Origin of the sequence: Trichococcus alkaliphilus (assembly GCF_003008695.1) — a bacterium.
In the GTDB taxonomy this organism is placed as follows: Bacteria; Bacillota; Bacilli; order Lactobacillales; family Aerococcaceae; genus Trichococcus; species Trichococcus alkaliphilus.
Genome location: NZ_PXZT01000007.1, coordinates 1 through 57,671, shown reverse-complemented (window position 1 = coordinate 57,671; position 57,671 = coordinate 1). Strand labels below are relative to the sequence as shown.

56 protein-coding genes and 1 riboswitch (1 of these 57 running past the window's edge) are annotated in these 57,671 nt (G+C 44.9%); of the genes, 44 read left to right on the top strand and 12 right to left on the bottom strand.

Features of this window, described 5'->3' with window-relative positions:
* From C7R73_RS07515 to C7R73_RS07500, 4 genes are all read left to right on the top strand, one after another.
* Window positions 1–2,242, top strand: the 3' portion of a protein-coding gene (locus C7R73_RS07515; protein WP_106449909.1) for a type I restriction endonuclease subunit R. It extends 533 nt beyond the left edge of the window; the window shows 2,242 of its 2,775 coding nt (coding positions 534–2,775); its start codon lies beyond the left edge, outside the window; it ends in the stop codon at window positions 2,240–2,242.
* Between the two features lie 27 nt (window positions 2,243–2,269).
* Window positions 2,270–3,898, top strand: a complete 1,629-nt coding sequence (locus C7R73_RS07510) for a type I restriction-modification system subunit M (RefSeq protein WP_106449908.1) — start codon at window positions 2,270–2,272, stop codon at window positions 3,896–3,898.
* The gene (locus C7R73_RS07505; RefSeq protein WP_106449976.1) at window positions 3,891–5,042 is read left to right on the top strand and encodes a restriction endonuclease subunit S; all 1,152 of its coding nucleotides are present in this window, start codon (window positions 3,891–3,893) and stop codon (window positions 5,040–5,042) included. The genes C7R73_RS07510 and C7R73_RS07505 overlap by 8 nt, the downstream gene beginning before the upstream one ends.
* A gap of 116 nt (window positions 5,043–5,158) precedes the next feature.
* On the top strand, window positions 5,159–5,854 hold the full coding sequence (locus C7R73_RS07500; protein WP_106449907.1) for a DUF4145 domain-containing protein: 696 nt from the start codon (window positions 5,159–5,161) through the stop codon (window positions 5,852–5,854).
* Window positions 5,855–6,307: 453 nt separating this feature from the next.
* On the opposite strand, the gene C7R73_RS07495 is transcribed toward C7R73_RS07500, so the two are convergent.
* On the bottom strand, window positions 6,308–7,375 hold the full coding sequence (locus C7R73_RS07495) for a PQQ-dependent sugar dehydrogenase (RefSeq protein ID WP_106449906.1): 1,068 nt from the start codon (window positions 7,373–7,375) through the stop codon (window positions 6,308–6,310).
* 208 nt (window positions 7,376–7,583) lie between these two features.
* On the opposite strand from C7R73_RS07495, the gene C7R73_RS07490 reads away from it, so the two are divergent.
* The 5 genes from C7R73_RS07490 to C7R73_RS07470 all read left to right on the top strand — a co-directional run bounded on the left by C7R73_RS07490 (window position 7,584) and on the right by C7R73_RS07470 (window position 12,225).
* Window positions 7,584–8,099, top strand: a complete 516-nt coding sequence (locus C7R73_RS07490; RefSeq protein ID WP_106449905.1) for an SRPBCC family protein — start codon at window positions 7,584–7,586, stop codon at window positions 8,097–8,099.
* Window positions 8,100–8,382: 283 nt separating this feature from the next.
* On the top strand, window positions 8,383–9,102 hold the full coding sequence (locus C7R73_RS07485; protein ID WP_106449904.1) for a DNA alkylation repair protein: 720 nt from the start codon (window positions 8,383–8,385) through the stop codon (window positions 9,100–9,102).
* Between the two features lie 468 nt (window positions 9,103–9,570).
* Window positions 9,571–9,984: an NAD(+)--rifampin ADP-ribosyltransferase gene (gene arr / locus C7R73_RS13840; RefSeq protein ID WP_239992599.1), complete on the top strand. Its 414-nt coding sequence runs from the start codon at window positions 9,571–9,573 to the stop codon at window positions 9,982–9,984.
* Window positions 9,985–10,150: 166 nt separating this feature from the next.
* Entirely contained in the window at window positions 10,151–11,863 is a 1,713-nt protein-coding gene (gene ilvD / locus C7R73_RS07475) for a dihydroxy-acid dehydratase (protein WP_106449902.1), read from the top strand.
* A gap of 17 nt (window positions 11,864–11,880) precedes the next feature.
* A complete protein-coding gene (locus C7R73_RS07470) occupies window positions 11,881–12,225 on the top strand; it encodes a metal-sulfur cluster assembly factor (RefSeq protein ID WP_239992595.1) in 345 nt (114 codons plus the stop codon).
* A gap of 94 nt (window positions 12,226–12,319) precedes the next feature.
* Here the strand turns inward: C7R73_RS07470 and C7R73_RS07465 are convergent, their stop codons facing one another.
* Together C7R73_RS07465 and fabV are read right to left on the bottom strand one after the other, a co-directional pair.
* Window positions 12,320–13,081 (bottom strand): AIM24 family protein, encoded by a 762-nt coding sequence (locus tag C7R73_RS07465; protein WP_106449901.1) that lies wholly within the window; start codon window positions 13,079–13,081, stop codon window positions 12,320–12,322.
* 254 nt (window positions 13,082–13,335) lie between these two features.
* Window positions 13,336–14,532: an enoyl-ACP reductase FabV gene (fabV, locus tag C7R73_RS07460; RefSeq protein WP_106449900.1), complete on the bottom strand. Its 1,197-nt coding sequence runs from the start codon at window positions 14,530–14,532 to the stop codon at window positions 13,336–13,338.
* 220 nt (window positions 14,533–14,752) lie between these two features.
* Here fabV and C7R73_RS07455 point away from each other — a divergent pair, with 220 nt between their 5' ends.
* The 3 genes from C7R73_RS07455 to C7R73_RS07445 all read left to right on the top strand — a co-directional run bounded on the left by C7R73_RS07455 (window position 14,753) and on the right by C7R73_RS07445 (window position 16,796).
* The gene (locus tag C7R73_RS07455) at window positions 14,753–15,442 is read left to right on the top strand and encodes a M23 family metallopeptidase (protein WP_106449899.1); all 690 of its coding nucleotides are present in this window, start codon (window positions 14,753–14,755) and stop codon (window positions 15,440–15,442) included.
* Between the two features lie 417 nt (window positions 15,443–15,859).
* Window positions 15,860–16,297 (top strand): group I truncated hemoglobin, encoded by a 438-nt coding sequence (locus tag C7R73_RS07450; protein WP_106449898.1) that lies wholly within the window; start codon window positions 15,860–15,862, stop codon window positions 16,295–16,297.
* 136 nt (window positions 16,298–16,433) lie between these two features.
* Window positions 16,434–16,796, top strand: coding sequence for a cupredoxin domain-containing protein (locus tag C7R73_RS07445; protein WP_106449897.1), 363 nt, complete (start codon window positions 16,434–16,436; stop codon window positions 16,794–16,796).
* Between the two features lie 180 nt (window positions 16,797–16,976).
* On the opposite strand, the gene rluF is transcribed toward C7R73_RS07445, so the two are convergent.
* Window positions 16,977–17,684 carry a 23S rRNA pseudouridine(2604) synthase RluF gene (rluF, locus tag C7R73_RS07440; RefSeq protein ID WP_106449896.1) on the bottom strand — a complete coding sequence of 236 codons (708 nt, stop codon included), beginning with the start codon at window positions 17,682–17,684 and terminating at the stop codon, window positions 16,977–16,979.
* A 152-nt stretch (window positions 17,685–17,836) separates the two neighbouring features.
* A complete protein-coding gene (truA, locus tag C7R73_RS07435) occupies window positions 17,837–18,577 on the bottom strand; it encodes a tRNA pseudouridine(38-40) synthase TruA (protein WP_106449895.1) in 741 nt (246 codons plus the stop codon).
* A 320-nt stretch (window positions 18,578–18,897) separates the two neighbouring features.
* Here truA and allD point away from each other — a divergent pair, with 320 nt between their 5' ends.
* Window positions 18,898–19,965, top strand: a complete 1,068-nt coding sequence (allD, locus tag C7R73_RS07430) for an ureidoglycolate dehydrogenase (RefSeq protein ID WP_106449894.1) — start codon at window positions 18,898–18,900, stop codon at window positions 19,963–19,965.
* A 196-nt stretch (window positions 19,966–20,161) separates the two neighbouring features.
* Here allD and C7R73_RS07425 read toward each other — a convergent pair whose 3' ends face one another.
* The gene (locus C7R73_RS07425) at window positions 20,162–20,482 is read right to left on the bottom strand and encodes a winged helix-turn-helix transcriptional regulator (protein ID WP_106449893.1); all 321 of its coding nucleotides are present in this window, start codon (window positions 20,480–20,482) and stop codon (window positions 20,162–20,164) included.
* A 177-nt stretch (window positions 20,483–20,659) separates the two neighbouring features.
* On the opposite strand from C7R73_RS07425, the gene C7R73_RS07420 reads away from it, so the two are divergent.
* The 12 genes from C7R73_RS07420 (at window position 20,660) to C7R73_RS07365 (ending at window position 33,048) form a co-directional block, all read left to right on the top strand.
* Window positions 20,660–21,355, top strand: a complete 696-nt coding sequence (locus tag C7R73_RS07420; RefSeq protein ID WP_106449892.1) for a DsbA family oxidoreductase — start codon at window positions 20,660–20,662, stop codon at window positions 21,353–21,355.
* A 36-nt stretch (window positions 21,356–21,391) separates the two neighbouring features.
* Window positions 21,392–22,030 carry an MBL fold metallo-hydrolase gene (locus C7R73_RS07415; protein ID WP_106449891.1) on the top strand — a complete coding sequence of 213 codons (639 nt, stop codon included), beginning with the start codon at window positions 21,392–21,394 and terminating at the stop codon, window positions 22,028–22,030.
* A 78-nt stretch (window positions 22,031–22,108) separates the two neighbouring features.
* The gene (locus C7R73_RS07410) at window positions 22,109–23,293 is read left to right on the top strand and encodes an NADH-dependent flavin oxidoreductase (RefSeq protein WP_106449890.1); all 1,185 of its coding nucleotides are present in this window, start codon (window positions 22,109–22,111) and stop codon (window positions 23,291–23,293) included.
* Window positions 23,294–23,799: 506 nt separating this feature from the next.
* The gene (locus C7R73_RS07405; protein ID WP_153060374.1) at window positions 23,800–24,201 is read left to right on the top strand and encodes a hypothetical protein; all 402 of its coding nucleotides are present in this window, start codon (window positions 23,800–23,802) and stop codon (window positions 24,199–24,201) included.
* A gap of 79 nt (window positions 24,202–24,280) precedes the next feature.
* On the top strand, window positions 24,281–24,433 hold the full coding sequence (locus C7R73_RS13910) for a lmo0937 family membrane protein (RefSeq protein WP_349681721.1): 153 nt from the start codon (window positions 24,281–24,283) through the stop codon (window positions 24,431–24,433).
* 390 nt (window positions 24,434–24,823) lie between these two features.
* A complete protein-coding gene (locus tag C7R73_RS07395) occupies window positions 24,824–25,552 on the top strand; it encodes a hypothetical protein (RefSeq protein WP_106449888.1) in 729 nt (242 codons plus the stop codon).
* Window positions 25,553–26,372: 820 nt separating this feature from the next.
* Entirely contained in the window at window positions 26,373–28,139 is a 1,767-nt protein-coding gene (locus tag C7R73_RS13880; protein WP_106449887.1) for an ammonium transporter, read from the top strand.
* A 291-nt stretch (window positions 28,140–28,430) separates the two neighbouring features.
* Window positions 28,431–29,054 carry a hypothetical protein gene (locus C7R73_RS07385; protein ID WP_106449886.1) on the top strand — a complete coding sequence of 208 codons (624 nt, stop codon included), beginning with the start codon at window positions 28,431–28,433 and terminating at the stop codon, window positions 29,052–29,054.
* A gap of 101 nt (window positions 29,055–29,155) precedes the next feature.
* Complete coding sequence (locus C7R73_RS07380) at window positions 29,156–30,403, top strand: RtcB family protein (protein ID WP_106449885.1); 1,248 nt, start codon at window positions 29,156–29,158, stop codon at window positions 30,401–30,403.
* 451 nt (window positions 30,404–30,854) lie between these two features.
* Window positions 30,855–31,340: an S-ribosylhomocysteine lyase gene (locus C7R73_RS07375; RefSeq protein ID WP_106449884.1), complete on the top strand. Its 486-nt coding sequence runs from the start codon at window positions 30,855–30,857 to the stop codon at window positions 31,338–31,340.
* Window positions 31,341–31,381: 41 nt separating this feature from the next.
* The gene (locus C7R73_RS07370) at window positions 31,382–32,152 is read left to right on the top strand and encodes an SDR family NAD(P)-dependent oxidoreductase (protein WP_106449883.1); all 771 of its coding nucleotides are present in this window, start codon (window positions 31,382–31,384) and stop codon (window positions 32,150–32,152) included.
* 20 nt (window positions 32,153–32,172) lie between these two features.
* The gene (locus C7R73_RS07365) at window positions 32,173–33,048 is read left to right on the top strand and encodes a MetQ/NlpA family ABC transporter substrate-binding protein (protein WP_106449882.1); all 876 of its coding nucleotides are present in this window, start codon (window positions 32,173–32,175) and stop codon (window positions 33,046–33,048) included.
* Between the two features lie 24 nt (window positions 33,049–33,072).
* On the opposite strand, the gene C7R73_RS07360 is transcribed toward C7R73_RS07365, so the two are convergent.
* A complete protein-coding gene (locus C7R73_RS07360; RefSeq protein WP_106449881.1) occupies window positions 33,073–33,378 on the bottom strand; it encodes an iron-sulfur cluster repair di-iron protein, ric in 306 nt (101 codons plus the stop codon).
* 268 nt (window positions 33,379–33,646) lie between these two features.
* Here C7R73_RS07360 and ftsH point away from each other — a divergent pair, with 268 nt between their 5' ends.
* The 9 genes from ftsH (at window position 33,647) to C7R73_RS07315 (ending at window position 41,588) form a co-directional block, all read left to right on the top strand.
* Window positions 33,647–35,485, top strand: coding sequence for an ATP-dependent zinc metalloprotease FtsH (ftsH, locus tag C7R73_RS07355; RefSeq protein WP_106449880.1), 1,839 nt, complete (start codon window positions 33,647–33,649; stop codon window positions 35,483–35,485).
* 73 nt (window positions 35,486–35,558) lie between these two features.
* The gene (locus tag C7R73_RS07350; protein WP_106449879.1) at window positions 35,559–36,437 is read left to right on the top strand and encodes a DUF5050 domain-containing protein; all 879 of its coding nucleotides are present in this window, start codon (window positions 35,559–35,561) and stop codon (window positions 36,435–36,437) included.
* 149 nt (window positions 36,438–36,586) lie between these two features.
* Window positions 36,587–37,861 carry a LysM peptidoglycan-binding domain-containing protein gene (locus C7R73_RS07345; RefSeq protein WP_161525895.1) on the top strand — a complete coding sequence of 425 codons (1,275 nt, stop codon included), beginning with the start codon at window positions 36,587–36,589 and terminating at the stop codon, window positions 37,859–37,861.
* 23 nt (window positions 37,862–37,884) lie between these two features.
* Window positions 37,885–38,208: a hypothetical protein gene (locus tag C7R73_RS07340; RefSeq protein ID WP_106449877.1), complete on the top strand. Its 324-nt coding sequence runs from the start codon at window positions 37,885–37,887 to the stop codon at window positions 38,206–38,208.
* A 170-nt stretch (window positions 38,209–38,378) separates the two neighbouring features.
* Window positions 38,379–38,729, top strand: a complete 351-nt coding sequence (locus C7R73_RS07335; RefSeq protein WP_106449876.1) for a DUF2200 domain-containing protein — start codon at window positions 38,379–38,381, stop codon at window positions 38,727–38,729.
* A 51-nt stretch (window positions 38,730–38,780) separates the two neighbouring features.
* Entirely contained in the window at window positions 38,781–39,095 is a 315-nt protein-coding gene (gene ppnP / locus C7R73_RS07330; protein ID WP_068562294.1) for a pyrimidine/purine nucleoside phosphorylase, read from the top strand.
* Window positions 39,096–39,609: 514 nt separating this feature from the next.
* On the top strand, window positions 39,610–40,104 hold the full coding sequence (locus C7R73_RS07325; protein WP_106449875.1) for a DUF6803 family protein: 495 nt from the start codon (window positions 39,610–39,612) through the stop codon (window positions 40,102–40,104).
* Window positions 40,105–40,340: 236 nt separating this feature from the next.
* The gene (locus C7R73_RS07320; RefSeq protein ID WP_106449874.1) at window positions 40,341–41,264 is read left to right on the top strand and encodes a cation diffusion facilitator family transporter; all 924 of its coding nucleotides are present in this window, start codon (window positions 40,341–40,343) and stop codon (window positions 41,262–41,264) included.
* A 15-nt stretch (window positions 41,265–41,279) separates the two neighbouring features.
* Complete coding sequence (locus C7R73_RS07315; RefSeq protein WP_239992594.1) at window positions 41,280–41,588, top strand: nucleotide modification associated domain-containing protein; 309 nt, start codon at window positions 41,280–41,282, stop codon at window positions 41,586–41,588.
* A gap of 108 nt (window positions 41,589–41,696) precedes the next feature.
* On the opposite strand, the gene C7R73_RS07310 is transcribed toward C7R73_RS07315, so the two are convergent.
* The 3 genes from C7R73_RS07310 to C7R73_RS07300 form a co-directional block, all read right to left on the bottom strand.
* Complete coding sequence (locus tag C7R73_RS07310) at window positions 41,697–42,434, bottom strand: amino acid ABC transporter ATP-binding protein (protein ID WP_106449873.1); 738 nt, start codon at window positions 42,432–42,434, stop codon at window positions 41,697–41,699.
* A 4-nt stretch (window positions 42,435–42,438) separates the two neighbouring features.
* A complete protein-coding gene (locus C7R73_RS07305) occupies window positions 42,439–43,107 on the bottom strand; it encodes an amino acid ABC transporter permease (RefSeq protein WP_106449872.1) in 669 nt (222 codons plus the stop codon).
* A 232-nt stretch (window positions 43,108–43,339) separates the two neighbouring features.
* Window positions 43,340–44,185 (bottom strand): transporter substrate-binding domain-containing protein, encoded by an 846-nt coding sequence (locus C7R73_RS07300; RefSeq protein ID WP_106449871.1) that lies wholly within the window; start codon window positions 44,183–44,185, stop codon window positions 43,340–43,342.
* A gap of 344 nt (window positions 44,186–44,529) precedes the next feature.
* Between C7R73_RS07300 and ade the strand changes: the two genes are divergently transcribed.
* The 3 genes from ade to C7R73_RS07285 are packed head-to-tail and all read left to right on the top strand — an operon-like array spanning window position 44,530 to window position 47,991.
* Entirely contained in the window at window positions 44,530–46,254 is a 1,725-nt protein-coding gene (ade, locus tag C7R73_RS07295; protein ID WP_106449870.1) for an adenine deaminase, read from the top strand.
* Between the two features lie 42 nt (window positions 46,255–46,296).
* Entirely contained in the window at window positions 46,297–47,346 is a 1,050-nt protein-coding gene (locus tag C7R73_RS07290; RefSeq protein WP_106449869.1) for an inorganic phosphate transporter, read from the top strand.
* A 12-nt stretch (window positions 47,347–47,358) separates the two neighbouring features.
* Window positions 47,359–47,991: a DUF47 domain-containing protein gene (locus tag C7R73_RS07285; RefSeq protein ID WP_106449868.1), complete on the top strand. Its 633-nt coding sequence runs from the start codon at window positions 47,359–47,361 to the stop codon at window positions 47,989–47,991.
* 147 nt (window positions 47,992–48,138) lie between these two features.
* On the opposite strand, the gene C7R73_RS07280 is transcribed toward C7R73_RS07285, so the two are convergent.
* Window positions 48,139–48,375 (bottom strand): hypothetical protein, encoded by a 237-nt coding sequence (locus C7R73_RS07280; RefSeq protein ID WP_106449867.1) that lies wholly within the window; start codon window positions 48,373–48,375, stop codon window positions 48,139–48,141.
* 233 nt (window positions 48,376–48,608) lie between these two features.
* Window positions 48,609–48,719: riboswitch (SAM riboswitch) on the top strand.
* Between the two features lie 78 nt (window positions 48,720–48,797).
* Here C7R73_RS07280 and C7R73_RS07275 point away from each other — a divergent pair.
* On the top strand, window positions 48,798–49,088 hold the full coding sequence (locus tag C7R73_RS07275; RefSeq protein WP_106449866.1) for a hypothetical protein: 291 nt from the start codon (window positions 48,798–48,800) through the stop codon (window positions 49,086–49,088).
* A 25-nt stretch (window positions 49,089–49,113) separates the two neighbouring features.
* Window positions 49,114–49,476, top strand: a complete 363-nt coding sequence (locus C7R73_RS07270) for a DUF488 domain-containing protein (RefSeq protein ID WP_106449865.1) — start codon at window positions 49,114–49,116, stop codon at window positions 49,474–49,476.
* Between the two features lie 283 nt (window positions 49,477–49,759).
* Here the strand turns inward: C7R73_RS07270 and C7R73_RS07265 are convergent, their stop codons facing one another.
* Complete coding sequence (locus tag C7R73_RS07265; RefSeq protein WP_106449864.1) at window positions 49,760–50,119, bottom strand: hypothetical protein; 360 nt, start codon at window positions 50,117–50,119, stop codon at window positions 49,760–49,762.
* A gap of 203 nt (window positions 50,120–50,322) precedes the next feature.
* On the opposite strand from C7R73_RS07265, the gene C7R73_RS07260 reads away from it, so the two are divergent.
* The 5 genes from C7R73_RS07260 to C7R73_RS07240 all read left to right on the top strand — a co-directional run bounded on the left by C7R73_RS07260 (window position 50,323) and on the right by C7R73_RS07240 (window position 57,513).
* Window positions 50,323–52,674 (top strand): AraC family transcriptional regulator, encoded by a 2,352-nt coding sequence (locus tag C7R73_RS07260; protein ID WP_106449863.1) that lies wholly within the window; start codon window positions 50,323–50,325, stop codon window positions 52,672–52,674.
* 375 nt (window positions 52,675–53,049) lie between these two features.
* A complete protein-coding gene (locus tag C7R73_RS07255; protein ID WP_106449862.1) occupies window positions 53,050–54,252 on the top strand; it encodes an amidohydrolase in 1,203 nt (400 codons plus the stop codon).
* The gene (locus C7R73_RS07250; RefSeq protein ID WP_414718262.1) at window positions 54,252–55,643 is read left to right on the top strand and encodes an MFS transporter; all 1,392 of its coding nucleotides are present in this window, start codon (window positions 54,252–54,254) and stop codon (window positions 55,641–55,643) included. Before C7R73_RS07255 ends, C7R73_RS07250 begins: the two co-directional genes overlap by 1 nt.
* Before the next feature lie 129 nt (window positions 55,644–55,772).
* The gene (locus C7R73_RS07245) at window positions 55,773–56,390 is read left to right on the top strand and encodes a trimeric intracellular cation channel family protein (RefSeq protein WP_106449860.1); all 618 of its coding nucleotides are present in this window, start codon (window positions 55,773–55,775) and stop codon (window positions 56,388–56,390) included.
* 25 nt (window positions 56,391–56,415) lie between these two features.
* The gene (locus tag C7R73_RS07240; protein ID WP_106449859.1) at window positions 56,416–57,513 is read left to right on the top strand and encodes a DgaE family pyridoxal phosphate-dependent ammonia lyase; all 1,098 of its coding nucleotides are present in this window, start codon (window positions 56,416–56,418) and stop codon (window positions 57,511–57,513) included.
* Window positions 57,514–57,671: the final 158 nt, after the last annotated feature.

The window sequence follows — 57,671 nt, the reverse complement described above, 5'->3', positions numbered from 1 at the left end:
AGAAACCCGCTATTTCTCCAACAGCGACGGAGAAATCCTGAAAAGCCAGATGTTCTACTGGTCCGATGTGGACAACAACCGGATCAACCTATTGAATGAATTTGCGGACAGCTTCATGGAGAAATGCCATTTGGCGAAGATGATAGCCCGCTACATGGTACTGAACGAAACGGACAAGATCCTCATGGTGATGCGTCCCTATCAAGTCTATGCAGTGGAAGCATTGGTTCGGCAAGCATTGGAAACGCGGAACAACGGATACATCTGGCATACGACAGGCAGTGGTAAAACACTGACCTCATTTAAGGCTAGTCAGATCATCGCTCAGGAGGAAGGCATCGAAAAAGTGTTCTTCCTAGTGGACAGAAGAGACCTAGATTCTCAGACACTCGCGGAGTTCAACAAATTTGAAGCAGATTCGGTGGACATGACCGACAACACATACACACTGTTGAAACAGATGGGGGACAAGACCAAACCGTTGATTCTGACGACCATCCAAAAGATGGCTAATGCCATCAAATCTGGCCGTAAGGTAATCGATAGCTACCGGGAAGATCGGGTTGTGTTCATCATTGACGAATGCCACCGGACCCAATTTGGTGAGATGCACAAGTTGATCCATAAGCACTTCAAGAATGCCCAGTATTTCGGCTTCACGGGAACCCCTCGTTTTCCGGAGAACCCTAGTCAAGACGGCCGGGTGACAGCGGACATTTTCCAAAGATGTCTGCATAGCTATCTGATCAAGGATGCCATCCGGGATGAGAATGTATTGGGTTTCTCGGTGGAATACATCAGCACCTTCCGGGGCCAGTTCGACGAAGAGGATCAGGAACGAGTTGCAGGCATCAACACGAATGAAGTGTGGATGGCAGATGAACGTCTGGAGGACATCACTCAGCATATCCTGAAGAATCACCGCAAGAAGACCAAAGACCAGCAATACACCGCTATCTTCACTGTCCAAAGCATCAAGATGGCGATCAAATACTATGACCTGTTCAAGAAACACGCAAAAGGCGTCACTGTGTCCAGCATCTTCACCTATGGCGCGAACGAGCCCGGCAATGAAGACATCACAACGGAGCACTCAAGGGACAGCCTAGAACGAATCATGAAAGACTACAATGAAGCCTTCAACACGAATTTCGCAACGGATAATTTCAGCGGCTACTTTGCGGATGTGTCCAAACGCATCAAGAAAGGTGTGTCTGGCGAAAAACTGGACATCCTCATCGTGGTGGACATGTTTCTGACGGGTTTCGACAGCAAGCCTCTCAACACATTGTACGTGGATCGGAATCTGAAATACCACACCTTGCTGCAAGCATACTCACGGACCAACCGGATCGAAAAAGAAACCAAACCCTATGGAAACATCGTGTGCTACCGCAACCTGAAGTACCAAACGGATGAAGCCATCAAACTGTATTCAAAAACGAACGACACCAACATCGTCCTGATGGCGAGCTATGGGGAATACCTAGCCGAATTCCGTTCAGCATTGGCGTCCTTACTGCAACTTTCCCCGACACCCGAATCGGTCGATCAATTGGAATCTGAAGAAGACCAGTATCAATTTGTGGTACTCTTTAGGGAGCTGTCGAAATTGCTTTTGAAGATGCGGACATTCGATGAATTTGAATTTTTGGAAGATACCCTCGGGATAGTCGAACAGAACTACCAGGACTTTAAGAGTAAGTATTTCGCCATCTATGATAAGGTGAAAAAGAAAAAGAAGGGTGAGGAAGTTTCCATCCTCGACAACATCGACTTTGCGATCGAAGTCATCCAAACGGACACCATCAATGTCAGCTACATCCTGAACCTCATCCGCAACATCAATCTGGCGGACGATGCCGAACGCGAGAAGGACGTGGCAACCATCCACCGCCTATTGAACCAGGCAGACAATGAAGACTTGCGCTTGAAAGCAGATCTGATTCGCAAGTTCCTGGATACCGTTTTGCCAGCGCTTGAAAAGGACAGCAACGTTGACGAAGCTTACAACGCCTTCGAAGAAGAGGAACGTGAAGGGGAAATCTACGACTTTGCGCAAGATGTGGAACTGGAGCCGGCTATTGTCAATGAATTTCTGGCGGAATACGAATACAGTGGCAGTCTAAATCGAGAACGCGTTTCAAATCAAATCAGCGACAGTTTCATGAAAAAACGTAAGAAAATCAATCGTATTTTTGAATTTGTCCTAGAAAATACCCGGAAATTTATGTCAGTATAAGAAAGAAAACGAAAAAGGGAGACTCACATGAGCATTACTGAAAAGCAAAAAACACAGCAAGCAGAACTACACAAGAAACTATGGGCCATCGCCAATGATCTAAGAGGCACGATGGATGCCAGTGAATTCCGTAACTACATTCTGGGACTCATCTTTTACCGTTACCTGTCCGAAAAGACAGAGAAAATAGTGGTTGATGATTTTCTCGCAGTAGACAAAATCTCTTATCAAAAAGCTTTTGAAGATGAAGAACTACGTGAAGGGTTGAAGGCGGAATTGATAGATCAAATCGGCTATGTCATCGAACCGCAGGACCTCTTCTCGGCTATGGTGGCAGAAATCGAAAAGGGCGAACAAGGAAATTTTGACGTGGAAGTGTTGGAGAAAGCCATCAGCAAAATCGAAGAATCCACTTTAGGGCATGACAGCCAAGAGGATTTCAATCACCTGTTTGATGACATGGATCTATCTTCATCCAGATTGGGTAATTCGGTAAAAGCCCGTTCTAGCCTCATCGCAAAAGTCATGATTCACCTGAATGGGATCGACTTCATGCATGAAGATGCGGAAATTGATGTGCTGGGGGATGCCTATGAGTATCTGATTGGACAGTTTGCGGCCAATGCAGGTAAAAAAGCTGGCGAGTTCTACACACCTCAACAAGTGTCCAAAATTTTAGCGAAAATCGTTACACTCAACAAAACAGACCTGAAAAATGTCTTTGACCCAACGTGCGGCTCTGGTTCGTTGTTGCTTCGGATAGGGGATGAAGCAAAGGTTCGTCACTACTATGGTCAAGAGCTTAACAGTACCACTTACAACTTAGCCCGCATGAACATGTTGCTGCATGAAGTATCCTTTCAGGACTTTGACATAGAATTGGGTGATACGTTGGAGCATCCACATTTTGAGGACATGCGCTTTGAGGCCGTAGTTGCCAATCCACCCTACAGCGCCAACTGGAGTGCCGATGCGAAGTTTTTGGATGATGAACGCTTCAGTAGCTACGGCAAACTAGCTCCGAAATCGAAGGCGGACTTTGCTTTTGTGCAACATATGATCTATCACTTGGATGACAATGGTACGATGGCAGTTGTCCTACCGCATGGTGTCCTATTCCGTGGCGCAGCTGAAGGGACCATCCGTCAGTACCTGATTGAAGAAAAGAACTATTTGGATGCCGTCATCGGATTACCGGCTAACGTGTTCTACGGAACCAGCATCCCAACCTGTATCCTAGTCTTCAAGAAGTGCCGTCAAAACGACAACACGGTTCTCTTCATCGATGCTTCAAATGACTTCGAAAAAGCCAAGAACCAAAACAACTTGACGGACGAACACGTGGAAAAGATTGTTTCTGCCTACGAAAAAAGAGAAACGGTCGACAAATACAGCTATGTAGCGACTCTGGATGAAATCAAAGAGAATGACTTTAACCTGAACATCCCTCGTTACGTGGATACGTTTGAAGAAGAAGAACAAATCTCGCTTGATGAAGTTGCAACCGCAATCCAACAGACCCAAAAAGAAATCCTGCAGGCGGAGAAAGAACTGTTTGCGATGTTTGGAGAATTGCATGGAACGAATGAAAAAGTAGACCGAGAATTGCAGAATGCACTAGCGAAATTGATGAATGTTGGTGATGGGAATGAGTAGTAAAAAACACAAAACTCCTACCATTCGCTTTAAAGGCTTTGCTGACACTTGGGAACAGCGTAAGTTAGGTGAGGTTGGTTCAGTTGTTATGTGCAAGAGGATTTTTAAAGATCAGACAACTGCATTTGGTGATATTCCTTTTTATAAAATTGGAACTTTTGGAGGCAGCCCGGATTCTTTTATTCCAAATGAATTATTCGAAGAATATAAAAAAAATTATCCATATCCCGAAATTGGAGATATTCTGATGTCTGCTTCTGGAACAATTGGTAGAACCGTTGTTTATGAAGGTGAAAAAGCCTATTATCAGGATTCAAATATTGTTTGGCTAAAAACAGATAAGTCCTTAATTGATAATTCGTTCTTAAAGCAATTTTATCAAGTTGTTAAATGGTCTGGCTTGGAAGGGAGCACGATTAAGAGACTTTACAACAGCAACATTCTTTCAACAGGTATAAATCTTCCACCATTGGAAGAGCAAACTAAACTAGGTACTTTCTTCAATCAGTTAGACATTACTATCGCTCTTCATCAGCGACAATTATATAACTACAAAGAACTAAAGAAGGCCATGTTACAAAAAATCTTCAATCAAGAATTGCGGTTCAAAGACGATGATGGAAACGATTATCCAGACTGGAGAGAGATTACGTTAGAGGAGATATGTTTATATAAATCATCTAACATTAGTTTGGATTCTTTCAAAGAATATAACGGTGAAGAAATATACCCTTTGTATGATGCTAATTCTTTGGTACTTAATATTGACAAATACGATCAGGAAAATGAGTATGTCTCTATTATAAAAGATGGAGCAGGTGTAGGTAGAATTAGGTACTGCAAAGGTAAATCTTCTGTCTTAGGAACGATGGGGTATTTGCTTCCTACAGATACAGTGGATATTAAATTTCTGTATTTTAGGCTTCAAATTATTAATTTTTTGTCATATGTGTCAGGGAGTACTATACCGCACATATATTTCAAAGATTATAAAAAGGAAAATATTAGATTACCTTGTGAAGATGAGCAAAAAAAGATTGCTGATGTTCTTTCTGCTCTAGATATAAAGATTGAAATATCAATACGAAAAATAGAAGCATTGAAGCAACAGAAAAAAGGACTTATGCAACAGATGTTTGTGTAATAAAAAATGACGTGATAGAAAGTAGTTAGGGGATATTTTGCCCGGACCTACACAAATTATTCAGGGGTCTATATTTTCTTAATTATAAAATTAAACGAAAAGAGGTATTCCTTTACATGGAAATGAGCGTGCAATATTTTCGTATTGATCCAAATGACAATAAAAATATATTTGAAGATACCTGTACTGTCGATGTAATGACTAAATGTCCATATTGTAATCAGACAGGTAGGCAAGAACCTTTAACTGGATCAATGAATACAAGACAGAATGTTTTATCTATTACAACAGAATGTCTTAATTGTAACAATTTATCTATGCATATATATTTTTGTGTGGATAATTATAGTGGCTCATTTGATACTCATTATCAAAATACTTATCCCAATTTTTCTAATGATATAAATATTCCAGAAAAGGTTCAGCAAGAGTATCCTGATTTTTTAAGAATACTAATTCAATCTCAAAAAGCAGAGGAATCTGATTTAAATGAACTTGCTGGTATGGGATACAGAAAAGCTTTAGAGTTTTTTGTAAAAGAGTATGTTACAAAAAACCTGGATAATGGAACAGAAAAAGACTCAATATTAAGTGAACCATTAGGAGAAACAATCAAAAGATTAGAAAATCCCTTACTTCAAAGTATTTCTAAGGCATCATCATGGCTGGGAAACGACCAAACTCATATGGTGCAAAAACATCCTGAATATGGTGTTGATGACATTAAAAAATACATAAAAGTAATGACTAATCTTGTGGAGGCAGAATTTGTTGCGGAAGAAGTGGGAGTACTTTTAAATAAACCAAAATGAGCCTATAAAATTTCAAAATGAAAAAATACGGTACAATTTCGTGTTAAGGCTGTTCCGAGAAAATATCCTTTTAAAATGTTACGCACATGCTTATCATAAATAAGAGAGTGTGATGATTCGCGTCCAGAAGGTGAGTACCAAGAGGACAATCACTAAACGGCCTGTTCTTGACCGTGTGGGATTGGCAGCTTAGGCGGAACATTTTGCGAATCAGAACACGTTTTTAGGGGGCATTTTTTTGAGGAAAATGCCGGTATGAAGGTATTACTGAGCGGTTTGTAGAAATGGCTTGAAAAGAGAATAGAACCGATAAAGCGGAAATCCCATAATGACGGGCTTCCCGCTTTGTTTTTGCTTTACGGATCATCGTGCAAAGAAATTACTTGAGAACTGTGCCACTTGTTGAGAGCAGCTACAATAAATACTCTCATATGGAATTCCTATTATTCATATTTATTTTAATTCTATTCGATATAATTTATCATCATCGGAAGATCCATTACCTCTACCATCAAGGTTATTTGTTATAAAAAATAGGTCATCGCCAACAATTAAAACGTCTCTTATTCTTCCATAGTCTTCGATAAAAGAATGAACAGTTTGATTTTCTAAATCAAACTCTAGAATAGCACTCCCTCTCAATGCAGCTACGTATAAGTGATTATTCCACTCATCCATGCCAGAAGGAGCCCAAGTTTCATCAGAACCAGAGGTAAATAACGGACCCTCCATACCGTCCTGTTCTTCTGTTCCTTCAATAAGCGGCCAGCCATAATTTTTGCCTGCTTCGATTATATTAATTTCATCGTTGGCATTATTTCCATGTTCACTTGCGTACATTGTCCCATCAGCAGTCCAAACTAGCCCTTGTGGATTTCGGTGTCCATAGCTAAAAATATAGCTACTTTCATATGGATTGTCTTCAGGTATTGTCCCATCGAGATTTAATCTTAAAATTTTCCCATTCAATGAATCTAATTCCTGAACCTCATTGAGGTTATGGGCATCTCCTACGGTCACATACAATTTATTATCTGGTCCGATGGCTAATCGGCCACCGTCATGAAAGTTTCCTCCTGGAAGTGGATCGAGCAATATTTCAACTTCTGCCCATTCATTATTTTTCAAACGCAATTTGACGATTCTATTAAAGGCTCCTTTTGCGTTCAAATAAGTATAATAGGCAAAAGCTTCATTATTTTCTTCAAAGTTTGGGTCTAAGATAAAACCAAGTAATCCCGCCTCTGATCCACCAGATAAGTCTTCGCTTAAATGAACTGTTTGCCGTTCTAACTCACTTCCTGCAATTCTTACAATATTTCCCGGTCTTTCACTAATATAAAAAACATCTTCATGCTTCTGAATTGACCATGGCACGTCTAAATTTCCAGCTAACTCCACAGCTCCATCACGATGCTGATTGCTTGCTTCAGTGCTATCCGATGCTGGCGATTGTTTTAGCGACGAGCAACCTGCTAATAGAAGTGACACAGATAACCCCAGAAAAAAGATTTTCTTCATTTTTTTCCGCTCCTTCGCGAATAAGCCTCTTTAAGGTCATTATACTGCGAGGGTAGGACGAGATGAAATAATTCGGTGGAACTTATGTTACCTGCCATAATAATCCTAAATATTTGACACTCTTTTTTTGTTTCTTCTACAATAGGTGTGTAGTAATGATAGCACCTTTGCATTTTGATTGCTTCATTTTGATAGAGGAGGAAAGACAATGTCACAGAATCAGCTTATTTGGCACATAGAAAATGAACGGATACTGATAATGGAACGGCTTTTTGATGCTCCAAGGGAAAAAGTATTCAAGATGTTTACAGACACGGAATATCTAAAAGAATTTTGGGGCCCGCACGGCTTTGAATTGCCGCATTCAAAGATGGACTTTCGCGAAGGTGGCGAATGGCATTATGGCATGCAGTCAGCCGATCCCAGCCAAGAGACATTCGGAATGGTATATTGGGGTAAAGCCAACTACACAGAAATTGTCGAACCGGAACGCATTGCATATATGGATTACTTCTCTGACAAGACGGGAAGGGTAGATCCTGATATGCCAGCCAGTAAAATCACGATGGACTTCATGGATTTAGGCAATCAAACGAAACTTATCAGTAAAACGGAGCTCGAAGATGCTGAGGCGCTGAAAAGTTTGCTCGATACGGGCATGATAGGTGGTATCACTGAGACATGGGAGCGTTTAGATAAATTGTTGGAAAAACAGTCAACTTAGTCGCGATTGAGGAAATTTGTTGTTCTATAGGCAGTGTGTTTTATGATTGGCCGTATGGCATTGATGGTTAAAAGTTCTGAACCACCATCAATGCGGGAAAAAACAGAACGGGAATAACGAAAAGCTTAAGTAAATGCTTTTCGTTATTTTTTTTGAAAACTTAAAAAAGGACAATCCCAACAAGTTGATTAAAATCACCGGTGTTGAGATAATGAAGCGAAATGATCTTACTTCAACGTACTGATAAAAAAGATTGGGTAAAAGTTTGAGAGGGTGGTGGGCTATGTCTAACATAATCGAACAGATAAGGCAGGAACTAATCAATAATTCAGACGAAACGACAAAGGAAAGCGGCAAAAGATTTTTTAAAGAAGAAGTAAGGTTCTATGGCGTAAAAACGATGACAGTCTCGAAAATTTCCAGAGAGGCATTTAAAAGCATCAAGAAGCTTTCAAAAAAAGAAATATTTGATTTATGCGAACAACTGTGGATTTCCGGAATGATGGAGGAAGCTTTCATTGCCTGCAATTGGACATATGCGATCAAGAAACAGTACACTGAAGATGATTTTCCTCTGTTCGAAAGATGGGTAAATGAATATGTGACCAACTGGGCAACTTGTGATACTTTCTGTAACCACACTGTTGGAACATTCTTGGAAATGTATCCAGGGTATATAGAAAAATTAAAAGATTGGACAAAATCCCAAAACAGATGGGTTAGGCGGGCGTCAGCTGTATCGCTTATCATACCAGCCAAAAAGGGTCTATTTAAGGACGATATATTCGAAATTGCCGACAGTTTATTATTGGATACTGAGGATTTAGTGCAAAAAGGGTATGGCTGGATGCTGAAGTCTTTATGCACAAAGTATGAAGATGAGGTATACCAGTATGTATTAAGCAAGCGGGACACAATGCCTAGAACTGCATTAAGGTATGCTATTGAAAAAATGCCAAAGCCAATGAAGCAAGAGGCCATGAAAACAGAGAAGAAAAAGTGAGTAAGAGTCAGCATTCTCACTTTCGTAGCTTTTGTAAGCTGCATTTATACGTTACAAAATGCAGTGGCTTTTTGAGGAGCAGGGCATCAGTATAGTTCAGTTGGCGGTTCAATAATTAAGAGGTGAAAGAAGATGGATAATCAATTCGATCCCAACAACAAAATCATTCAACTGCTTCTTCGGGGTATGGGCATGGAAGACAGCGGCAAACCTGAAGAGGCGAGCTTGCTATTTCTTGAAGCCTGGAGTGAAGCAACAGACGATTTCGAAAAATTCATTGCAGCTTATTATGTAGCCCGAGATAAAAAAAATAGTTCAGACAAATTAAAATGGTTCGAAACATCTTTGCAGTTTGCGTTAAAACTGAATGATGCTGGAGTTAAGAGTGCTTTTCCATCGTTATATTTGAACATTGCTAAATGCTATGAGGCGTTATCCGATTCTGAAAAGGCAAAAAAGAACGTTGACTTGTCAAATTCGTATAAGCTTGCGACTTCTGACCCAGGCCCCTTTTTTCATGGGACAAAAGCAGACTTGCAGGTTGGCGATCTACTGACAGCAAAAGGGGAATCGAATTACAAATCCGAACTTAAAATGAACCACATTTATTTCACCGCCTTGGTCAGTGGAGCAGGACTTGCAGCCGCATTAGCAAAAGGAAATGGAAGGGAACGTATTTATATTGTGGAACCGACAGGGGAATTTGAGAATGACCCAAATGTTACAGACAAGAAATTCCCGGGAAATCTGACACGTTCCTATCGCTCGCAAGCACCTTTAAAAATTGTTGGCGAAGTAACCGATTGGTTGCGACAAACGCCGGAGGAACTTCGGCAGTGGCGTGAAAAATTGGCCAATAATAAAGGCGAAATTATTAATTGAGGACGCAACATGGTGGCGCCTGAATTCATGAATTTAGTTTTTCAAGCAACACTCTCTGTTATATCCTAAATCGCCCAAGGGACCCCGTTAGTTTTTTATGTACAAAAATGTTAAAATTCGATTAATAGTAAGTGTTTGTGCATGAAATTACGGGAGGGGTTTGGGAATGGATAACGCAAAAAATAAAAAAGATTTACGCATCAACAGCTTCGTCTATGATGGGGTTGTGAAGTCGCCGAACCGTGCGATGTTGCGCGCGACAGGCATGCATGACGAAGACTTTAAAAAGCCTATGGTCGGAGTGATCAGCACTTGGGCTGAGAACACACCTTGCAATATCCACTTGAACGACTTGGCTGCAATCGCAAAAGACGGCATCAAAAAGCAGCGCGGTTGGCCGATCCAGTTTACGACAGTGACCGTTTCAGACGGCATCGCCATGGGGACACCGGGGATGAGCTATTCATTGCCTTCGCGCGATCTGATTGCGGATTCGATCGAAATTGCGGTCGGCGGCCAAAATCTGGACGCATTCATCAGCATCGGCGGCTGCGACAAGAACATGCCGGGCTCTGTCATTGCGATGGCCAATGCGAACATTCCATCCATTTTTGTTTATGGGGGCACGATTGCTCCGGGGCAAGATGAGGATGGCAACGACATCGATCTCGTATCCGTTTTTGAAGCCATCGGAAAGTGGAACAACGGCGAAATGACGGAAGAAGAAGTACGGGCGATCGAATGCAACGCCTGTCCTGGACCAGGAGCTTGCGGCGGTATGTATACGGCCAACACAATGGCATCGGCGATTGAAACGATGGGGCTGGGCTTGCCGGGGTCATCGTCAAATCCTGCGGCAACGGGTGATAAATTGAAAGATGTTTTCGAAGCAGGCGAAGCAATCATCGGCTTGATCGAAAAAAATATCCGTCCGCGCGACATCATCACGCGTAAATCTTTGGAGAATGCCGTGGTGATCACGATGGCATTGGGTGGATCGACCAACGCCATCTTGCATATATTGGCGATTGCCCATGCCGCTGAGGTGGACTTTGCGATTGAGGACTTCAATGATATCCAAAAACGGGTACCGCATTTGGCAAATCTGAAACCTTCAGGAAAATATGTCTTCCAAGATCTATACAATGTCGGAGGGGTGCCCGCCGTTCAAAAATACTTGCTTGATAACGGCTTGTTGCACGGCGACTGTTTGACCGTAACTGGAAAGACACTGGCGGAAAACTTGGAAAACGTGGCGCCTTTAGCAGAAGGTCAAGATGTGGTTATGACGCTTGAGAATCCGAAACGCAAAGATGGCCCGTTGATTGTCTTGAAAGGCAATCTTGCTCCTGATGGCGCTGTCGTAAAAGTTTCCGGACTGAAGGAACGACGCCATGAAGGGCCGGCGAAGGTTTTCAACACCGAAGAAGCGGCGATCGAAGCGACCTTGAACGGAGAGATTATTGAAGGTGATGTGGTGGTTGTGCGCTTTGTCGGGCCGAAAGGTGGGCCAGGTATGCCAGAAATGTTGTCCTTATCGAGCATCATTTCCGGAAAAGGCATCAAAGTGTGTCTGATCACAGATGGCCGTTTTTCAGGCGGTTCACACGGATTCGTGGTTGGGCATGTCGCACCGGAGGCACAAGATGGTGGCCCGATTGCCTTGCTGGAAACGAATGATACGATCATCATTGACCAGGATACGCGTGAGTTGACGATGCAAGTATCTGATGAAGAGTTGGCTAAGCGCCGCGAAAAACTGGTGTTGCCGCCTTTGAAATCAAGGGGTGTCCTGGGCAAATATGCACACATCGTGTCATCGGCATCAAAAGGCGCCGTTACCGACTTTTTCAACCGCAATCCATTTGAGGACAAATAAAGGAGGCGTGCTGCATAGTGGAACAAGCCATCGCTTATACTGGTCAAGCGGGCCAGCACATTGAAGAACTGGAAGAACAACTGATGAACGTCATGGATACGGAAATCGGTCTCGATATCGTCAATCTCGGATTAATCTATGGCATCGACCTGGAGGATGACGGGCTTTGCACTGTCCGATTAACCTTCACAGGTGCCGGCTGCTCTTGCTCGGAGCATATTTTAAAGGGCGTCCATGAACAGCTTGAGCCGCTGGATTTCATCAATGCGGTCAAAATTAAGATCGTGTGGAGTCCTGCCTGGGTGTTGGATCGCATCACGCGCTTCGGCCGCATTTCGCTTGGAATCAATCCAGGCAGATAAGAAAAAGGATCGGAACAAAGTGTTTTTGATACACTTTGTTCCGATCCTTTTTTGAATGAACTCAATTATTGCTGGATTCGAAAGCGACTTTCTTTTATCGAAGAACGGGCGCCATCAAAACTTTGCCTGTTCCGCGATAAACGTTAACCAAACCTTCGCCGGATGCGGCCGAACCCAGGAGTGTCTTGCCTGATCGTGTCACTGAAAATTCTAGGCTGCCAGACCAAGCAATCGCCATATTTCCATCAATCTTTAATTCATCATTTTCCAACTCTATTTCTATCAGTTCTTCTCTCGGTACATACGATTCAAGGGCGACAATTCCCCCACCAGAAAGACCCAGGTTGAAAAGACCTTCTCCACCCATTGCAATAGAAGAAAGGTTAGACTTCATAACGGCTTTGTGGTTCAATTCTGAATCACAAGCTAAAAACAACCCATCTTCAATCACTATTGAGCCATTCCAGTCATCAACATCAATAAGTAAAATATGCTTATAGGTAGGTTCTAATACCAGTTTGCCGGTTCCGGTGTATTCAGGCTTAATTGCAGATTCATTAGTAACCTTTCCTCGGAAAGCTTTTCCAATGAGATCGCCCACTCCTTTAAGCCCTGTTGTAGCACTGACATCACCCACCATCCATTGCATAGCTCCTGATTGAACAGTGATGTCGGAAAGACTGACATCGCATACCAGCTGCCTTCTTCTGACATTCATTTCAGAAGCGTAGTAAGCGGCTTGAGCTGTTAAATGATCGACACTCAAATCTTTCAAATATTCCACTACTTTAAAAGCTCCCAGTTCTTCCACAATCTTAACATCATTGTTATCTTCAAAATTTCTTACTTTAAACATATTCGTTTTCCTTCTTTCTTTTACAGAATCAATAGTTGTTTCTGATCAATAAAGGCTTATTCAATTGTGCTGTATCATTGTCTATTATTATAACACTATTTTGATTTGCTCCCAATATCTAGACGGATGCTGATAAATTAATTGAAGAGGAACGCTTATGTTGCTATCCGTAGAAGCAGAAAAGTCTTGACTCTCAGAGCCAAGACTTTCATTCATTATTGCGGATAGAGGGTGATTGGTGTCACCAAAATAGCTTAATATTCCAATGCTTTCAAATCTTCAATCGTAACTTCTTGCTCAACATAGCCATCAACCATGAACCCACTTAAAATTGAGAACTCTTTGTAAAGGATGTCATACGCTGCTTTATCAGTATTGAAATTCTCTTTGTTCAATTGTTGGATCAGTGCCTTCGTTTTAGCTTGCGTGTCGCTGTCAAGTTCCCAGCTATCCGGTCTCAGGCGGCCAGCTTCGTCATACTCAGCCTTAGTACCATAAACCATGTCGCGATAGATGCGGTCGATGTGCATGATCGGTGTTTCGTGGGTGCCTTTTTCCGTCATGACTTTGTAAAGACCGATGCAATAAACAGGGAAGAACGGAATCACGGAGCTTGCTTTAGTGGTCACGGCAGTAGCCACCACAATCTGGGCTTTTCCGTTGATGTCAGCCAACAACGCATTGATAGTCTTCGCCTTTTCATCACAGTCTGCTTTAGCAAGACCAAGGGTGCCGCCACCGTAGTAAGGACGGTTCAGCTCTGTTCCCAAATAAGAGTAATTTGTCGTGAGGACCCCATCGGCCAATACATCGGCTTCTTTCAACGCTTCCATCCATAATTGCCAGTCTTCTCCACCCATAACTTTGAGCGTGCCAGCGATTTCTTGGTCAGTTGCTGGTTCCAACGTTTCGGTATAGAAATCCTGATTTTGCATATTGATATTAGGGCCAACCACTGGCTCCCCAAGCGCTTTGATTGCGGAAGTGTATGTCTCTCCGGTATCGGGATCTGTTCTTCTGCCGCTTGCCAGACTGTAAACGATCAAGTCTACTTTGCCGCCAAACTCGTTCTTGATGTACTCGATGACTTCTTGCTTGCTTTCGTGGCTGAAGGCGTCCTGCACAAAATTTTTGGCGATCAGGCCTTCTTTTTCAGCGGCTTCACGGAAAGCGATGTTATTATACCAACCGGCTGTGCCGAGATTCCTTTCGTTCTTCGGTCCCTTTTCAAAAGAAACGCCGATCGTGTCCGCGCCCGCGCCGAAAGCCAGGCTGATCCGGGTAGCTAAACCATAGCTTGATGATGCACCGATGATCAGTACCTTTTTCGGACCTACAAAAGTTCCTTTGTTTTTTACATATTCGATTTCATTCAATACTTCCTGCTTGCATCCAAGCGGGTTTACACCAAGGGCCACATTTCCCCGTATATTTTGTTTAAATTCCAACATGTTTGATTTTCCTCCATTAAAATGTCATAAGAATATAATACCAGAAAATGCTTCTCAAGAATAATTATCTGCAAAAATTTCGAGTTTAAGTTAGCCACAGGTGTTTCAGTATTGTATTCTACCCTTATGTAATGAATAAGGGGTTTTGTAATACGAAATCTATTTTTGAGGGAAATACCAAGTCTGCCTATATCATTATCGTACAGGGAGGAGAAATGAGATGATTAATACACTTGAGCCGATAATTGTTGAATTTCCTTTGAGGGGAGAATGGCTTTCTCCAAACACTCCAGGGACAAAAATTCCTAGTCATGGCACAAACCGATTAGGAACAAGATATGCTTATGACTTTATACAAGTTGACTGGAAAAGAAAGGGCTTACCAGCTTATCGCGTTAGTTTGGCGCAATATCTTCTTTTTGGGGTTCCGTTGAATGAATATTATTGTTGGGGACAAGATGTATACGCACCTTGCGATGGAATCATTATCCAAGCCAAGGATGGCTATAAAGAGCGAACACGGACGAATTTGTGGTCAGATATGATTAACGCTTATAAAAATGCTCATTTTTTTGATCCGAGAAAAGACGACATACAATCGGTTGCCGGCAACTACATCATAATGGCATGTGGCGAAAATATATATGCTGCGTTAGTTCATCTTCAAACAGGGTCTATTCAGGTTTCAACTGGTCAGAGCGTAAAAAAAGGGGAGATTATTGGCAGAGTGGGTCATTCAGGCAATTCCTTTGCTCCCCATCTCCATTTTCAGCTTATGGATAGCAGTGACATACTTACTGCAAATGGATTGCCTTGTGCTTTTGAAAAATATGATGTATTCCAAGATGGGGAATGGAATAAAGTAGTTAATGGCATTCCCACAGATAAAGATAGGATAAGGTATAACTGATAATTCACCTCGAAAGCTGATTGCCGTAGTAAAGGGGCATCATTGAAGTATTATAAACCATCTGAAGCCAATCTGTGATGACAGTAAGGTTGATTGACTGCCAATACGGCATTTTTTTTACAAAGGAAAATATGCGCTGTATAATGAATATGCAAAGCAACTCACGATTTTTTTATAAGGAAAATGGGGAAAATAAACCGGATTAATAATTTGAGGAAATAAAGGAGTGCATTTAAGAGTTGTTCGGAAATGTAAACGGACACATAGAGTGCGCTTGCTTAAAACTCTAGAAATGGAAGCAAGCCATTATGTTATCCAAAACTGAAGATGCAATTAAGGTGTAATTCTGAATTAATAATGCATCAACGGTATGATAAATTTACAAAAATACTAATTTAATAAGGGAGGCATAAGATTATGGAAGAGAAGACTTTGTACGAACGCCTTGGTGGAGTATTTGCAATCGCCGCAGTTGTAGACCGTTTTAGTGATGAAATCATCAAAGATCCGATTGCTGGGCAAGGGTCGCAAAATCCAGATTTGAGGGAATGGCACACTAAGCAGTTGGGTAGATTGCCAGGTCTGAAGTTTATGAGGACACTTTGGGTAAGCGCAGCTGCAGGTGGACCATTTAATTATATCGGCACAAAGCCAGGGCAAACACAGATGGGAATGGAGAAAGCACATTTTGACCTGCATATTTCCCCTGATGAATTTGCCGCGGTTGCTAATATACTTGCCGAAACGCTTGATTACTTCCACGTGCCCGAAAAGGAAAAGAATGAAGTGTTAGGTGCCTTTTCTGCACATAAAGACGAAGTAACTACCGGATACTATGAAGCATCCAAGCAGTAGTGGTGATAATTGGCGGAGCCACCGATGCTTTGACTGCTTTTGGCAGAATAAATGAAACTTAATAAGAGTATTCAAAGCACATTAGAGTATATGTTATTCTGATAGGCTTTTTTTAAGGAAAGGGGAAGGAATTATCATGAAGAAAAAAGTGTTTAGCGTATTCCTGATGCTATTTTTTGCCGTTGTGTTTACTTCTTGCTCATCAAACACGGGAAATTCAACTGATGCCACAAACAGTCAAACACCTGCAGTAAGCATCGAAAATTCTTCTTTTAAACCCTCGAATCTAACTGTACGAAAAGGCGCTGTAGTGGAATGGACTAATAACGAGGCTACTGTTCACAACATCAAAGCATCTGCCTTCAACTCTCCTGATTTGGAAAAAGGAGAAACATTTGAATTTACGTTTACAACAGCGGGAACTTATGATTATTCTTGCGGAATACACCCCACAATGAAAGGGAAAATCGTAGTAGTTGAAAATAAATCGACTTATTGATTTTTCAAAGGGAGAAGAGAATGAACGCCTGCTGAAATCTTAAAAAAGGAATAGCTCCTTTTTGAACTATCTTACAAAAAAGAAGGCCAAGATTCCCTAAACGGATTCTGGCCTTTATTTTTGCGGAATATGAAAATGAATGAGGTGGTGATGGTTAGAGGCCACTCTGATCCTCTAGTTTTACCATTCTTTAGGCTCGTAGTTCAATTCTTGGAATAACTGCGCCTTTTCCTTCTTGGACAGGTAGCGCCATTGTCCCACAGGAAGATTGTCCAATTGGATATTCATGATGCGGATTCTTTGCAATCGGTAAACGTTGTATCCCAATTCCTCGCACATGCGGCGGATTTGACGGTTGAGCCCTTGGGTTAAGATGATTTTAAAATCATATTTTGATAGTTGTTCCACTTTGCAAGGCAGGGTGACCGTATCCAATATTTTGACCCCTTCTGACATCTGCTTCAAGAATTCAGGCGTGATCGGGCGGTCTACGGAAACAATGTATTCCTTCTCGTGCTGGTTCTCAGAACGCAAGATTTCATTGACGATATCGCCGTCATTTGTGAGCAGGATCAAGCCCTCGGAATCTTTATCGAGGCGCCCGATATGGAAAACCCGGAAGGGATGGTTGACCAAATCGACAATATTCCCCTTGACGCCTTTTTCGGTCGTGCTCGTGATGCCGACAGGTTTGTTCAAGGCAATGTAGACATTGTTACGGGCTACGAAAAGCTGGTTTCCGTTTACGCGAACATCATCCCCCGGCTCCACTTGGCTGCCGATCGTTGCCCGCTTTCCATTGATCGTTACGCGCCCCTCAGTAATCAGCTTGTCGGCGCCTCGTCTGGAGGCTTGGCCTGCTTCACTAATAAATTTATTAATACGCATGTGGACACTTCCTTCATCCAAATTTTATTTTTATTACAAATTTCACAAGAAAAAATATAAGAGCAGCGTTTGTGATAACCAATGAAAAATAGCCGAATACTTGCGAAAAACCGCAGCGTATTCGTCTATTTTTTTATATTTTGCGCTTACCATCAATCGTAGTAAACTTCATCCAGAAACAGTCCGTGAGAAGGCACGGTCATCCCGGCCTCGCTTCTGATCCCGCTCTTGAAGATGGCGTCGATGTAGTCCGGTTCCATCGTCCCGGCCCCAATTTCCAGGATCGTCCCCATCATGATCCGGACCATATTGTAGAGGAAGCCTTCCCCTGTGAACGCAAAGTGCAGCAGATTGCCTTCCTGATGGAGCGTGATTTCATTGATGGTCCTGACGGTCGATTTTTTCGATTTTTTGAGTGAAGAGAAACCGATAAAGTCATGCTTCCCGACAAGCTTTTGGCAAGCCTCGTTCATCCTGTCGACATCAAGGTGTCCAGGGTAATGATAGCTGTAATGGCGCTCAAATGCGGAAGGCACGACATTATTCCAGACATGATAGCTGTATGTCTTTCCGACTGCATGATAGCGGGCATGGAACCTTTCCGGAACCTCCTCCAGCTCCTTGACGACAATATCGCGCGGAAGGTAACGGATCAGATGGTCCTGCATCGCCTTCAAATCCATTTTGGATGTCGTCTTGAAATTGGCGACTTGCCCCCGTGCGTGGGTGCCGGCATCGGTCCGGCCCGAGCCGATGATTTCGATCCCTTCTCCTGTCATTGCTGACAGGATATTCTCTATTTTACCTTGAATGGTTTTGTCCGAATCCCCGAGCCTTTGCCAGCCCAGGTATCTGCCGCCATCATACTCGATTGTCATTTTTATATTTCTCATTTTATCTCCCTTAAATATCGGATTCTGGGCATCGTTGCATGCCGTGTACTCCTGTATTATAACGGATATTATGCCGGTTTGGCGTGTTTTCGCAGAATTTTAATAAACAACTGTCATTCCGCTTTCTTTTTTTTGTTCGATTTGACCAAGGAACCTTATTCGGTTTATACACTTTAGCTAAATCCATCCGAATTTTCTTATGATAATGTGAATATATAAAATGGTAGCGCTTTATGAGTTGGTGGAATCAGTTTGTTCGGTGACTCCCATCACGTATTCAGTCTAGCCATCATCATGGGAAAATGAAGGAGGAATCGTTCATGTCGGAAGAAAAATTAATCAAAGTGACTCCGGATGAGTTGCACAGATTGATCCAAAATAAACTCCAGGCAGCTGGTTTGCCGGAAGTCCAAGCAGTCGAAACAGCGAATCACTTGGTGTATGCAGACTTATGTGGTGTGCATTCGCATGGCGCGGTTCGAGTGGAATACTATTCGGAACGGATCAATAAAGGCGGCATCACTTTAGAGCCGGAAATCAAATTTGAAAAAACCGGGGAAAGCTCAGGCGTTTTCCATGGGGACAATGCGCAAGGACAGTATGTAGCGAATTTAGCCTTGGAACCAGCCATCGAAATGGCGAAAGAATCCGGTGTGGCGGTTGTCGGCGTGTCCAAATGTGGGCATACGGGAACATTGTCCTACTATTTGCGCAAAATTGTCGAAGCGGGTTTAGCCGGTATGGCAATGACGCAGTCAGACCCGATGGCTGTGCCTTTTGGCGGCGCAGAAGTGTATTACGGGACCAACCCGCTCGGTTTCGGTGCCCCGAGTGCGACCGAGACGCCGCTGATATTTGATATGGCGACCACTGTGCAGGCGTGGGGGAAAATCTTGGATGCCCGCTCAAAAGGTCGTGAAATTCCGGCAGATTGGGCTGTCGATGATGAAGGACAACCCACAACAGATCCGCACGCAGTGAGAGGGTTAGTGCCTATCGCCGGCCCTAAAGGTTATGGCCTGATGATGATGGTCGACGTCTTTTCCGGTGTCCTGATGAATTTGCCATTCGGGAAACACGTCAGCTCCATGTATAATGACTTGCATACTGGCCGCAACCTGGGTCAACTCTACATTATCCTGGATCCAGCGCGCTTCGGGGATGCCGATACCTTCAAGCAGCATATCAGCCAAACGATGGAGGAATTGAACGCCATCAAACCAGCTGCAGGCTATTCAAGCGTCCGTTACCCTGGACAAGGATCCAACGAGCGCTATGAGAGAAACAAGTCTCAAGGCGTGGAAATTCCGGAATCGATCATCGATTACCTGAAATCCGATGTGATCCACAACAATAGTTATGAAGGGTTAAGCGCCTTTGCTAACTGAGATAGCATACCTTCTGAGCTGGCTTCAGAAATGACTTAAAAAAGAGAATATATAGATTGAGCGGAAAGCCTATAACCACAGGCTTTCCGCTTTTCTTTTGCGGTCCAGTCCATCCAGGAGAAACCAAAAAGCCGGCATGTTGGGGTCCGAAAGACCTTAACCAACTCTACCAGCGCAGCTACTGTTCTTATCTATATCAGTGAACTTCGCGGGACCACTTTCGGATTTCACTCAAGGATTCCACTAATTTCAAACCATTCTCGGATAAAGAGTATTCAACGCGTGGCGGAACCTCATTATATTGGAGACGAATGACAATGTTTTGGGCAACAAATTCTTTTAGGATTTTAGTCAGCATCATATCAGTGATACCGTTAAGTTCCCGTTTCAATTGGTTGAAACGTATGGACTTGGATGTATAAATGGTCCAGAGTACGCGTGATTTCCACTTTCCCCCGAGGATACTGATGGCATATTCAAGAGGGCAATCGGAAAAAGCTGGGTTATCATGCTGCATTGTATTAACCACACATTTCTAAAAAAAATTTTATGGGCGTAAGCCTGTATCGTACACAATTCTATCTTTTTGTATAGTTACTCTGTTATTTTTGCGTACTTGTTCCGCTATTATTTTCAAATATAATAATAGCATATTCACAAAAAAGAAAGTAATTATTTTAGAAGGAGGTAAATTGTGAAGATAGAGATTTGGTCAGATTATGCATGTCCTTTTTGCTATATAGGTAAAAGAAATCTGGAGTTGGCTATGAAGGGAATCCCAGACAGCGAGTCCATTGAAGTTATAATGAAGAGTTTCGAGTTGGATGTGACAGCCAGTGCTCAGGTAACAAGTACAACTCCGGAGCGTATCGCCCGAAAGTATGGATATAATAGTCAACAAGCCATGCAGATGATAGAAAATGTTAACGAAGCAGCCAAAAATGTTGGGCTGGTTTTCCATTACGAGACAACCCGGTACACAAATATGCTGGATGCACACAGGTTGACAAAACATGCAGAAGGACGCGGAAAGGGCCTTGAAATTACCGAGAAGTTGTTTCATGCATATTTTAATGAAAATAAAGAATTAAGTGATCCAAAAGTATTGATAGGAATTGCATCTGAAGTGGGCATCTCGGAATTTGAAGTAAGGAGAGTGATTGAATCAGACCTTTACGCATCAGAAGTGCGCCAAGATGAGAAGGCTGCTGCCTCTTTCGGGATACGTTCCGTGCCTTACTTTTTGATCAATCGAAAATACGCAATATCAGGAGCACAGCCCACTGTTTTTATCAAAGAGACTTTATTGAACATTCTGGATGAAGAAAAGCAACAACTGGAATTATTAAATGATGGAATGGCTTGCGGAATAGATGGCTGTAGTATATAAACAAGCATTTTACATTGAGTAGAATAGAGGGATTTAATGATATATACACTGCCGGTTACAGGTGTTTTTACAACAAATGCCTATTTTTTGATTGATAAAGAAACGAAACACGGATTTTTAATCGACCCAGGAGCAAATGCAGATTTGATTCTACAGGTAATTGAAAGATATGGCTTTCAAATAGAAAAAATACTGATCACGCATGGGCATTTTGATCATATCGGTGCTGCCGAAGAAGTCAGTCAAAAACTGCAGGCACCGATTTATATCCATGAAAAAGGGGAGCGCTACATAACGGACCCTAAATGGAATTTGTCGGAAGAAAATGGATTAGAAGTAGTTTTGAAAGATGTGCAGTACATAAAGCATGGAGACGTGATTGCTTTAGAATCAAATCCTGACATAAGGGTTCAGGTAATGCATGTTCCCGGGCACACAACAGACGGTGTAGTGTTTTACATCAAAGAGGAGCAGGCTGCCTTTGTGGGAGACAGTATTTTTAAAGGAAGCTTAGGAATCAGCGATTTTTATGGAGGAGATGAAGTTCAGTTGTTTACAGAGGTGATCACAAAAATCTTAACTTTACCAGAAGACACTGTCCTTTATTCCGGCCACAGCGGACCTACAACAGTAGGAAGTGAAAGAACTCGAATCTACAGGAACATGGTCGAGTAACGGGAAGGCCAATTGGCTACAGCCCGGGAATTGCAAATAGATTAAAAGTTATCCGCTTGAGATAGGAGAGTATATAAAGTGACAAAATACAATTTTTTGGATTCATATCGTTTTTCGAATGGTCTAGAACTTAAAAACAGAATCGTGATGGCACCTATGACAACCATGTCAAGCTTTCATGATGGCCATGTGACAACCGATGAGGTGAATTATTATCATCGTCGCGGTGGCGGCCCAGGCATGATCATCACTGCGGTTGCCAATGTATCAGAGGACGGTAAAGGATTTGAAGGAGCATTCAGCGCAACAGATGATCGTTTTATCCCTGATTTAGCCAAGATTGCAACGGCAATTAAACAGGATGGGACAAAAGCAATCTTGCAAATATTCCATGCTGGTCGAATGAGCAATTCAAGAGTTTTGCGAGGGAAACAAACGGTTAGTGCCAGCGCAATAGCTGCTGAAAGACAGGGAGCAGAAACGCCCAGAGCCTTAACGGAACCTGAGATAGAACAAATTATTGAGGATTTTGGTGAAGCGACGTTAAGAGCAATCAAAGCTGGTTTTGATGGTGTTGAACTTCACGGAGCCAATACGTATTTACTGCAACAATTTGTTTCTCCTCATTCAAACAGAAGAACAGACCAATGGGGCGGTAGCTTTGAAAATCGCAGTCGCTTTCCTTTAGCAGTCGTCAAAAGAGTTCAAGAAGTAATCAAAGAGCATGGGTCGAAACCGTTTCTTCTTGGCTATCGTGTGTCGCCGGAAGAATTCGAAACTCCGGGAATACGTTTGGAAGACACTTTCGCTTTAATCGAAAAACTAAAAAAAGCTCAGATTGACTATCTTCATATATCAATCGGTCATATTTCGCGGACGTCAATGAACGACAAAACCAATTTGGTTCCCATCGTTGAACAAATACTGGCTGTTTTAAATAGTGAATTGCCGTTGATTGGTGTGGGCTCCATGGAAACTCCAGCCGACGTTCAAAAAGCTATGAATGATGGATTAGAACTGGTTGCTCTTGGCCGCGAGCTTATCCGGGAACCACAATGGGTTCAAAAAGTCATGGTGAATGATGAGGAAAGTATTCGTTATACTATTGCGCCTTCAGACTTTGAAGAACTAGCGATTCCGAGAGCAATGGAAACCTATCTGACCAGTGTCTACAAAGGGCAGATTCACCTCTCAACGGATCCTAAGCCATCATCGGATGCGTTCTTGGCAAGCGCTGCCCCAATGGAAGGCTATAAGAAATAAAATATAAATAGCAGTAGCAACACCATCCTCACCAGAAATTACTGAAAAAAGAACAGAATCTATTCAGTGGAAAGCCTATATTGACAGGCTTTCCGCTTTTTTTTTACATCAGAATATCCTATTTGATAGTCGCGGACCTGCCGAAACGGACACTGATACGTTTATTAAATACGAAATAATCGGCGTATATCGAGGTATTGCAGCAAGGTGTTATTCATACGCAGAAGTGTAGCTTTTGTGGTAAAATGAGGCTGTGAATGAAAGCGCTTCCTCTTCGGATGCGAATATGACGCAAAAGACGCTGTTGGGTGATGGGAAAAAGGTTCAAGTACGAAGTGGTGCTATCGGAAAAGTCAATTGAGCTTCGGAATTATCAGCATTTCTATATCGTGGAATACAGCATGCCAGGTGCCACGTCAATAGTAAAATATTAGAAGCAGGTTGCAGTCAAATCGTTTCATGGTCACTTTATTTCTTTGGATGACACAGAAAAGGGAGCGTTTGAAATGAGAAGGAACAAAGTATTTATGTACATGCTTGTGCTATTCGGCCTCATTTTGCTGGGAGGCTGCACCGTAACCGTTGAGAGAGAACCAGAAACAGTTGAGGAAGCATTGGTAGGACACTGGGTTAATACCATGGGATCCCCGGATTATTACTTCACTGAAAACGAACTGATCGAAATGGATGATGAGGGTACGAAAACCGAAATGACCTATGTGGTCGTAGAGTCCAATGAAGAAGATAACACGATAACCATCCGGACGACGGATTCTAAGGGCGGAGAAGAGGATAAAAAAATAGAATTCTCTGATGACAGAGAAACAATGGAAGAGACTAGCTATATCGTGGGTGTCGAATCCGGCACAGAGGATTTTACCTATGTCGACAGCAAAACAAAACCGTAGATTGGTTGATAGCAGGCTTTGACAATGTAGAGGTGTAACATATCTCCAAGGAGTAATCTTAAAAAATAAAAGGAATAGGGTGATTCATTTGTTATGGACAATTGCAGCGATCATCTTTGTTTTATGGGCACTTGGATTTTTTACTGCTACCGGAGGAGCTTTGATACACGTTCTTTTGGTCATTGCGCTCATTCTGGTCATAGTTCAACTGATCAGCGGAAAGAGAGTGTAAGTTCTACCAAATTTCTTTGAGGGAAATATTGGTATGACGGTATGCTAATTATAAAGACAGATAGAACTAAGAAATGAGAGAATAGAATCGATAAAGCGGAAAGCCCATCACGATAGGTATTCCGCTTTGTTTTTGCCGTCCGGCTCATCTGAGGAATTAATACATGTATAGTGTTACTGAAGAGGTTGATATTTTAAAAAAAGAAAATGTGCGCCGTATAATGAACGTGTGGAGCATGGACGATTCTATTATGAACGAAATAGTATATACAAACTGGATTAATGCATTTGATGGAGTATATGGGTGTGAAATCTAACTGAAAATATTACAAAATACTCAACAAATGCTAATTGGAGTTAGGAGTATTTGTTGTCAAGGAGTTGAAGATAAATGAGCACACCACTTTTAAATCAGCAAAAAGAAGAGCATATGATAAATGCAGTTGGTTTTATTAGTTCATTATCCTTAGCGGTTGTGGCAATGAGTACCCTTCTGATCGCAGGATTTACTCCGCCGATGACGGGACCCTTAGCTACAGGAACAGTCATCAGCTATCCTTATACGGATATTCTTTCGCGTTTTCCGAGAGATTATTATTGGATGTACCCTGCTATGTTGCTCATGTTGATCTACATTGTTTTTATGGCATGCGTCGAGGTATATGCGGGTAAGTCTGGAAATATATTCAAGCGCATCGCATTGCTTCTCAGTGTTATCGGAGCCGGAGTAATATTCATAGATTATTTCGTTCAAATATCGGTTATTCAACCAAGCATAATAAATGGAGAGGCGGATGGCATCGCACTTCTTACACAATATAATCCGCATGGGGTATTTATCGCTTTGGAAGAAGCCGGGTATATCCTAATCACAATGTCCTTGGTGCTATTAGCCCCTTCACTGAATAGCGCAGGTAGAATAATGACCGCTTTACGCTGGACTGCTATTCTGAGCTTTCTTTTGACAGTAATCTCTTTTGTTGTGATTTCTTACATATATGGGGTTGAGAGAGAATACAGGTTCGAAGTTGCGGTTATAACGATTGTTTATATTTCACTTACTATATTTGGGATACTATGGAGCATAATCTTTAAACGTGCCCGCAACCATAAACAATGAAGAGAAACTTAATTGCAATGTCAAATGCATAAATATTTAAAAAAGAGAATAGAATTGACAAAGCGGAAAGCTTATAACAATGGGCTTTTCGTTTTTTTTTGTTTCAGGCTCAATTACCTGAAAAGTTGACGTCAATAGGCAATAATACTCTCATGCTGAAGTCAATTTTTGGGAAAAAACAGAAAAAACGGACAAATCGCTAAAACCGGAATTCCTACATTATGTCATCCAATCACCAAATACTCACTTTTCTGAAATTACCCATTTTATTGATAGAAACCATCAGAAAACCTTATGGGACAAGTTTTTTACTCCTGATTATTTTATTTGGCAGTGGCAGTTAATGTGAGGTTATTCACACAGTGAAGGTAGCTTGGCGGAGGATGTATTATGAAAAGAAACCACAGATTACATGTATGTTCTGCACCCAGAGTACCTGTTTTTTCGGGCACAAAAGTAACGAACAAGCTTATATTTTTGGATCAATTCCGCTATGAAAAAGGCGTCGGAGCTTGAATTGATGGGCTTTTCGGCTTGTCTTCCTTACTCGTGACGGAAGGGGAGATGAGGCGGATTATTCCGAACGAAACGTAGCGTATGTTTTTTGCGAACGAACAGAAACATGTACACCACCAGGCAACTTTTAAAACCGTGCATATTTGCGAGCGCTATCATGTTTTTACGTGTAGTACCAACCCCGTGTTACATATAGTCCCATAAGTTGTGAGAATCGAAATGACTATCTTCTTTTTTGGCTATATAATTTGCTCCAGAGTGTTTGAACAAATTATATATTTTCAAAACAAAGGAGATTAATTAAATGGATATCAACATGGCGGACACGACTTTCATGTTCCTCGCAACGGTAATGGTCCTGCTGATGACCCCAGCTTTATCTTTATTTTACGGAGGGATGGTCAGAGCAAAAAATGTTCTGAGCACAACCATGCATAGTTATGCAGCTATTGTAGTTGTGGTTATACAATGGATACTTTTAGGTTATTCCTTGTCATTCGGAGGAGACAACGCAATCATCGGCGACTTTTCATTTGCTTTTCTTAAAAATGTTGGTTTTGCCCCTGTCGATTATGCTCCGACAATCCCGCATCAGTTATTCATGATGTTTCAATTGGCTTTTGCGATCATTACACCTGCAATCATTTCCGGAAGCGTTGCGGAAAGAATGAAATTCCCGGCGTATCTGGCATTCGTATTGCTTTGGACAACCTTGGTCTATGACCCGATCGCGCATTGGGTATGGGGCAACGGCGGTTGGATCCGTGAAATGGGTGCCCTCGATTTCGCAGGCGGAACGGTCATACACGTCAGCGCCGGCATTTCAGCGCTTGTGGCTGCGATCTTTGTCGGTAAAAGAACCAACAAAGACTCTGTCCGACCGCATAACATCCCGATGACGATGATCGGTGCCGGTCTGTTGCTGTTCGGATGGTTCGGCTTCAATGCTGGCAGCGCGCTCAGCATCAACGGCATTGCAATGAATGCGTTCATCACAACGACCGTATCGGGAGCTGCTGCTGGATTCAGCTGGCTCATGTGCGAATGGGTCCTGCACAAAAGACCGACTGCTTTAGGCTTGGTCAGCGGGATCATCGCCGGACTTGGCTCCATTACGCAAAGTGCCGGTTACGTCAGTCCATTCTCAGCTCTGCTCATCGGTTTCGTCGGCGGGATACTTTGTTTCTTCGCTGTCACTGAATTGAAAAAGAGAATCGGCTATGATGATGCACTTGATGCTTTCGGCTGTCATGGTGTCGGCGGAATTTGGGGCGGAATCTCAGCAGGTATTTTCGCGACATCCTCAATCAATCCAGATATTACAGGTGGATTGGTGGACGGAAATGCTGGCCTGCTGATCGCTGAAATCATCAGCATTCTTGCGGTCACTGCGTACTCAGCCATCGTTTCCTTTGTCATCCTGAAACTTATCAGCCTCGTTATGCCGGTAAGGGCATCCGAGGAGGAAGAGGAAGACGGATTGGACTATTCCTTGCATGGAGAAACGGCTTATGGTTCGGTCAGCGCTGCAGGCCTTGCTGTTGGTGCGCATGAACCTGTTGCCATTCCGGCCACTCCAGCCATTTCTCCGAAAAAGCAGTTCGGTACAGAAATTGTTGCTATGGACGAAGCAGTTGTGGTGGAAAACCACGCGACAGCGATCCCGGGCAGCAAGGCACATAAAACGAAAAAAATGACCAAAGTAGAAATCTTGATCAATGAGAGCAAATTCGATCATTTGAAAAAAGCTTTGAACGGCATCGGCATCACCGGCATGACGGTCGTGAATGTGTTCGGGTACGGCGTGCAAAAAGGGCATACGACTTATTACCGTGGGGTGGAAACAGATGCTGATTTGCTGCCTAAAGTCCGGGTAGAAGTCGTGATCAGCAACGTGCCGCTTCAGCAAGTCATCGAAACTGCCAGAAAAGCGTTGTATACAGGAAATATCGGCGACGGCAAGATATTTGTCTATGATGTTGAAAATGTCATCCGCGTAAGCACCGGCGAAGAAGGCGCGCAAGCATTGACGTACAATGGCGATGCAGAGTTATTGCGTGCGACTTCCTGATTGAAATGAAGTATTAAGGGCTGCGAGGTTGAAAGTTTTATCTCAGGTCCATCCAAATTGAAAAGAAGCACTTGTTAGAGGTTTAATTCTAACAAGTGCTTCTTTTTCGATTTCGCAAAATAGGTGGACAAATTCCAGATACCATATCAATACCGCTTACATGACCTTTGGCGGTATAATGAAGTTAAATTTAAAAGAAGAAATCGGGACTTTCTGCCGCAGGAATAAGAGGCGGGAGAGGGATTAGGAACGAGCAGATTTGTAGGGAACAGAATCCGGGAGGTGGATTTCTTGGTTAAGAAGACAGGCAATGATGCAAACGGAATACTATTATTCAAAAAATGGTGGTTTTGGCTGATTTTTGTTGTGGCAGTCGGGATGATGGCTGTGTTCGGCGGGGGAACTGAAACGGTGGAAACAAACGCATCCGGAACAGCAGCGCAAACTGCAATAGCTAACTTTGAAGAGATGGCGGCTGCAGCAAGCATAGAACAAGCTGAGGCGGATAAGAGGGTAGAAGCGGCCGTCCAAGCGGCTGAAGAAAAGGCTAACGCTGAAGCTCAGGCTGAAGCGGAGGCCAAACTCAAAGATCCTGCAAATTACCGGACGGATATTACCTATGATCAATTGGCACAGGCACCTGATACCTATTATTCTGAAATGATTGCCATGTCCGGGCGAGTCCTCCAAGTGATGCAGGGTGAGGCTTCTTCGCAATTGCTGATGGCGGTTGATGATATGGATGGTGCTGTTATTTTTCTGGAATACCCATCGAACATCATCGAATCCGGGATTTTAGAAAATGATTTTATCAGAATTTATGGAATGGCTGCTGGAACGATAAGCTATGATTCTTCTCTTGGAGAAACCATAACGGTGCCGGCTGCCTTCGTAAATATGATGGAACTGAAATAATTTGTGTTCGAAAAAACGATACTCGCTAAGGCTTGGCAGAATCAGCCGATTCAACGAGTACGCTAATGGTTATTCAAATTTCGACGCATGGGAGATGAAATATGTTCACGCTGTACGAACCATCTGAACAGAAAGTACCGATCAAAATTTGGCTTGAGGATGCAAGCCAACTGGATAGGATTTGTCTGGAACAAGCCAAAAATCTGGCTAATTTGCCATTTGCTTACCAACACATCGCCCTCATGCCGGATGCCCACGCGGGGTACGGCATGCCCATCGGAGGCATCTTAGCTGCTGAAGGAATGATCATCCCGAATGCAGTCGGGGCCGATATCGGCTGTGGAATGACTTTTGTGCAAACCAATATTCCCGTGGATATACTTATTGCGGAAGAAACGCCCGATGGGAAATTAGCGCAAACCATCGTCAACACTATTCTGCGGAGCATTCCGAACGGCTATGAGAAGCACAAACGTAAACAAGCTAGCGAAGCTGTCCGGCAGTTTTCTTGGTATCTGGAAGAACAGGAAAAGACTGGACCAACCAAGGAACTTGCCTATGTATTGGATGAGGCCTATTTTCAAGCAGGGACGCTCGGCGGCGGGAATCACTTCATCGAATTGCAAACGGATGAAGAAGGGTTCTTGGGTGTGATGGTCCATACCGGTTCGCGGAATGTCGGGGGTGCTGTCTGTCATTATTTTGATGATAAGGCAAAGCAACTGAACAAACAGCAGCATTCGCCCGTTCCTCCGGAGTGGAATTTGGCTTACCTGCCGATGGAAAGCGACCTCGGAAAGGAATATATCCGATGGATGGAGTTTGCTATGGCGTTCGCCAAAGAAAACAGGGCAAAAATTACGGGGATCGTCATCGAAATCATTCGTCGCCTTGTTGCCGAACATGTAGATTTTACTGAGATTGAACTGTCCGAACCAATCGACTGCCACCATAATTATGCCGCTTATGAAGAACATGCAGGGAAGATGGTTTGGGTGCATCGGAAAGGGGCCATCCGGGTCAGGGAAGGTGAATGGGGAATCATCCCGGGCGCAATGGGGACGAGTTCCTATTTGGTCAAGGGGAAAGGGAATCCGGAGAGTTTTCACTCGTGCTCGCACGGGGCCGGCCGCCAGATGAGCAGGAAAGAGGCGATGGAAACGTTCAGTGTGGAGGACACGCTCCTCGATCTTGAATCGGAGGGTATTTTTCTGGGGAAGACAAGGAAACGCGACATAGGGGAAGAAGCTCGTTTTGCCTATAAAGACATCGATTTTGTCATCGCTAATGAACTGGACTTGATTGAGCCTATCCGCAAGCTGGAAACGCTGGGGGTCGTGAAAGGATAACAGTTGATCGTAAAGCAATAAAAGACCAAACCTGACAAAAAGGCCGTCTCATTCGAGGCGGCCTTTGCTGTTCTCCGGAGAAGTCGGGGTGGCCGGAGTAACCGCCCTAAACAAGTCAGTCAACTACGGCCGAGCGTTTCCCGCCGGAGCGGATGGTTAAAATACGGCTTGGACTTCTGACCAAAGGGTTGTTGACCGGAGAAAGCGGTCAAAAGCGTTAATGCTCAAATTTCCCAATAACAGCTAAGGTGGCGACCCACAAACGTTCTCTTTCATTTTCCTGAATACTGGATAAGTATTCGGATTTTGCTATCAAACGTGTTCGGTTTTACGTATTATCCAGCGGAACAATCCAAATGTTAAACTATTTTTATGTAAAAAAAGATATATAAAATTTCAAATTATCTGGATAAAGATAGTTTCAATAATAAGCGTTTGGAGGAAATGAAAAATGGCAAAAGTAGAAAGTTTTGAATTGGATCACAATCTAGTGAAGGCGCCGTATGTAAGGCCAGCAGGGGTTGAGCATAACGAGAAAGGCAGCACGGTACAAAAATATGATTTACGTTTCCTGCAGCCGAATGAAGATGCATTTCCGACAGCAGCTTTGCATACGTTGGAACATTTATTGGCAACGTACTTGCGCGATGAGATTGAAGGCATCATCGACATTTCACCGATGGGCTGCCGTACCGGATTTTACATGATCCTATGGGATGAGCATGAACCTGAAAAAGTAGCGGCATCATTGGAGAAAACTTTGCAGCGCGTTCTTGAAACTGAGGAAGTGCCGGCAGTAACCCCTGTCTCCTGCGGCAATTATAAAGATCATTCGTTATTTTCCGCGAAAGAATATGCGAAAATCGTTTTGGAGAAAGGCATCAGCCGAGACCCATTCCAACGTATAGGGATAGCTGAGTTTGCTTTACAGCAGTAAGAAATACTGAGAGAGCGAATGGGTTTTGAGGGGGATTTCGTGTGATTTCGATAGATTTGTCAGGGAAAGTGGCGCTGGTTACGGGAGGGAAAACCGGAATCGGTGAAGGAATCGTGGCGCTCTTGTTGAAGTCTGGAGCTAGCGTTGTTTCAGGCGATTTAGGGTACGAAAAGGAATTTGAGCACGTGTCTGAAAACCTGTCAGTTGCGCAGTTGGATGTAGCGGATGAGGTATCTGTCGACCGTTGGATCAATAATAGTCTGGAACACTTTTCAGGTGTTGATATCTTGGTGAATTGTGCCGGAACTTCCACGATGGATTATATTGTGGACAGCTCTGTTTCCGACTGGGAGAAAGTGATGGCTGTCAATGCAAAAGGGGTATTCCTCACTTCCAGACGAGTAGGGAAAATCATGCAACAAGCCAAAAAAGGTGGGCGTATCATTCAAATTTCTTCCCAAGCAGGCAAAAATGGCTACACGGCAATGGGTGCCTACGTAGCTTCAAAACATGCTGTCCTTGGATTAACGAAAACAATGGCTAAAGAACTGGCGAAAGACCATATTCTTGTGAATGCCATCTGTCCGGGAATCGTTGAAACGGATATGAAGCACCGCGAAAGGGTCGAAGGTGGATTAATCAGGGGCATGACGGCCGATGAGATATATGCTGAAGATTGCTCGCAAGTGCCGCTCGGGCGGACAGCACAGCCGGAAGATGTAGCCAATGTCGTTTTGTTCCTTGCGAGTCCCTTAGCCAGCTATATGACTGGCCAGGCGATCAACGTTACGGGCGGCATGACGATGAATTGAAAAGAAAAGGGGAGTTTAATTTGAACAATAAACGGAAAATTTTACTGACAGCTGCGACGCTGTTGACCGTATTGGCGGGATGCGCAAATACGGAGGGTTCCGCTACTGAAGCTTCAACGGAGGCTGCCGTTTCATCTGATTCCAAGACCATCACAATCGGGTCGCAGTCATCAGATGCGCAAATATGGGAATATATCGCGGAGTCTGAAGCCGCCCAAAAAGCAGGGCTTTCACTTGAAATAAAGGATATTGATGGAGGTCCCCAACTGAACACAGCAACCGCCGAAGAGGAAGTAGCTGTGAATGCTTTTCAATCATGGGCGTATCTGCAATCCTTTAACGAGCAGACTGGAGCAGAATTGACGGCATTTGCGACTACTTATCTCGAACCGATGGGCGTCTATTCCGAAAAATACACAACTCTTGAAGAAATTCCCGATGGCGCCGTTGTTGCTATTGCCGACAATCCTTCGAATGCCTCACGGGGTCTGTTGTTATTGCAAGCAGCCGGGTTGCTGACGCTGGAGGACGACTTTGACGCTTTGGGGACCACCGCTGATATTGTGGGAAATCCGAAAAATCTTAAATTTGTGGAAATTGATGACACCACCGGACCACGTATTTTGGCGGATGTCGATCTTGCTTTAATCAGTAATTCCGTTGCTCTCGAAGGAGGGCTGAACGTTTTGGAAAATTCATTATATTACGAGGAAGTCAGTGAGGACACCAAAAATAACATCAATATTCTGGTGACGCAAAAAGAAAATGCTGAAGATCCTGATATTTTGAAATTGGCTGAGCTGTACCACAGTCAAGAAGTACAGGATTATATCGCGGAAGAATTTGGTGGAACAAAAGTAGCCGTCCAAAAAGAAATCTCGTATTTGGAAGAATAAGAGATTTCTTTCCCTTCTTAATCATTAATCAGCTTGATAGGCTTCATCCACTTCAGCTAACATCTTGTAGACAGCTTCATAACTTTCGCATACATCGTCCGGAACTGTATAGTTATTTGAAATCTCACGTAATTTGATGAATTCCTCGTTCAAATCAGGATTTACTATGCCTGCTGCTTTTGTCTTATCGATGATGGCATTGAATATCTGATGAACCTCATGGAATTCCGGGTGATTCTTTCCGTGAACGCGTGCTACAATCGGAACGTATTGCTCCAATGTTGGGAAAATGGTTTCCTTTACTTCATTGAATGGTGAGTGTTTTGACATATGAAGTCCTTCTTTCTGAGTTTTGATAATCTAAGTGTATTACTAATGAATAAAAATAGACTTGACCTAAATCAATAAACTGAATTTTACTTCTGGAGAACATGGGAGTTATAAGTGTGAAAAATCAGAATAGCAGAATGACCAAGATCCTGAATGGAATCTTGGTCTTTTCTTATATTCAAAAGCTGCCTAATTTTTGTAATATCCTATTTTTCTGGGATAATAAGGATGACGGAAAGTTCTTTTTAAGAAGGGGAGGAATAAGCTGATGGAATCTAAAATGCCCCCTAAGGTCAATAGACAATGGTTGAATTTTGCTGTGACAACTGCGATTTTTCTGATTTTGCTGAATTTTTTCATTTTTCCTGGTGTAGAGGAAAATGTGGTAACGGAAGTGGATTACAAAACGTTCGTAATGATGCTTGAAGAAGGCAGTGTCGAGTCGGTTCTGGTGGATGAAAACCGGATAGAGTTCACGGCGCTGGACGATGATGGGAAGGAGAGTAGCTTCATTACGGGCAGAATGGAGGATCCACAGCTTACTGAACGACTGCTGCTGACTGAAGCGAAGTTTGAGAAAGAGATTGTCGAAGAAAGTTCTCCTCTTGTTGATTTTTTCCTGATCTGGATGCTGCCGTTGGCGTTATTGTATGTCTTCTGGGGCTTCATGATGCGCAGGCTGCAGGGAAGAGTCGGGGGACTCGGCGGCGGCAGCGAAATGAAATTCGGCAAAAGCAACGTCATGATTTATGCTGCATCTGAAACAGGAAAAACATTTGCGGACGTAGCCGGCCAGGACGAAGCGAAAGAAGCGCTTTGGGAAGTGATCGATTTTCTGCATAATCCCCAAAAGTACCGGGAAATCGGGGCGAAGATGCCAAAAGGGATTCTGCTTGTTGGACCTCCGGGGACCGGTAAAACGCTTCTTGCAAAAGCAGTCGCGGGAGAAGCCGGGGTTCCCTTCTTCTCTATTTCGGGATCAGAATTCATGGAGATGTTCGTCGGTGTTGGTGCAGCCAGGGTGCGGGATTTGTTCAATCAAGCGCAGGCAAAAGCCCCCTGCATCGTCTTCATCGATGAAATCGATACGATCGGCAAGAGCCGTAACCTGTCAGGGATAACTGGAAATGATGAGCGGGACCAGACGCTCAACCAGCTATTGAATGAAATGGATGGTTTCTCCTCGGAAAAAGGTGTGGTGATCCTAGCGGCAACGAATAAACCTGAAGTTCTCGACAAAGCGCTGCTGCGACCTGGACGGTTTGACCGGCGCATCCCGCTTGAGCTGCCGGATATCGCCGGGAGGCAAGCGATTCTGGAGGTTCATGTAAAATCCGTAAAAATGGATGAAGATGTCGATTTGAAGGAGATTGCCAGGGATACTCCCGGCAGCTCTGGAGCCGATCTTGCCAATCTGATAAATGAAGGCGCTTTACACGCCGTGAAGGAAGGACGCAGCAAGATTAATCAATCCGATCTGGAGTATGCGCTGGAAATCATATTGGCCGGATACCAACGGAAAAATGCGATCCTTTCGAAAGAAGACAAACTGGCAATCGCGTACCATGAAATCGGCCATGCGATTGTTGCCGCAAAACAGACCGATTCCGCACCAGTCAATAAAATCAGCATCATCCCAAGGACATCCGGAGTCCTCGGCTATACGATGCAGTCGGAAGAGACAGACCAGATTCTGATGAGCAGGGAAAAATTCCTGAATAAAATCGTCACCTACATGGGCGGTCGTTCTGCCGAGGAGGTCATTTTGAATACGGTCACGTCCGGGGCTGAAAATGACATAGAGGCAGCAACGGCTATTGCACGGGCCATGGTCACGCGCTACGGCATGAGTGAAAAATTTGACATGATGGCCCTGGAAACGATCAATAACCCCTATCTTGGCACCGATGTGACCTCACTTGTATCGAATGAAACCTCTGCAAAAATAGATGATGAGGTTTTGCGTATCATCAAATTTGCCCATGAAAAAGCCAAGGAAATCATCAAGGAAAACTTACCGAAAATGCATGAACTTGCAAAATATCTTCTCGAAAAAGAAACCATGACCGGAGAGGAATTCATGGAAATGCTGATGAAAGAAGAATGAGGGATTTCGAGGTGTTCAGGATTTAGTCTGGCAAACGCATGGCTGTGGGTCGGTGTAGATAAGGGGAACTCTCATGAAAAAGAATATTGGTTTACTTATGATGATCATTTTGGGCGTGGCTCTGCTGACTGGCTGCGGCTCATCAGAAACCGCGTCTATAGGTATGATCAAACAGAGCGGGGACTGGATATACTATACAGACACTGAAGAAGAAGCCCTTTATAAAATGAAAACTGACTGGACCGGAAAGACCAGGCTTGCTGACAATTTTGCGAGCGGCTATATGGTAATTCAGGGGGACACCATCTATTACTCAGACATGGCTGGTGGTGTCAGCAAGATTCAAACGGATGGTTCAGGAGCGGCCAACGTTGTGGATGTTGGCAAAGAAAGCTCGTTCGGTTTCGAAGTGTCGGGAGACTGGATCTACTACAGCACTAAACCGGGAAGCATCTATAAGACAAAAACGGATGGCAGCGAGAAGACCAAGATAGCTGACATCAGCTCTTTTGAGGGAGATATGAAGGTATCAGGTGACAGCATCTATTATGCGGATGGAACAAGTTTAATCAAAATGAAGACTGACGGCACTGGGGCTATCAAACTGTCAGACAACGCAGTCCTACACGCAGTAGAAGGGGACTGGATCTATTACGGCGATAAAACTGAAAATGGTGAATATGAGAACGTACACAGGCTGAAAACAGATGGTACTGAGCAAACAAAACTTGCGGAGGGTGTTTTTACGGCTATAGACGGGGACTCGCTCTATTACAGTAAAGACGGCGGTCTCTATAGGGCTAATCTGGACGGGACTGCAGCAGCAAAAATGAATAAAGTAGAAATGTGGAATATCTTAGGCATTTACGGTGAATACATTTACTACGGAGAGTATTCAGGTGCTGCATACAGGATCAACCTGGACGGCAGCAACAAGAAGCAGCTTGAATAGATATGTAGCTGCTGTAGTATGGCAGTATGGTGATTTCACAGGAATGACTCAAAAGGTAAAGAAGATTGACTGAGCGGAAAACCTATAATCACGGGTTTTCCGCTCAGTCAATATCATTGGTTGTAGGTTCGGAAATGAGGGAGAGGAAAATGCGGGATTTTTTGCAATGGATGCGAAAATCGGCTGTCACTGTGTCTGTTTCGGTAGTGTTCCTTTTCAGCCTGGTTTCACTAAATATTCTTGCTGTTGATTCGCAAAAGGAAGAGCAGGAAAATATCGTATATACTGTCAAAGCAGGCGATACCCTTTACAGAATTGCCCTCGAATACGGTGTGACCGTGCGGCAGCTTGTGGCGGTAAACGATATCGTACATCCCAGAATGATCAGGCTGGGGCAAAAAATCGTTATTCCGGTAATAGCCTCAGCTAGTGCTGATTCCTCGCAATCATTCGGGATGAAGTATACGGTTGTGCCCGGGGATACGCTCTCCGAAATCGCGCTTCGGTACGGTGTGACAGTGGACCAACTTGTAAAAAACAATCAAATCAATGATCCCAATCTGATTTACATCGGCCAGCTGCTGACGCTTCCGCTTTCCACAAGTTTTACGCAACAGGAAATCCTTTCCGCAGGCGGTGGATATGCGGTAGGGCTGAAAAAGGATGGCATGGTCGTTGCTGCAGGATGGAATGAAGCCGGGCAAGGGAATGTCGGAAGTTGGTCAGAGATTGTTTCTGTATCAGCGGGAGCCTATCACACGGTAGGCTTGAAATCGGATGGCACGGTGGTGGCAACCGGGAGTAATCTTAGCGGAGAAAGCGCCGTTGCGGATTGGAAAGATATTTTGGCGTTATCAGCCGGAATCGGCCATACGGTTGGTCTGAAGGCAGACGGAACGGTGATCGTGACCGGAAACAACGAAAATGGAGAATGCAATGTTCAGGATTGGGCAGACATCGTTGCCGTTTCTGCGGGCAATGGCTATACCCTGGGGCTGAAATCGGATGGGAAAGTCGTCGCCACGGGGAAAAATGATCGGAACCAACTTCCTGTCTCCGGATGGACGGATATAGTGGCCATTTCCGCAGGCGATTCGCACGCGGTAGGTTTGAAGGCGGACGGGACCGTCGTGTTTGCGGGAGACAACAGCTACGGTAAAGGGGATGTATCCGGATGGACGGATGTCATCGCTGTGGCAGCAGGAGCACATCATACGGTGGGCTTGAAATCGGACGGCACGGTTGTTGCAATGGGATACAATCAAGAAGGGCAATGCGAGGTATCCGGATGGGAAGAGATGATAGCCATTACCGCCGGCGGTAATACATTCGGATTGAGGAAAGATGGCACTGTCGCAGTGGCAGGCGAAAACGTTTGGAACCAGTATGATGTTTTGGGATGGACGAATATTGGGCATCATTGAATAAGGGGAAGGAGTCGCAGAAAATGAAATATACATTTTTGCCACAAACAAAAATGGGCAAAATTTCGGTAGGAGCTTTCGTCACTTTCATAGCAACTTGGACAGTATACATCGTTCTCATCTATCCTATATTCATGACGGGAACGGGTAAGCCAGCATTATCGGATATACTCCTGTTTTCTTTGTCGATAGCAGGGATTATTGCTGTTTTCGTGGGATTTGTGACGGGTGTAATTGCGCTGTTCAGAAGAAAAGACCGTTCCGTTTTGCTCATTATCGTCACCTTATTATGCTTTTTGATTAGTGGGTTCATGTTGCTGTTCATGAGTGAGGGTTTCATTTCGTAAAATAAATCAAAAGTGTTATAGCTGAATGCAAGCCGTATAAGCCCATCCACTTAATGATGTGCTTATGCGGCTTTTCTTGTTTATAAATGATGAGCTTTTCTGCGATTTATGGCATAATAAAAATCATAAGTACCAATAATAGCTTCAGGAAGATTCAGAAGGGAGCACCCATGAAAAATACGAAAATATTTGGAATGTCGTTTGCCAGCGTTTATCCGTTGTATATACAGAAGGTCGAGAAAAAGGGCCGCACCAAAGAAGAAGTCGATGAAATCATTTTCTGGCTGACCGGATATGATGAGGCAACTCTGCAGCAACAACTGGATAATAAAGTTGATTTCGAAACCTTTTTTGCACAGGCACCACAGCTGAATCCCAACGTTTCGCTTATCACAGGGGTCATTTGCGGATACCGCGTCGAAGAGATCGAAGACAAACTTATGCAGAAAATCCGTTACTTGGATAAACTCGTCGATGAGCTGGCCAAGGGGAAGACCATGGAGAAGATACTGAGGAAATAGGTTATACGTGCAAGAAAAACATAAAATAATCAAGCAAATGGAGGAAATAGAATGGAATTCAAAAACGTTACAGTAATCAAGGAAGCCAATGTGTATTTTGATGGGAAAGTTACCAGCAGAACGGTTTTGTTCGAAAGCGGAGAGAAAAAGACACTTGGCTTCATGTTGGCAGGCGAGTACGAATTCAACACCGATGCAGAGGAAATCATGGAAGTCCTGGGCGGCGATATGTCGGTCATGTTGCCGGGCGAAGCGGAATACACGCTTTACAGCAAAGGCCAAAGCTATGTCGTTCCGGCAAACTCATCCTTCAAGATGATCGTAGAGAAATACGTGGATTATTGCTGTTCATACAAAAACGACTAAATCTGAAGCGTAAGGTTTTTAATAACTGCGCAACAGTGAAATCAAACCAACTGATTTTAACAAAATAAACCAGCCCGAAAACGGAGTTCGTCTATCGAACTTTCGTTTTCGTGCTGGTTTTTTTTATAGGGAACGTATTGGATAACTGTTGTTTCGGCTATCTGTGTTTAGATATTAGACATATTCAACGATTCCGCGTTTGAGAAGTTCTTTCCTCAAAGCTTCATTTTCAGACCGCAGTCGTTTCAGATCTGCTCTCAAGACAGAATCCTGTTTACGGATTGTATTCATAATCAACATCACTAAGACGAAAATCAGCAGTATTGAGATAATAAATTGGGTTGTCAGCATTATTTGGACCCCTCTTTCCGGATTGTTTTTTTCTACATTTACAGGATATCAGGCCATTATGTAGCTCATATGAAGACGCCTAATCTCCATCAAATCTACACATTCGTTCGGTATATTTAGACTATCAATTTTTTAGTTATTTTACTTTGAGGAGGAAACAAAAATGAGCATGACTCATTACATGTCTTTACTGGCTTCGAATCAGCCTTGGAATCTGATTATATTCATGGCCATCCCTGTCATATGCGCGGAGACGCTGACGATTTCGGAATTTTTCATTATTTTTGACAGGGTTAGATCAGGTGGTCTGAGGACTTTGAACAAGGTCGTCGGAATCTTTGCCGGCTTCTATTTTACGGGTATTTTCTTCTACCTGTTGTTTAACGCGGTGATCCCGTTGACTACCACAAACGGTTGGCATACGTGGGTCGACGTTGTGGCAGTGGGCTTCTACTTGAGCGGTGTCCTGTTCCTTTTGCCGATCGCACTTATGGAAATTGGTGTCCTGTTCCGGAATAAAACCGATGAAGAGAAGATGAAAATCCACTTTATGTTGGTGGGTGGCTTCCTGGTCGTTGCCCATATTGCCATGATTTTCGGCATGGTGAATCCTGAAATCATCGATAGCATGTCTGTAATGCCGGGTATGACGAATTAGCGATTACTCTGTAAATCTAGTATATAAGCTGCTGCTGTTTCCTTGCGAACATAAATTTTTATTCCAGCAAGGTAGGAAAGCGTATAATGTAAAAATGAAGAGGAATTCCTAACAAAAATAGGAACGCCTCTTTTTTTGTTGGGAAAAGCGGCCCGTGGATTTTTCCATTTCATAAAATTTGGAGTATGATTATGTCATAGATAAAGGCTTGCTGCGCGCAATAGGAGGGGTGAACGATGACTAAACATACCCATGAACTTAGCCATCCGGAGGGTCTGGATGGCGTAAAAGGAAAAAATTTGCTCATAACCATGGCCTTGAAGTTTTTGCTGACAATTGCCGAAGTTTTGGGCGGCTGGTTTTCGGGAAGCTTGTCACTGCTTTCCGATGCACTCCACAATCTTAACGATGTATTGTCCATCGTCATCAGTTGGTTTGCCGTCAAGATGGCAGAAAAAAAACACGATAAGAAAAACACTTTCGGCTACAGACGAGCCACCATCATAGCCGCGGTCATCAATGCTACCTTGCTGATCATCATATCCCTTTTCCTTTTCCGGGAAGCTTATTTTAAATTCATTCAGCCTGAGAAAATAAATGCTCTGCTGGTCATCGTGATCTCCTCCATCGGGATTGTCCTCAATGCAGTGGCCGTATACTTGCTGCATAAGAGCTCAGGAGATGACTTGAACATGCGGGCGGTATACCTGCATTTTCTGAGCGATGCCCTTTCCTCAGCCGGGGTAATGGTCGGCGGCATTGTCATTTATTACTTAGATGCTTATTGGATCGATCCTTTGTTGACGGTGCTGATTGGTATATACATCCTCAAGGAAAGCTATGAAATATTGAAAGAGTCGATGAACATCCTGATGCAAGGAACACCAGAAACAGTGGACATCGATGAAATAGCGGAGGAGCTAGAAAAGATGGATGCGATAAAGGACATCCATCATGTCCATATTTGGGCATTGGACGAGCACACGGTCTTTTTCGAAGCCCACGTAAATCTGCAAAAAGATATTTTGGTCAGTGAACTGTCCGACGTCTATGAGAAGCTGGAACAGGTATTGAAAGGGCGCTTCGGTGTGACCCACTTGACGATCCAGTTCGAATATAATTGCTGCGATGATGTGGGCAGGGTACTCGATAAAGAATAATCAAAAACAGAATCAATGGGGAATCAGAAAGAAAGCGGTGGGGATATGACGAAAGTCGAGCAGCACAGGGAAATATGCGAAAGGCTGAATCAGCTGTATGCGGCAAAAAACAAAGACTACGGGGATAGTTTTGGTGACAGCTTCCAAGAGTATGGACTGATGATGCCGGCTGTCCGATTGGATGATAAACTGCATCGCTTCAAACAACTGATCAAGCAAGAGGCCGAGGTTAAAGACGAGAGTATTACAGACACGCTGATGGATTTGGCGAATTACGCAATCATGACGATCATTGAAATCGAGAACAAGGCAAAATATGAGTAAAGGAATCTCTTGGTGACAGACTTCCTGCTTTGTTATTTTTGCTGCCTCAACAAAAGAAGAAAGACTGACCAGGCATCCAAGATGCTTTTGGCCAGTCTTTCTTCTTTCTCATATCGTTATGCTATTGATGAAGCGGGCGATTCTTGGGTCGGTTGTGCTTTCGAAGAAGTCCTTCGTTGGTCCGTCGAAGCCGACTTTACCGTCTTCTAGGAAGAGCATGCGGTCTGCTGCTTCCCTCGCGAAATCAAGGTTATGCGTCACGATAATCATGGACAGCTTCTCGGAAGCGAGTTCCTTCAGCACGCGCAGCACTTCTGCTTCCAATTCGGGATCGAGGGCAGAAGTCGGTTCATCGAACAGGACGAAATCCGGCTCCATGGCCAAGGCGCGCGCGATTGCTACGCGTTGCTGCTGGCCACCAGAAAGTTGATCCGGGTAATGGTCTAGTTTGTCGGCCAAGCCGACTTTGGTCAGCAGGTTCTTGGCTCTGGCCGTCGCTTCCGTTTTAGAAAGCTTCAGGACCGTGAGAGGGCCTTCGATGACATTTTCCAATACTGACAGATGCGGGAAGAGGTTGAAGCTCTGGAACACCATCGCCGTTTCTTTGCGGATGGCCATCATCGTTTCTTTCGATATTTTGGAGCTGAAATCGACCTCGAGATTGCCATTCTTCAGGATGCCGCTCTCGGGCACTTCCAAAAGGTTCAAGGTGCGGAGCAGGGTGGACTTGCCCGAACCGGATGGGCCGACAATGACAGTCGTTTCACCGGTTCTGAACGTCAACGAGATGTCCTTAAGGGCATGAAAGTCACCGTAGGATTTTTGGATATTTTTGATTTCGATCATGTCGTCACGCCTTTTTCAGATATTTGGAAGTTCTGATTTCCAATTTGCCCTGGATCCAAGTCAATACTGTACTGATAAGGAGGTAGATCACAGCCACTTCCATATACAGAATCAGCGGTTCATAGGTAACGGAAGCAAACTGCTGCCCGACCATCGTCATTTCGATGATCGTGATGCTGGAGGCCAGCGAGGTCGATTTCACCAAAGAGATGAAGTCATTCATGACAGCCGGCAAGGCGATCCGGATGGTCTGCGGGAAGATGATCCTTTTCAGTACCTGTCCGTGAGTCATGCCCAGGGAATCGGCCGCTTCCCATTGCCCTCTCGGGATGGACAGAATCGCGCCACGGATGGATTCGGCCGAATAGGCGCCGCTGTTCAAGGCAAAAGTCAGGATAGCAGCGGTCCACGCATCCAAGGTGATGTTCAGCTTCGGCAAACCGAAGAAGACGATGAACAATTGGATCAAAAGCGGGGTGCCGCGGAATACCCAAACATAGAACCAAGCCAGCCCTTTTAATATTTTGCTTTTCGAAATCCGCATGACTGCAGTAAGGACAGCCAGGACAAGTGACAAGGCAAAGGAAATCAGCGCCAAGGGGATGGTGACGGTAAATCCTGCTTCCAGAATTGGCCATAGGGCGTTTTCGATTATGGATAATGTATGTTGCAAAATTTACTCACCGTTCCTTTTTATATTAAAAATAAAAAAACTATTCAACGTCCAAAAGAGCATCACCGCAAGTGGTTCACGAGATACCAAATTGTACCATGCATCCAACAATGATGGCTAGCTTTAAGGGTTAACCATCCATAAATCAGACAAATCGTACCGAGTGCGCTCTAAGGGGCGCACTCGGTACGATTTTCTGAATGTGAATCTGAACGAGCCCGTTCAGTTTTTGTTATTCGTTGGCTCCGACACTGATGTCTTCACCTAGATATTTTTCGAAGATTGCTTTGAAAGTGCCGTCTTCCGTACGAGCTGCGATGATTTCGTTCAGTTTGTCCTGCAGGTCTGTGTTTTCTTTTTGCAGGATGATTCCGACTTCATCATTTGTAGGCAGTTTTTCGTCAATCAGTTTTAACGTGGAATCTGGATATTCTTCAAAGTAAGTCAAGAAAGTGATGTAGTCATTGATTGTTCCGTCCGCGCGGCCTGAAGTGATCAATTCAACCGCTTGATTGAATCCGTCGACAGGAACGATTTCAGCGCCAAGGTCGCGGGCGTTCTGTGCGTAATTGCTTGTAGTGGATTGGGCTGATTTTTTGCCGCTGTAGTCTTCCAAAGTTTGGATATCAGAGTCTGCGCTGACAGCTAATTGGCCATAGGACTCGAAATAAGCATCGGTGAAGTCATAAACCGCTTGGCGTTCTTCAGTGACGCCAACGTTGTTGATGACGATATCGTATTTATTGACATCCAATCCAGCAATCAGGGAATCCCATTTTGTTTCGACGAAGACAGCTTCCACGCCCAAATCTTCTGCGATGACTTCTGCGATTTCCACTTCGAAACCGACCAAGTCGCCTGTTTCTGTGTCATGGTAGCTGAATGGAGGGTAAGTGCCTTCCACCCCGATGCGCAATTGTTTGTTTTCTTCGATCGTTTTTAAGACGTTTCCTGTTGTGGCTGTGCTGGATGCTGTAGATGCACTGTCCGAACTTGAGTCAGTTGTTGTTGCGCCGCATGCCGCCAAAGCCAAGCCTGCTGTACCCACGAATAAGATTTTTGATAATAGTTTCCTCATTATATTCACTCCTGTTTTTGTTTTTTTATTTGAAACGCTGCTGGTCATTAGACCTGAAAAACTCCCCCACGCAGTTATCGCTTGTGGTGCTGGCCCTCAAATCGACATTTTCTTACTTTTTGTCGTTCCGAGGCATGAGGAAATCTTATCACCAGTGCATGTAAGAAGCAAACAGTTATAATCGAACAAGGTTGATAGGAAAAAGCGATCACCTGGAATTTATGAATGATGTACATTGCACGACGATTAAGAAGCTTATCGGTCCACACGCGAATCGTGTATAATATAGGAAACAACGAGAGATTCGCTGACTAAGAGAGCGAATAGAACCAGGGGGAATTTGTATGACAGATGCATTGAAAAGATTGATCCAGGCTGCACAGCAACTGGAGGAAGCGGACCTTATCATCCAAAACGGAACAGTAGTGGATGTGTTTTCGCTGGATACCTTTGAGGCGGACGTTGCGATCAAGGACGGTTGCATCGTCGGAATCGGAACCTATCCAAACGGAAAGCAAGTGGTGGATGCTTCAGGCAAGTATGTCATGCCGGGCTTTATCGATGGGCATATCCACATCGAATCGACGATGGTGACGCCTTCGGAATTTTCGCGTGCGCTCATCAAGCACGGCGTGACGACCGTTGTGACCGATCCGCACGAAATCGCGAATGTCGCAGGAACAATCGGGATCGACTTCATGCTGGAGGACGCCGCCAATGCCGACATGGATATCTTGATGAAGTTGCCTTCGTGTGTGCCGGCAACGCCTTTCGAGCAGAACGGCGCGACGCTGACAGCGGATGATCTCCGGCCTTATTTGACCCATCCGACCGTCATCGGCTTGGCCGAAGTGATGGATTATCCATCCGTTTTGAATGCAAATCCGGATATGCTTGAAAAAATCCGCATGACGATAGACGCGGGAATGATGGTCGATGGCCATGCGGCCGGTTTGCCGGATGCCGCTTTGAATGTGTACAGCACGGCAGGAATCCGCAACGATCATGAAGCGGTGACGGCAGAAGAAGCAATCGCACGTGTACGCCGGGGCATCCATGTGTTGGTGCGCGAAGGATCGGCTGCAAAAGATCTGTTGGCGCTGTTGCCGGCCATCAATGAAAGAAACAGCCGCCGTTTTTCATTCTGTACGGATGATAAGCATCTGGACGAACTGGCCGAAGAAGGAACCGTCAATTATGCCGCTCAGTTGGCCATCCAACAAGGATTGGACCCGCTGATCGCCATCCAAATGGCTACGCTCAATAATGCGGTGTGCCACGGCATCGATGACAAAGGCGCCATCGCACCCGGTTATCTTGCGGATATCCTGATCACGGACAGCCTGGAGACCCTACGCCCTGAAACAATCATCAAAGACGGACGCTTGCTGGATCTGGGGGCTTTAAGAAGCGTCCGCGCAACTGTCCCGGAGGCTGTCCGATCCTCCCTTAATTTGAAGAAAGTGACTAAAGGCGATTTGCAGATCCCGCTTCAAAATGGGCAAAAGGCGTGGGTCATCGGCGTTGTGCCGGGCCGAATCATTACGGAGAAAATCGCAGCGGATGTGCAGACGGAAGACGGCTTTTTTGTTCCGGATACAGAAAATGATCAAGTGAAGATGGTTGTGTGCGAGCGCCATCACCAAACCGGCAGCATAGGAGCTGGAATCGTCAGCGGTCTCGGGCTGAAACGGGGCGCGATTGCCTCAACCGTAGCCCATGATTCGCATAATCTGGTCGTTGCCGGAACCAACGATGAAGACATGCTGCTGGCGATCGAGGAAGCAGAACGCATGCAAGGCGGACTCGTCATCGTGGATGGCGGCAAAGTGCTGGCGTCGGTACCGTTGCGGGTCGGCGGCATCATGTCGGAAAAACCGTATGAAGAAGTGATCGAGGAATTGCATAGGCTGCACGAACAGTTGGCTACGCTGGCGGAGGAAGGGCAGAACATTTTCATGATCCTATCGTTTCTTTGCCTACCGGTCATCCCTCGGCTAAAACTGACGGATAAAGGATTGTTTGATGTGGATTCCTTCCAACATATCGAAGTCGGGATTCCGATGTAAAACCATTCATTTCACTGTAATCCGGAAAGGCAGGGATTCTTTATGGCGATTTCATTCGGTGAATTCATTCAGTTGCTGCTGTCGAGCCCGGCTATTGCGGTGACGGTGGCCTTGACTCTGGGCGTCGTTTTGGTGAATGGGTGGACAGATGCACCAAACGCCATCGCTACCTGCGTCTCAACGAGAAGCATGACTCCGCGGAATGCCATCCTGATGGCTGCGGTGTTCAATTTTTTAGGTGTCTTTGCGATGACCGCAGTCAATGCGAAAGTTGCCCAGACGATGGCGAAGATGGTTGATTTTGGCGGAAATACGGAAGATGCGATCGTGGCGCTGTGTGCGGCACTCTTTGCGATTGTGGTATGGGCCACTGCGGCCTGGTATTATGGCATCCCGACAAGCGAAAGCCATGCCTTGATCGCGGGGGTGTCGGGGGCTGCGATCGCGTTACAGGGCGGCATCAGTGGAATCAATGGGGCGGAATGGATCAAGGTATTGTATGGATTGGTTCTTTCCACCGTTTTGGGTTTATTTTTGGGGTTCCTTGTTGTGAAACTCGTCGGCACTCTGTTCAAAGATATTGAACGGCAAAGCACGACAACTTTCTTCCGCAACAGCCAAATAGCCGGTGCGGCTGCGATGGCCTTCATGCATGGAGCCCAGGACGGCCAAAAGTTCATCGGGATTTTTTTGCTGGGCATCGCTTTGTCGCAAGGAAACGCTGTCACTGATTTCGTGATTCCTATCTGGTTGATGCTGTTGTGTTCCACGGTCATGGCCTTGGGAACAGCGATCGGCGGCGGGAAAATCATTAAGACGGTAGGGGTCAATATGGTGAAGCTGGAGACCTATCAAGGCTTCAGCGCTGATTTTGCCGGGGCATTGAGTCTCTTGACGGCCTCCATCTTGGGTCTGCCAGTGAGCACGACCCACACGAAGACAACGGCCATCATGGGAGTGGGCGCGGGCAGGCATTTGTCGAGCGTAAACTGGTTGACGGTCAAGGAAATGGTTTTCACGTGGGTGTTGACATTTCCAGGCTGCGGCCTTGTCGGGTATTTGATGGCAAAGCTGTTCATTCGGATATTTTAGGGGGAGCCGACTATGTTCAAAAAGAAGACGGAAAAGTTGGATTATTTCGATGAGTTCATCAAGCTTGCCGAATGGGGCGTCCAATCGGCGGAATTCCTGAAGCAGGTGCTGACAGAGTATCCGGTTGCTGATCTCAGCCAAAAACTGGACGAGATGCATGAGATCGAACACAATGCCGACCTCGCGAAATACAGACTTATGCGCTATATGTATAACGATCTGTTGCCGCCTTTCGATAGGCAGGATGTGATTGCGTTGGTCACCAGTCTGGATCATGCCATCGACATGATTGAGGATGTCATGATCCACATTGAAATCTATCAACCGCAGGACATCACTCCGGAAATCAACCAATTCCTGGATCTGGTCGAAAAGTCAGCCAAGCAACTGCTCGAGGCGGTGAGGCTATTGAAAACCTACAAGAAATCGCAAAAAGAAATACACGTAGTCATTGACCGGATCAACGCCTGTGAGAAGGAAGGCGATCTGCTGTATATCCAAACGATGCGCAATCTCTATCGGAGCAATGCAGATGCGGTCAGCATCGTCATCCTGAGCAAAATTTATAAATCGCTGGAAGATTGCTGTGATGCCTTCAAGGACGTTACCAAATTTGTGGAAGAGATTGCGTTGAAATACTCCTAGCCTGGCAGCTGTAAAACAAAAGATCCCCACAAGTCAGAAAAATTCTGACTTGTGGGGATCTTTAGCATCAATATATCGTTCAAAAATATTCATCAACCAAGATTCGTTGCCTGATGAACGAAATCATTTAGTATAGCATGGAGTCATTTATTCAGCGGGACAACTAAGATTTTCATCTTTGTCTCTGGCGTGCATACTTACGCCGTTCATCTGATGGTCGTCTGCCGCGTGATGACGAAGATGAGTGGCATGGCTACGTACATACTGACCGTGATTTTCAAATGTCGTAGTATCCATCATTGCTGCTTCTACGGGAGTTGCGACAGCGAAGGTGGTCAATGCAGTAAAAGAAATCAGGCCAATCATCAAATATTTTTTCTTCATGGGTAAGTTCTTCCTTCCTATTTATAAACTGGCTATAGTTTATGAGACTGTTTCCGTGTTGTTGATCGGACAAAAGGAATGATCAACAACGTGGGATCGCTTGATCCTTCTTCAGTATACTAAGGAAGTATGTAGAACAGATGTAGATGACAAAAATAGATGAATTCAATTAAATTAGCTAAGTTGAATTCTGCGAAACAGTATGCCATAATATCCATGAAAACTAAATAACTTCTTTATCACGAGAGATCGAGGGACTGGCCCGATGACATCTCAGCAACCGACCCCTGCGCGAGCGCAAGGGCACGGTGCTAAATCCTGCAGAGCAATCTGAGAGATAAGAAGAGCAAAGCGACATTCCCGACTCTTCTTGTTATAAGAAGGGTTTTTTGTTTTCCAAAAGCAATCTGGAGGGAACGACGATGACAATGACAAAAGAACAATTCGAGCGCTGCGAAAGAAGTTATGAAAGAATGGAAGCTGCAGGCGGCCCAAAAAGCCAAGCCGAGGCCATGCTGTATCATCAGTACACGCAACATAAGTCTTCTGTTGCGGAAGCGACGAAGATTGGTAAGGAGATCTATCAAACGGAACTTTTGGCCAAAATAGCGGAAGTTCATCGGCTTGAGGAAGAAATCGCCAAGTTGCAGAAGTGCCTTAATCTGGAGCGGACGCAAGTGGATAAGATGTTGGAACTGATGGTCCAGTTTTAAAGAAGCGAATGAGAGGAGAAAGGACATGGAGTTGAAGATGAAACGTATCTACGAATCTCCGGAAGAAGCGGATAGATTCCGTATCCTGGTCGACCGCTTGTGGCCGCGGGGAGTCAAGAAGGAAGCCGCGCAGCTGGATGCGTGGCTGAAGGACAGCGCGCCGTCGCCGGATCTGCGCAAGTGGTTCAACCACGATTTCGATAAATTTGCCGCCTTCAAGGAACGCTATGAAGAAGAACTGTTGACGAATCCGCAGACAGCGGCTGCAGTAGCGGAAATCCGGAAACAGTTGGAAGAGACAGATGTCACATTGGTATATGCCGCGCGGGACCCGGCAATCAATCATGTCGTTGTGCTGAAGGATTTTGTGGAAAAACAGCGGAAATAGGCGCTTGTTTGTGGTGTGAGTGAAAGAGTCCCACTAGCGTTGTTGGATAACGAAAAATACGCTCTTGATATCGTGGCGTCTTTTTCATATTGGGGTATGTTGACTCATCGGCTGTTACAGTAAATATAACGCGCATTTAGCCGACATAAGCTGCTTATCTCGGCTTTTGGAAAGGAAGAGTAAGCCGGATGGTCAACGAAACACTAAGCTGTCGCCTTTCGTGGTGACAGTGTTCCGCAATCGACTGACATGAGTGCCTTGTATCGGGTTTAGGAAGAGATTGTTACTCTTGCCTTAGTATCACGCGGTAATAACCATCGTCGCCTTTGAAAACTAGCTTAATTTGCAGTTCCCTTTCGGAAAGTTCCGGATCAACAAAAGTATTCGTCTCGTCAGATACCTTTTCCTTTATTGCATCGAGGGAATCGTAATAGGCTACGATGAAAGGTTCATGCTCCGCATCAAAATCGGCAATTTGTTCCAAAAATGCAGTTTCGTCGTCGATAACTTCCGTACTAATGACTTCTGCGCTTTCGCTGACTGATGATTGAGTGACTTCGCTTTGGGGAGTCTCGTTCGTATCGTTTGAACAGGCAGCCAGAAACATGATGAGAGGAAGGATCAAGTAGATTTTCTTTTTCATAATATAAGCTCCTATTCTTTTGCTGTATAACATTTTTTGTCTACATATTTATTTTAACCTAATTACAGTGATGATGCTAATGAACGGAATGATACAGAATAGGAATCTGAAAAAGTAACATTTGCGCTCGCATCCGGGCCGGAATTCTGATATGTTAGCTACAAGAGTTGTACAACAGAATTGCTGGAAAGGAAGAGGGACGGATGATCAGAGAGCACGGGGCAGATTATGATATCACGATAGGGAATATCCGCTATGCTGCACCGCAGCGGTATTACGGCACGCGGCTTTTGTTCGTGACCAAAGGAAGGGCAAGCGTGTCCGTCAATGGGGAAATTTATGCTCTGGATGAAGGGGATATTCTCTTCATCAACCGGAATGACCACTATACTGTCCGGGGCAGCGAAAACAATATCCTCATTTGCCTGAGCATACCCAGCCATTTTTTTGTGATGAACTACCCGAATTACTTCCATTACTCCTTCGAATGTTTCTCGAAAGATTTGGATCCGGGGCGAGGGGATGTCGTAGCGCAGCTGCGCAGGCTGTTGGCAGAACTAGTCATCGTCCATTCCCGTCAGGAAGAAGGCAGCGTTTTGGAGGCCCGCAGTATCCTTTTTCAGACGATGTTGCTGGTGACCCGCTTCTTCAAAAAGGAGGGGCCGCAGACAGGAGCGGGCGAAGCGAGCGATGAACGGATCGCCCGGATAATCCATACGATTGAGCTCCGCTATGCGGAACCGTTGACGCTTGCGGAGATGGCCGAGAGCGAGTACCTCTCATCTACCTATTTATCCCGCTACTTCAAGCAGACGACCGGAATGGGTTTTTTACAGTATCTGAAGATGGTGCGGTTGAAGCATTGCGTGGAGGACTTGCTGCATACGTCCGATAATTTGTTCCAGATTGCCGTGAGGAATGGCTTCTCGACGGCGAGAAATTTTACGGAAGCCTTCAAATCGGTCTACGATCAGACTCCCGTGCAGTACCGGAAGGAGCATAAACAAGAGAACAGCGAAGCCTTCGGAGCCGTGACCGCCAATACGGAAGCGGGGAAGGAATTGGATTCGCCGGAAGCGCTGATGCAGTTGACGAAATATTTGGAAGAGCCACTGAATCCGCGCGCATTGCCGGACGAAACGCCGGGAGAAGCATGCAAGATCGTTGTCGGAGACAGTAGCGGAGCCGGATCATTGGCGCGCGAAAAACATATTGTGTTCATCGGGGAACTGAAGGAAATCCTGAATGAGCAGGTGAAGGAGCAAGTGCTTCTTGCCAAGCAGCGTCTGCGCGTCGATTTTGTGGGTGTGCGCAATCTGATTGGCGGATCCACTTTATTGCCGGAAGTCGAGACGGATGAGTTCGTGTCCACCACACCGAAGTATGCCAACGCCGATTTGGCCGTCCAGTACATGAAGGAACAAGAAATTAGCCTATATTTGAGGATCACTTATAAAGAAGTCATCCACAATGAAGAGCACTATTTCAGAGAACTTGAAGGGTTCCTGATCCACACACTGCAGGTATTCGGCAGGAAATTTGTCAACCAATGGAAAGTCGTGTTCTATGCTGAAAAAGAGACGGCCGTCCTGTCCAAGGAATTGGAGCGCGTCTATTTAAGACTGCATGAAGCGATCCGGAAACATGCCGTTCAGCTGAAAATCGGTACCTTCCTTCCTTTCAAAGAGGAGAAAGACAGTCTTTCTTTGCCGCATCACTGGCAACTTCACCAATCCGGCAGCATCGACTTCATCACCTATGATGCCGATCAGAACGAGGTCGTCGACTTTTCGGAAATCAGCGATGAAGACTTCCTGAACAGCCAACGCTATATCCTGCGGAAAACGCAGAAGCTGAAGCGATTCCTGAAAAAGCATCAGATGCATCAGCCGCTGTACCTGGAAAATTGGAACACGCTGACCGGAAACACGCGCTACACAAACGGAACTTTTTTCCGGGGCGCGCTGATCCTGAGGACTATTTTGGATTTGGGGAATGAAGTAGCGGGCGTCGGGTTTTGGCTGAACAGCGAACTCCATGAGCGCTACGGAGGGAACCACAACAAGACTGTGGCGGGCCTGGAGCTGTTCCATTTCTTCAACGGCAAGCGGCCGGCTTTCTACACGCTGATGTTCAAGGAACGGATGACGGGGCAAGTGCGAGCTCAAGGGGAGCATTATGTGCTGACCGAAAACGAAGAAGGCTACCAACTGCTACTTTTCAACGAAAAACACTTCAATCCTCGCTATTCAGTCGACGAATTGTTCATGCGGAACCGCAGCAATGAACTGCATGTGCGGTTGATTGGCATGGAACCCGGCGAATACCAAGTCCGGAAATACCGATTCGATCAGCAAAATGGCGGGCTCTACACAAAGTGGGGCCAGTTGAACAGCAAACACGGCATGGACCTCGAAGTGATGGAGTACATCGTCCAATCCTCAACGCCGACTCTGACGCTGGAGGATGAACAGATCGAAAAGGATTGGTCCTTCTATGCTTCGATGAGTAGCAACGCAATCCTGTTCATCGAATTCCGCAGAGCAATCGGCTGAGCAGAACAATAATGAAGAAAAGGTTGTCTCCCACGAGACAACCTTTTTTGTCGGATGCCGTCAGGTTGTCCGATTCATTCGGGTTATCGGACAATCTCCAGCACAAATGCCCTCTCGATGTCCGATTCTTTGCTTTTTTCTGCCCGCTTGCGGGCCACTCTTCAAATGAGAGGGTTTTCAGACAAAAATCATCCGCACAAAATTGCTGTCCAACTGATTTCCGGAAATGCGAAGACAAAAATCAGGATGTTTTGCATAATAACGAGCCTTTTCTTATTTTTTTGTGGCGGTATACTAGCTGAGTGATTAAGAAACGTAGCAATAACAAACCTATATGATAGTTCCAAACAGTCAATAATAAGGGAGCGCAAAAAAATGAATGAAGCGACCAAAAAGCAATTATTCAGCACGTTAGCCGACAAGCAGGAGCGCATGATCGAAATCTACCGCTACTTGCATGCCCATCCGGAATTATCATTCCAGGAGGAGAACACGGCCAAGTATATCGAAGCTTTTTATGCAGGGAAAGAGTGTCAAGTCCGCACCCATGTCGGCGGACTGGGCATCGTCGTGACCATAGACAGCGGTAAACCGGGAAAAACAGTCGCCATCCGAGCAGACTTTGATGCGTTGCCGATCCAAGAGGAAACCGGCTTGCCATTTGCCTCAAAAACGCCGGGAGTCATGCACGCCTGCGGACATGACGCGCATACAGCCTACATGCTGACCCTTGCCGAAACATTAATAGAGATGAAGGAACAACTCGAAGGAAAGATTGTTGTTCTGCATCAGCCTGCCGAAGAAGTTCCGCCGGGCGGAGCGATCGGCATGATCAAGGACGGCGCTTTGGAAGGCGTCGACACGGTATTCGGCATCCATGTGATGTCACAGATGGACAGCGGCAAAGTGTTCTATCGCGAAGGCAACGTCCAGACCGGCCGCGCCAATTTCCGCGTGAAGATCCAAGGCGTCGGCGGGCATGGCTCATCGCCGCATAAAGCCAACGACGCCATCGTGGCGGCCAGCTATTTTGTCGTAGCCGTGCAATCCATCGTCAGCCGCCGTATGAATCCTTTCGATGTCGGCTCGATCACAATCGGCAGTTTCGACGGCAAAGGCTCGTTCAACGTCATCAAAGATTCGGTCGTGTTGGAGGGCGATGTGCGTTCAATGTCCGAAGAAACGCGTACGCTGATTGAAAAGGAAATCCGGGCGAAGCTGGACGGCATCTCGGCCATGTTCGATGTGACCTATGAACTGGATTACGAAAATGACTATCCGGTGCTGTTCAACGATCCGGAAATGACGGCTTTCGCAGCATCGGCTCTGCAGACTACTGAACTGCCGGGAGTAGAGGCTGTGGAACGCTGCGAGGCGCAGCCGCCTTCGGAAGATTTTGCTTATTATGCGAAGGAACGCCCGGGCGTCTTTTTGTATGTCGGAGCGGCTCCGGAAGATGGCGAGGCTTATCCGCATCATCATCCGAAATTCAGGATCAATGAGGACAGTATGCTGATTGCAGCCGAAACGATGGGGACATTGGTTATCGATTACTTAAAAGGGAGCAGTGAAAAATAGTGGAAACGCAATACAAAGGAAATAATAGACTTATTTTGGGGATTGTTTCAGGGGTTGTAACATTCTGGTTGTTTGCTCAAACAATGGTGAACATCGTACCGGCCATCCAAGCAGACTTGGGAATTTCATCCGGTATCTTGGGCATTGCCATCAGTTTGACATCTTTATTCTCAGGTATGTTTATGGTTGTTGCTGGTGGGCTTGCGGATAAACATGGCCGCGTAAAAGTTACGAATATCGGAATGATCCTGAGCATCATCGGTTCTCTGTGCTTAGTATTGGCAACGGGCCCAGCATTGTTGATCATCGGTCGTATCATCCAAGGGCTATCTGCTGCATGCATCATGCCTGCTACTTTGGCTTTGATGAAGACTTACTTCGATGGAGCTGAAAGACAACGTGCGCTGAGCTTCTGGTCAATCGGTTCTTGGGGCGGCTCAGGAATTTGTTCCTTCTTCGGTGGTTTAGTAGCCACTTACTTCGGCTGGCGTGCAATCTTCATCGTTTCGATTGTAGTTGCTGTTATCGGGCTGCTTTTGCTTAAAGGAACTCCAGAAAGTAAATTTGAAGCAGTCGGCGAAAAGAAACCTTTTGATGTCGGCGGACTGATTACTTTCGTGATTGCTATGCTGACTTTCAATGTTTTTATCAGCCAAGGAAGAACCATGGGATGGACAAATCCTATTATCTTGGGATTAGCTGTGGCATTCGTTATTTCAGTGATCCTTTTTGTGAATATCGAAAAAAGACATACAAACAGCTTCATCGACTTCTCTCTATTCAAAAACAAAGCTTACAGTGGTGCCACTTTATCTAACTTCTTGTTGAATGCTTCTGCAGGTACAATGTTGGTTGCCAACACTTATGTTCAAATGGGCCGCGGCTTCTCTTCTTTCCAATCCGGCTTGCTGACGATCGGCTACTTGGTCTGCGTCCTGAGCTCCATCCGTTTGGGTGAAAAAGCCTTGCAAAAATTCGGTTCCCGCAAGCCGATGGTGACCGGATCATTCATCGCAACGATCGGTATTACTTTGATGGCCTTCACTTTTGTACCGGGAATCATCTACAACTTGTTGGTATTTGTCGGCTATGCTCTGTATGGCTTCGGTTTGGGGATCTATGCGACACCTTCGACGGATACCGCGATTTCGAATGCTCCGGCTGATAAAGTCGGCAGCGCATCCGGCATCTACAAAATGGCCAGCTCTCTTGGTGGAGCGGTCGGGGTCGCACTTTCCTCCAGCCTTTTCAATGCTTTGGGAGCGCAAGGCAATATGGAAGTGGCCGGTTCAGCAGGGTTGCTGCTGAATGTGGCTTTTGGCATGATTGCGCTGGCTTCGATTTTGCTGACGGCTCCGAAAGCGGCTGAGCAAGTAGAAGCTACGGAATAGGTTTGTGCAAACAGGCTAAAAAATAGAATGAAAAAGAATGCAAAGTTATAGTGACTTTGCATTCTTTTGCGTTATACTTTTTGCGAAACATACTATTTTCAGAAAATTATCATCAGGGGGGACAATAGAATGGAATTTATTTCAATTGTGGAAATTATCGGTACGATTGCCTTTGCGATGTCGGGAGCATTGACCGCAATCGAGAAGGATCTTGATTATTACGGAATCGGGATATTTGCGATCACGACTTCGGTGGGTGGAGGGATCGTCAGGGATCTGCTGATCGATCGGCCTTTGCCGGCATCATTGGAAAATCCCGTCTATGCACTTATCAGCCTGCTTTCCGCAGGCTTTGTCATCCTTTTCTATACGCACATCAATAAGTTGGCGAAGATGCTCCAGTATTTTGATGCGATCGGTCTCGGGGCGTTTACAGCCATCGGAGCAGAGGTGGCGGTGCGGACTGGGTTCCAGCAGTGGTATGTTGTGGTGACGTTGGCGGTCCTGACCGGAACCGGTGGCGGACTTATCCGGGATGTGTTCGCCCGGGAGATTCCTTATGTATTCCGCAAAGAAGTCTATGCGATGGCCTCCATTCTGGGTGCCATTCTGTACATCGCCGTATTCAAGCTGGCAGGAAGCGAAATGGCGCTGTACAGCTGCTTTTTGGCAACGACTTTGATCAGGCTCTACTGCATGGAGAAGGATGTGCACCTGCTGAAAGTCGGAAAAGTCACCATGGAATAAGTTCGGCACATCGGAGGGAATTTTTATGACAATTAGTTACGAAAAATTTGGCTTAAAGGAAGTGATCAACGCTTCCGGTAGAATGACAATTTTAGGAGTGTCCAAAGTATCCCCATCCGTTTTGGCTGCCCAGCAATATGGAGGAGAACATTTTTTCGAGATGGAAGAACTGTCGGTGAAAGTAGGCGCTTATTTGGCTGAACTGCTCAAAGCCGAAGATGTTCAAATTGTTTCTTCTGCTTCAGCAGGCATCGCCCAATCCGTGGCAGGCGTGATCGGGAAAGGCAGCTTATTTCATGCTTACCATCCCTATTCAGAAAAAATCACGCAACGAGAAATTATTTTACCCAAAGGCCATAATGTTGATTACGGTACGCCCGTCGAAGTCATGGTCGAGCAAGGGGGCGGCAAAGTCGTAGAAGCCGGATATGCAAATATGTGCACCGCGGAACACGTGGAAATGATGATCACCGAGGAAACGGCTGCCCTGCTTTACATCAAAAGTCACCACACCGTACAAAAGAGTATGCTGACAGTGGAAGAAATGGTGACCGTCGCTCGGAAATACGATTTGCCAGTGATTGTCGATGCCGCGGCGGAAGAAGATTTATTCTACTATTATGCAGCAGGGGCAGACTTAGTGATTTATTCGGGAGCCAAAGCGATCGAAGGACCAAGTGCCGGATTAGTCGTCGGGAAAAAAAGAGCAATCGGATGGGTGCGACTCCAAGGCAAAGGAATTGGCCGCGCCATGAAGATCGGCAAAGACAACATTTTAGGGCTTGCTCAAGCCGTGGAGGATTATTTGACTAACGGCAGCGAAAGTGGCGAATCGATGCAGGCGCGTCTAGTCCCTTTTGTTGAAGGGATCAATCAAATACCGGATTTACAAGCCACCATTGTGCAAGACAGCGCCGGCAGAGAAATTTATCGCGCCAGCGTCAAAGTGACCGGAACAATCAGCGCAAAAGAAGTCATACAACAACTAAAAGCGCAAAGTCCAGCGATCTATACACGTGAATACCAAGCCAATAACGGCATCATTGAATTTGACATTCGCGCGGTCAGTCAAACAGAAATGATGAAAATTGTTCAGCGATTACAAGAAATTTTGGGAGAATAGGAAAGAGTAATTTCCACTGCTCTGACCCGTGAGTTCTTACCACGCCTACAGGAGCTGGCGCTGAGAAATACGATTTTTAATAGGAATTAAGATAGGCCGTCTCCTTGTGGTATGCCACCCGTCAATAGGACAGTGAAATATTTAAACAGTTTTACAGA

Bases quoted from the DNA above. Each gene is read 5' to 3' on its own strand.
- allD (WP_106449894.1), top strand. From the start codon at position 18,898: ATGTCGGAAGAAAAATTAATCAAAGTGACTCCGGATGAGTTGCACAGA.
- C7R73_RS13880 (WP_106449887.1), top strand. From the start codon at position 26,373: ATGGATATCAACATGGCGGACACGACTTTCATGTTCCTCGCAACGGTA.
- C7R73_RS07395 (WP_106449888.1), top strand. From the start codon at position 24,824: ATGAGCACACCACTTTTAAATCAGCAAAAAGAAGAGCATATGATAAAT.
- C7R73_RS07345 (WP_161525895.1), top strand. From the start codon at position 36,587: ATGCGGGATTTTTTGCAATGGATGCGAAAATCGGCTGTCACTGTGTCT.
- C7R73_RS07275 (WP_106449866.1), top strand. From the start codon at position 48,798: ATGACAATGACAAAAGAACAATTCGAGCGCTGCGAAAGAAGTTATGAA.
- C7R73_RS07490 (WP_106449905.1), top strand. From the start codon at position 7,584: ATGTCACAGAATCAGCTTATTTGGCACATAGAAAATGAACGGATACTG.
- C7R73_RS07270 (WP_106449865.1), top strand. From the start codon at position 49,114: ATGGAGTTGAAGATGAAACGTATCTACGAATCTCCGGAAGAAGCGGAT.
- ppnP (WP_068562294.1), top strand. From the start codon at position 38,781: ATGGAATTCAAAAACGTTACAGTAATCAAGGAAGCCAATGTGTATTTT.
- C7R73_RS07485 (WP_106449904.1), top strand. From the start codon at position 8,383: ATGTCTAACATAATCGAACAGATAAGGCAGGAACTAATCAATAATTCA.
- C7R73_RS07405 (WP_153060374.1), top strand. From the start codon at position 23,800: ATGAGAAGGAACAAAGTATTTATGTACATGCTTGTGCTATTCGGCCTC.
- C7R73_RS07245 (WP_106449860.1), top strand. From the start codon at position 55,773: ATGGAATTTATTTCAATTGTGGAAATTATCGGTACGATTGCCTTTGCG.
- C7R73_RS07240 (WP_106449859.1), top strand. From the start codon at position 56,416: ATGACAATTAGTTACGAAAAATTTGGCTTAAAGGAAGTGATCAACGCT.
- rluF (WP_106449896.1), bottom strand. From the start codon at position 17,684: ATGCGTATTAATAAATTTATTAGTGAAGCAGGCCAAGCCTCCAGACGA.
- C7R73_RS07445 (WP_106449897.1), top strand. From the start codon at position 16,434: ATGAAGAAAAAAGTGTTTAGCGTATTCCTGATGCTATTTTTTGCCGTT.
- C7R73_RS07265 (WP_106449864.1), bottom strand. From the start codon at position 50,119: ATGAAAAAGAAAATCTACTTGATCCTTCCTCTCATCATGTTTCTGGCT.
- C7R73_RS07465 (WP_106449901.1), bottom strand. From the start codon at position 13,081: ATGTTTAAAGTAAGAAATTTTGAAGATAACAATGATGTTAAGATTGTG.
- C7R73_RS07290 (WP_106449869.1), top strand. From the start codon at position 46,297: ATGGCGATTTCATTCGGTGAATTCATTCAGTTGCTGCTGTCGAGCCCG.
- C7R73_RS07375 (WP_106449884.1), top strand. From the start codon at position 30,855: ATGGCAAAAGTAGAAAGTTTTGAATTGGATCACAATCTAGTGAAGGCG.
- ilvD (WP_106449902.1), top strand. From the start codon at position 10,151: ATGGATAACGCAAAAAATAAAAAAGATTTACGCATCAACAGCTTCGTC.
- C7R73_RS07255 (WP_106449862.1), top strand. From the start codon at position 53,050: ATGAATGAAGCGACCAAAAAGCAATTATTCAGCACGTTAGCCGACAAG.
- C7R73_RS07510 (WP_106449908.1), top strand. From the start codon at position 2,270: ATGAGCATTACTGAAAAGCAAAAAACACAGCAAGCAGAACTACACAAG.
- C7R73_RS07340 (WP_106449877.1), top strand. From the start codon at position 37,885: ATGAAATATACATTTTTGCCACAAACAAAAATGGGCAAAATTTCGGTA.
- fabV (WP_106449900.1), bottom strand. From the start codon at position 14,532: ATGTTGGAATTTAAACAAAATATACGGGGAAATGTGGCCCTTGGTGTA.
- C7R73_RS07310 (WP_106449873.1), bottom strand. From the start codon at position 42,434: ATGATCGAAATCAAAAATATCCAAAAATCCTACGGTGACTTTCATGCC.
- truA (WP_106449895.1), bottom strand. From the start codon at position 18,577: ATGAGAAATATAAAAATGACAATCGAGTATGATGGCGGCAGATACCTG.
- C7R73_RS07285 (WP_106449868.1), top strand. From the start codon at position 47,359: ATGTTCAAAAAGAAGACGGAAAAGTTGGATTATTTCGATGAGTTCATC.
- C7R73_RS07455 (WP_106449899.1), top strand. From the start codon at position 14,753: ATGATTAATACACTTGAGCCGATAATTGTTGAATTTCCTTTGAGGGGA.
- C7R73_RS07425 (WP_106449893.1), bottom strand. From the start codon at position 20,482: ATGCAGCATGATAACCCAGCTTTTTCCGATTGCCCTCTTGAATATGCC.
- C7R73_RS07500 (WP_106449907.1), top strand. From the start codon at position 5,159: ATGGAAATGAGCGTGCAATATTTTCGTATTGATCCAAATGACAATAAA.
- ade (WP_106449870.1), top strand. From the start codon at position 44,530: ATGACAGATGCATTGAAAAGATTGATCCAGGCTGCACAGCAACTGGAG.
- C7R73_RS07325 (WP_106449875.1), top strand. From the start codon at position 39,610: ATGAGCATGACTCATTACATGTCTTTACTGGCTTCGAATCAGCCTTGG.
- C7R73_RS07315 (WP_239992594.1), top strand. From the start codon at position 41,280: ATGGGGAATCAGAAAGAAAGCGGTGGGGATATGACGAAAGTCGAGCAG.
- C7R73_RS07335 (WP_106449876.1), top strand. From the start codon at position 38,379: ATGAAAAATACGAAAATATTTGGAATGTCGTTTGCCAGCGTTTATCCG.
- C7R73_RS07380 (WP_106449885.1), top strand. From the start codon at position 29,156: ATGTTCACGCTGTACGAACCATCTGAACAGAAAGTACCGATCAAAATT.
- C7R73_RS07320 (WP_106449874.1), top strand. From the start codon at position 40,341: ATGACTAAACATACCCATGAACTTAGCCATCCGGAGGGTCTGGATGGC.
- C7R73_RS07260 (WP_106449863.1), top strand. From the start codon at position 50,323: ATGATCAGAGAGCACGGGGCAGATTATGATATCACGATAGGGAATATC.
- C7R73_RS07350 (WP_106449879.1), top strand. From the start codon at position 35,559: ATGAAAAAGAATATTGGTTTACTTATGATGATCATTTTGGGCGTGGCT.
- C7R73_RS07450 (WP_106449898.1), top strand. From the start codon at position 15,860: ATGGAAGAGAAGACTTTGTACGAACGCCTTGGTGGAGTATTTGCAATC.
- C7R73_RS07300 (WP_106449871.1), bottom strand. From the start codon at position 44,185: ATGAGGAAACTATTATCAAAAATCTTATTCGTGGGTACAGCAGGCTTG.
- C7R73_RS07280 (WP_106449867.1), bottom strand. From the start codon at position 48,375: ATGAAGAAAAAATATTTGATGATTGGCCTGATTTCTTTTACTGCATTG.
- C7R73_RS07495 (WP_106449906.1), bottom strand. From the start codon at position 7,375: ATGAAGAAAATCTTTTTTCTGGGGTTATCTGTGTCACTTCTATTAGCA.
- C7R73_RS07360 (WP_106449881.1), bottom strand. From the start codon at position 33,378: ATGTCAAAACACTCACCATTCAATGAAGTAAAGGAAACCATTTTCCCA.
- ftsH (WP_106449880.1), top strand. From the start codon at position 33,647: ATGGAATCTAAAATGCCCCCTAAGGTCAATAGACAATGGTTGAATTTT.
- C7R73_RS07415 (WP_106449891.1), top strand. From the start codon at position 21,392: ATGATATATACACTGCCGGTTACAGGTGTTTTTACAACAAATGCCTAT.
- C7R73_RS07505 (WP_106449976.1), top strand. From the start codon at position 3,891: ATGAGTAGTAAAAAACACAAAACTCCTACCATTCGCTTTAAAGGCTTT.